At 54.8% G+C, this 45,114-nt stretch carries 34 protein-coding genes (1 of these 34 running past the window's edge); 10 read left to right on the forward strand and 24 right to left on the reverse strand.

The features are described from left to right. The 7 genes from BN3772_RS15055 to BN3772_RS15085 form a co-directional block, all read right to left on the reverse strand. A protein-coding gene (locus BN3772_RS15055; protein ID WP_042200418.1) for an ABC transporter ATP-binding protein crosses the window boundary here: on the reverse strand, nucleotides 1-843 show its 5' portion. 75 nt of this gene lie to the left of the window's left edge; only the first 843 of its 918 coding nucleotides appear in the window; its start codon is at nucleotides 841-843; its stop codon lies off the left edge, out of view. Then, nucleotides 840-1,850, reverse strand: a complete 1,011-nt coding sequence (locus BN3772_RS15060) for an ABC transporter ATP-binding protein (protein WP_042200419.1) — start codon at nucleotides 1,848-1,850, stop codon at nucleotides 840-842. Before BN3772_RS15060 ends, BN3772_RS15055 begins: the two co-directional genes overlap by 4 nt. A 15-nt stretch (nucleotides 1,851-1,865) precedes the next feature. After that, nucleotides 1,866-2,711, reverse strand: a complete 846-nt coding sequence (locus tag BN3772_RS15065; RefSeq protein ID WP_042172175.1) for an ABC transporter permease — start codon at nucleotides 2,709-2,711, stop codon at nucleotides 1,866-1,868. A gap of 4 nt (nucleotides 2,712-2,715) precedes the next feature. Beyond that, entirely contained in the window at nucleotides 2,716-3,666 is a 951-nt protein-coding gene (locus tag BN3772_RS15070) for an ABC transporter permease (RefSeq protein WP_042200421.1), read from the reverse strand. A gap of 83 nt (nucleotides 3,667-3,749) precedes the next feature. Further along, a complete protein-coding gene (locus BN3772_RS15075; protein WP_042200422.1) occupies nucleotides 3,750-5,363 on the reverse strand; it encodes an ABC transporter substrate-binding protein in 1,614 nt (537 codons plus the stop codon). Between the two features lie 119 nt (nucleotides 5,364-5,482). After that, nucleotides 5,483-5,929: a peptidylprolyl isomerase gene (locus tag BN3772_RS15080; RefSeq protein WP_042200423.1), complete on the reverse strand. Its 447-nt coding sequence runs from the start codon at nucleotides 5,927-5,929 to the stop codon at nucleotides 5,483-5,485. Further along, nucleotides 5,926-6,138 carry a hypothetical protein gene (locus tag BN3772_RS15085; RefSeq protein WP_042200425.1) on the reverse strand — a complete coding sequence of 71 codons (213 nt, stop codon included), beginning with the start codon at nucleotides 6,136-6,138 and terminating at the stop codon, nucleotides 5,926-5,928. Before BN3772_RS15085 ends, BN3772_RS15080 begins: the two co-directional genes overlap by 4 nt. A 223-nt stretch (nucleotides 6,139-6,361) precedes the next feature. On the opposite strand from BN3772_RS15085, the gene BN3772_RS15090 reads away from it, so the two are divergent. Beyond that, nucleotides 6,362-8,125: a glycosyltransferase family 2 protein gene (locus BN3772_RS15090; protein ID WP_042200427.1), complete on the forward strand. Its 1,764-nt coding sequence runs from the start codon at nucleotides 6,362-6,364 to the stop codon at nucleotides 8,123-8,125. A gap of 813 nt (nucleotides 8,126-8,938) precedes the next feature. Here the strand turns inward: BN3772_RS15090 and clpB are convergent. The 4 genes from clpB to BN3772_RS15110 all read right to left on the reverse strand — a co-directional run bounded on the left by clpB (nucleotide 8,939) and on the right by BN3772_RS15110 (nucleotide 14,026). Beyond that, on the reverse strand, nucleotides 8,939-11,578 hold the full coding sequence (gene clpB / locus BN3772_RS15095) for an ATP-dependent chaperone ClpB (protein ID WP_042200429.1): 2,640 nt from the start codon (nucleotides 11,576-11,578) through the stop codon (nucleotides 8,939-8,941). A 72-nt stretch (nucleotides 11,579-11,650) separates the two neighbouring features. Further along, a complete protein-coding gene (locus tag BN3772_RS15100; RefSeq protein WP_052380518.1) occupies nucleotides 11,651-12,637 on the reverse strand; it encodes a DnaJ domain-containing protein in 987 nt (328 codons plus the stop codon). A 173-nt stretch (nucleotides 12,638-12,810) separates the two neighbouring features. After that, nucleotides 12,811-13,278, reverse strand: coding sequence for an Hsp20/alpha crystallin family protein (locus BN3772_RS15105; RefSeq protein ID WP_042200431.1), 468 nt, complete (start codon nucleotides 13,276-13,278; stop codon nucleotides 12,811-12,813). 193 nt (nucleotides 13,279-13,471) lie between these two features. Further along, nucleotides 13,472-14,026 (reverse strand): GNAT family N-acetyltransferase, encoded by a 555-nt coding sequence (locus BN3772_RS15110; protein WP_042200433.1) that lies wholly within the window; start codon nucleotides 14,024-14,026, stop codon nucleotides 13,472-13,474. Nucleotides 14,027-14,129: 103 nt separating this feature from the next. Here BN3772_RS15110 and pdxR point away from each other — a divergent pair, with 103 nt between their 5' ends. After that, nucleotides 14,130-15,581 carry a MocR-like pyridoxine biosynthesis transcription factor PdxR gene (pdxR, locus tag BN3772_RS15115; RefSeq protein ID WP_042200435.1) on the forward strand — a complete coding sequence of 484 codons (1,452 nt, stop codon included), beginning with the start codon at nucleotides 14,130-14,132 and terminating at the stop codon, nucleotides 15,579-15,581. Nucleotides 15,582-15,647: 66 nt separating this feature from the next. Here pdxR and BN3772_RS15120 read toward each other — a convergent pair whose 3' ends face one another. Further along, the gene (locus BN3772_RS15120) at nucleotides 15,648-16,649 is read right to left on the reverse strand and encodes a helix-turn-helix transcriptional regulator (RefSeq protein WP_042200436.1); all 1,002 of its coding nucleotides are present in this window, start codon (nucleotides 16,647-16,649) and stop codon (nucleotides 15,648-15,650) included. Between the two features lie 112 nt (nucleotides 16,650-16,761). Here BN3772_RS15120 and BN3772_RS15125 point away from each other — a divergent pair, with 112 nt between their 5' ends. Further along, nucleotides 16,762-17,190, forward strand: a complete 429-nt coding sequence (locus BN3772_RS15125) for a VOC family protein (protein ID WP_042200437.1) — start codon at nucleotides 16,762-16,764, stop codon at nucleotides 17,188-17,190. A gap of 95 nt (nucleotides 17,191-17,285) precedes the next feature. On the opposite strand, the gene BN3772_RS15130 is transcribed toward BN3772_RS15125, so the two are convergent. The 6 genes from BN3772_RS15130 to BN3772_RS15155 form a co-directional block, all read right to left on the reverse strand. Continuing rightward, the gene (locus BN3772_RS15130) at nucleotides 17,286-18,191 is read right to left on the reverse strand and encodes a DNA-3-methyladenine glycosylase family protein (RefSeq protein WP_042200438.1); all 906 of its coding nucleotides are present in this window, start codon (nucleotides 18,189-18,191) and stop codon (nucleotides 17,286-17,288) included. Next, nucleotides 18,172-18,783 carry a methylated-DNA--[protein]-cysteine S-methyltransferase gene (locus tag BN3772_RS31540; protein WP_086074592.1) on the reverse strand — a complete coding sequence of 204 codons (612 nt, stop codon included), beginning with the start codon at nucleotides 18,781-18,783 and terminating at the stop codon, nucleotides 18,172-18,174. Before BN3772_RS31540 ends, BN3772_RS15130 begins: the two co-directional genes overlap by 20 nt. Further along, on the reverse strand, nucleotides 18,770-19,351 hold the full coding sequence (locus tag BN3772_RS15140) for an Ada metal-binding domain-containing protein (protein WP_042200439.1): 582 nt from the start codon (nucleotides 19,349-19,351) through the stop codon (nucleotides 18,770-18,772). The genes BN3772_RS31540 and BN3772_RS15140 overlap by 14 nt, the downstream gene beginning before the upstream one ends. Before the next feature lie 176 nt (nucleotides 19,352-19,527). After that, entirely contained in the window at nucleotides 19,528-20,532 is a 1,005-nt protein-coding gene (kdgT, locus tag BN3772_RS15145; protein WP_042200440.1) for a 2-keto-3-deoxygluconate transporter, read from the reverse strand. A gap of 53 nt (nucleotides 20,533-20,585) precedes the next feature. Then, on the reverse strand, nucleotides 20,586-21,527 hold the full coding sequence (locus tag BN3772_RS15150; protein WP_244444752.1) for a tripartite tricarboxylate transporter substrate binding protein: 942 nt from the start codon (nucleotides 21,525-21,527) through the stop codon (nucleotides 20,586-20,588). Nucleotides 21,528-21,731: 204 nt separating this feature from the next. Further along, nucleotides 21,732-24,053, reverse strand: a complete 2,322-nt coding sequence (locus BN3772_RS15155; protein WP_042200442.1) for a helix-turn-helix domain-containing protein — start codon at nucleotides 24,051-24,053, stop codon at nucleotides 21,732-21,734. Nucleotides 24,054-24,287: 234 nt separating this feature from the next. On the opposite strand from BN3772_RS15155, the gene BN3772_RS15160 reads away from it, so the two are divergent. Together BN3772_RS15160 and BN3772_RS15165 are read left to right on the forward strand one after the other, a co-directional pair. Then, nucleotides 24,288-25,916, forward strand: a complete 1,629-nt coding sequence (locus BN3772_RS15160; RefSeq protein WP_042200444.1) for an SWIM zinc finger family protein — start codon at nucleotides 24,288-24,290, stop codon at nucleotides 25,914-25,916. Beyond that, complete coding sequence (locus tag BN3772_RS15165) at nucleotides 25,913-28,912, forward strand: DEAD/DEAH box helicase (RefSeq protein WP_042200445.1); 3,000 nt, start codon at nucleotides 25,913-25,915, stop codon at nucleotides 28,910-28,912. The genes BN3772_RS15160 and BN3772_RS15165 overlap by 4 nt, the downstream gene beginning before the upstream one ends. Nucleotides 28,913-29,367: 455 nt before the next feature. On the opposite strand, the gene BN3772_RS15170 is transcribed toward BN3772_RS15165, so the two are convergent. Then, the gene (locus tag BN3772_RS15170; RefSeq protein WP_042200446.1) at nucleotides 29,368-30,162 is read right to left on the reverse strand and encodes a hypothetical protein; all 795 of its coding nucleotides are present in this window, start codon (nucleotides 30,160-30,162) and stop codon (nucleotides 29,368-29,370) included. 607 nt (nucleotides 30,163-30,769) lie between these two features. Between BN3772_RS15170 and hflX the strand changes: the two genes are divergently transcribed. After that, a complete protein-coding gene (gene hflX / locus BN3772_RS15175; RefSeq protein WP_042200447.1) occupies nucleotides 30,770-32,038 on the forward strand; it encodes a GTPase HflX in 1,269 nt (422 codons plus the stop codon). Between the two features lie 96 nt (nucleotides 32,039-32,134). Here hflX and BN3772_RS31285 read toward each other — a convergent pair whose 3' ends face one another. The 5 genes from BN3772_RS31285 to BN3772_RS15200 all read right to left on the reverse strand — a co-directional run bounded on the left by BN3772_RS31285 (nucleotide 32,135) and on the right by BN3772_RS15200 (nucleotide 39,840). Further along, the gene (locus BN3772_RS31285) at nucleotides 32,135-34,474 is read right to left on the reverse strand and encodes a hypothetical protein (RefSeq protein ID WP_086074593.1); all 2,340 of its coding nucleotides are present in this window, start codon (nucleotides 34,472-34,474) and stop codon (nucleotides 32,135-32,137) included. A gap of 369 nt (nucleotides 34,475-34,843) precedes the next feature. Beyond that, nucleotides 34,844-35,569 (reverse strand): hypothetical protein, encoded by a 726-nt coding sequence (locus tag BN3772_RS15185; protein ID WP_042200449.1) that lies wholly within the window; start codon nucleotides 35,567-35,569, stop codon nucleotides 34,844-34,846. A gap of 136 nt (nucleotides 35,570-35,705) precedes the next feature. Next, nucleotides 35,706-36,986: a PucR family transcriptional regulator gene (locus tag BN3772_RS15190; protein WP_052380519.1), complete on the reverse strand. Its 1,281-nt coding sequence runs from the start codon at nucleotides 36,984-36,986 to the stop codon at nucleotides 35,706-35,708. Nucleotides 36,987-37,258: 272 nt separating this feature from the next. Beyond that, nucleotides 37,259-38,392 carry an alanine dehydrogenase gene (gene ald / locus BN3772_RS15195; RefSeq protein WP_042200450.1) on the reverse strand — a complete coding sequence of 378 codons (1,134 nt, stop codon included), beginning with the start codon at nucleotides 38,390-38,392 and terminating at the stop codon, nucleotides 37,259-37,261. Between the two features lie 221 nt (nucleotides 38,393-38,613). Continuing rightward, complete coding sequence (locus tag BN3772_RS15200; RefSeq protein WP_042200451.1) at nucleotides 38,614-39,840, reverse strand: Zn-dependent hydrolase; 1,227 nt, start codon at nucleotides 39,838-39,840, stop codon at nucleotides 38,614-38,616. Nucleotides 39,841-40,055: 215 nt separating this feature from the next. On the opposite strand from BN3772_RS15200, the gene BN3772_RS15205 reads away from it, so the two are divergent. The 4 genes from BN3772_RS15205 to BN3772_RS15220 all read left to right on the forward strand — a co-directional run bounded on the left by BN3772_RS15205 (nucleotide 40,056) and on the right by BN3772_RS15220 (nucleotide 44,827). Further along, nucleotides 40,056-40,931, forward strand: a complete 876-nt coding sequence (locus BN3772_RS15205; protein ID WP_042200452.1) for an aldose 1-epimerase family protein — start codon at nucleotides 40,056-40,058, stop codon at nucleotides 40,929-40,931. 244 nt (nucleotides 40,932-41,175) lie between these two features. Beyond that, on the forward strand, nucleotides 41,176-42,165 hold the full coding sequence (locus BN3772_RS15210; protein WP_042200454.1) for a glycosyltransferase family 2 protein: 990 nt from the start codon (nucleotides 41,176-41,178) through the stop codon (nucleotides 42,163-42,165). Next, nucleotides 42,162-43,268, forward strand: a complete 1,107-nt coding sequence (locus tag BN3772_RS15215) for a polysaccharide pyruvyl transferase family protein (RefSeq protein WP_052380520.1) — start codon at nucleotides 42,162-42,164, stop codon at nucleotides 43,266-43,268. Before BN3772_RS15210 ends, BN3772_RS15215 begins: the two co-directional genes overlap by 4 nt. 44 nt (nucleotides 43,269-43,312) lie before the next feature. Continuing rightward, nucleotides 43,313-44,827 (forward strand): oligosaccharide flippase family protein, encoded by a 1,515-nt coding sequence (locus BN3772_RS15220; RefSeq protein ID WP_042200456.1) that lies wholly within the window; start codon nucleotides 43,313-43,315, stop codon nucleotides 44,825-44,827. Nucleotides 44,828-45,114: the final 287 nt, after the last annotated feature.

The raw sequence follows: 45,114 nt of genomic DNA on the forward strand, positions 1-45,114 counted from the left end.
TGAGACGGAGAAGCCGTCCAGATGGATGCGCTCCGTCGCCTTCAGCGGATCTGTCTCCAGAATGGAGGACAGCAGCGCTCTGGTATACGGATGAAGGGGATTGTCATACAGCTCATCGCTGTCTGCTACCTCAACCAGCCGTCCGCCGTACATCACGCCGATCCGGTCGGAGATATGCCGGACCATCGACAGGTCATGGGCGATGAACAGATAAGTCAGCCCGAATTCGGCCTGCAGATCCTCCAGCATGTTAACCACCTGGGCCTGAACGGAGACGTCGAGCGCCGAGATCGGCTCATCGCAGACGACGAACTCCGGTCTTACCGACAGCGCCCGGGCAATGGAAATGCGCTGGCGCTGCCCTCCGCTGAACTCATGGGGATAGCGGTACAGATGCTCCCGCTTCAGGCCTACCCTTTCCAGCAGCGCAGCTGCCGCTTCCTTGCGCTCATCGCCCTGGTGTACACCGTGAATTTTCATCGGCTCGCTGATCAGTTCCAGCACATTCAGACTGGGATTCAGCGAGGAGTACGGGTCCTGAAAAATCGACTGAATCCGTCTGCGGAACGGCTTCAGCTGCTTCTCGCCCAGGCGCCCGAGCGGCTGCCCGTCAAAGGATACTTCACCGCTCGTATAATCGTACAGCCGCAGCAGGCAGCGCCCGACCGTTGACTTGCCGCTGCCCGACTCGCCGACCAGCCCGAAGGTCTCTCCGCGGCGGATCTGGAAGCTTACGCCGTCCACTGCCTTCAGCACAGATGTATCACGTCCGCGCAGGTCCTTGCCCTTGGAGAAATGCTTCTTCAGATTATTTACGTCTACTAGTATCTTACTCCCGCTCACTGTGTAACGCCTCCTTCCACAGCCGGTGCTACCGGCTGTACGCCAGCCGCCAGCCAGCACATCGAGCGGTGTCCGGGCGACAGCTCAGTCACCGGCGGGCGCTGGCTGCAGCGCTCAAAGGCATGCGGGCAGCGTTCCATGAACGGGCAGCCCGGAGGCGGGTTCAGCAGATCGGGCGGTGTGCCCTCGATCGGGATCAGCCGCTCGCGCGAGCCGCCGCCGCGCTTCGGAATCGAGCGCAGCAGCCCTTGCGTATACGGGTGCTGCGGGCGGTAGAAGATGTCTTCGACCGTCCCCTCCTCCATGACCAGTCCGCCGTACATGACGATAACCCGGGTGCAGACCTGCGCCACCACACCAAGATCGTGGGTAATCAGCGCGACTGCGGTATCCGACTTGCCCTTCAGCTCCTTGAACAGGTCGAGAATCTGCGCCTGAATGGTCGCGTCAAGCGCCGTGGTCGGCTCATCAGCGATCAGGAGCTCCGGCTGGCAGGAGAGCGCCATCGCGATCATGACCCGCTGGCGCATCCCGCCGCTGAATTCATGCGGATACTGGTTCAGCCGCTGCTCAGGGTCACGGATACCGACCTGACGCAACATTTCAGCCGCTTCCTTGTTGGCGTCCGCTTTATTTAATCCGCGGTGTCTGCGGATGACTTCCGTTAATTGCCGGCCGATTTTTTTAACCGGATTCAGCGAGGTCATCGGGTCCTGAAAGACCATCGCGATCCTATTGCCGCGCAGCTTCCGCCATTCCTTCTCGGAAAGACCAGTCAGCTCCTTGCCCTGAAACTGAATCCTGCCGGAGGTAATCCGGCCCGGCGGAGTAATTAGCGACATGATCGCTTTGGCAGTTACACTTTTGCCGCTGCCGGATTCTCCGACGATTCCGACAGTTTCGCCTGCATTGATATGGAAGCTCACACCCCGCACAGCCTGGTTCTCACCGTCACGGGTGGAGAATGATACCTGCAGATCCTCAACAGAGAGCAGCCGCTCACTCATGATGTTTTCACTCTCCTATCTCCGGATCAGCTTAGGTTCAAAGCCGACCCGTAAAATATCACCCAGCACATTAAAGCTCAGCACTGTCAGCAGAATCATCAGCCCCGGAAAAAGCGCCAGATAAGGCGCCTGGGCAATATAGCCTTGCGCACTGTTCAGCATGCTGCCCCAGGTGGCGTTCGGCGGCTGTACACCGAAGCCGAGGAAGCTAAGCGAGGATTCCATCATTATGGCTGAAGCGATGTTATTCGTTGCTCCTACAATCGTAACCGGAATCAGCCCCGGCAGTATATGCCGCCATATGATGCCGGAAGCGCTTTGGCCTGAGGCCTTGGCATACAGCACATATTCCCGTTCCTTGATCGTGAGCGTCTCCGCCCGGATGACGCGGGCTACGCTCATCCACATCAGCAGGGCAATAATAATGATGATATTGCCGACGCTAGGCTTCAGGAACACACTTAACAGCAGCAGGATTAGAAAAGACGGAATCGACATGATAATATCCAGTATCCGCATAAGCAGATTATCCAGCCAGCCGCCGAAATAGCCGCTGATGACGCCTACGGCTACACCGATAACGGTGGCAACAATCATTGAAGCAAAGCCGACGAGCAGGGAGACCCGCCCGCCGTAAAGCGCACGTGCCAGATAATCCCGGCCGTAATCATCCGTCCCGAACCAGTGGGCGCTGCCCGGCGGTGTCAGTCTGTTCATCGCGTCCATCGCATTCGGGTCATAGCCGGACAGGAAGGCAAAAATCGCTCCCAGCGTAAAGACAACCAATATAACGAGTGCGGCGACACCCAGACCGTTCGTAAACAGCTCGGACTGCAGGTTCTTCCATTTACTGCGATTCATGAGGTCACCCCTTTAATTTAATACGCGGATCTACAAAGCTGTAGAGAATATCCGCTGCCAGGTTGCCGATGATCAGCATCAGCGATGAGAATAGCGTTATGCCCATAATGACCGGATAATCCATCCCACGGACGGCTGTCATCCCCAGTGAACCGATACCCGGCCAGGAAAAGACGGTCTCCGTCACAATCGCTCCGGCTACCAGATCGCCCATAGACATTCCGAGCAGCGTGATAACCGGCAGCAGGACATGCTTCAGGACATGCCGGAACAGAATTGTCGACTTCTTGGACCCGAAGGCATACTGAATCTGTACATATTCTTCCTTCAGCTGTCCGATTGTACTGGACCGGATATAACGGACATAGGTCGCAAGGAAACCAAAGGCCAGAACGGTGCAGGGCAAAATGCCGTGCTTCAGCACATCAACGGCGGATTCCACGCCAATGGTACGCATACCCATGCTTGGCAGCAGGTGCAGCTTAATCGCGAACAGATACATCAGCAGAATCGCCAGCCAGAACAGCGGAACCGAAATACCGATGTAAGCAATAAGATTAACCAGCTTGTCTACCCAGCGGTTACGGTTTGCTCCGGCAATCAGGCCAAGCGGAACCGCCAGCAGCACGGCCAGCGCAATGGCGCTGCCCATCAGGCCCGCTGTAGCAGGCAGACGTTCCAGAATCTGGCCCAGCACAGGCTGGTGGTTAACCAGAGAGTAGCCGAAATTGCCCTGAACCATCTCGCCTAACCAGATAAAATATTGAATATAGGCCGGTTTGTCCAAGCCAAGATTATGGCGGATCCGTTCGATATCATCGGCATGCATATTAGGTGTAACGAAGGACAGCACCGGATCTCCCGGCGCCAGCTTAATCATGGCAAAGCAGACAACCGATACGAAGAACAGCATCGGGATGGTCTGCAGCAGCCTACGGACGATGAGTTGTCTCATACGTAATTCTCCCAGCTCATGATCGGCAAAAAAATAAGCTGGAGGTCCAGCTTATTTTTGGCCGTGCTTATTTTGGACCGTTCTTATTTCTGATAGATCTTGGACAGGTCTTCGAAGATTACGACCGGCTTCAGGACAGCCTCGTCGATGCCGCCGTAGTTCTTGGATACAGCTACAACAGTCTTAGTATACGCGATCGGATAGATCGGCGCATCCTCAGCAATGATGTCCTGTACCTGCTTGTAAATGTCAGCACGCTTGGCAGTATCCGCTTCGCCTGCGCCGTCATTCAGCAGCTTGTCGACTTCGGTATTAGAATAATGCGAGTAGTTGGAAGAAGCATCGGTTGTGAACAGAATGCGGTAAGCATCCGGATCATAGCCCATGATATAACCGGTCAAGGCCAGCTCATAATCAGTAGCCTTCAGGTCGATGAACTTCTGCACCCATGCGGAGGAATCCATGTTCTGCAGTTCAACTTCAACGCCGATTTCCTTCAGCTTCTGCTGAACATACAGGGAGATGGCCTCCTGTGCCTTGTTGCCGCTCTGCACGATATATCTCAGCTTCAGGTTGCTTTCGCCGGCAGCTGCCAGGAGTTCCTTCGCTTTTGCAGCGTCGTTATCAAAGGTGGTTACGTCATTGGTGAAGTACAGGGCATCCGGGGTCAGGAAGGACTTGGCCGGATCTGCATATTCACTGGAGGTATACGCGGTCTGGATCAGCTCATCGCGGCTGAGGGCCAGGGACAGCGCCTGACGGACTTCTTTTTTGGCAAGTGCGCCGGTATCGCTGTTCGCATTGAACATCAGATATGCCAGACGTCCTTCACTATAAGGCAGGACTTCGAAATTGTTAGTGGCTTGGATCGTCGCTACATCCTTAGGATCAAGGTATTGTACATTGATCTCACCGTTCTGCAGGGCCAGGTTAGCCGCGTTGGCATCCTTGGCAATACGGTACGTTACGGAATCCAGATGCGGCTTGCCGCCGAAGTAGTTATCAAAACGCTCCAGCGTCAGATACTCGCCAGCTTTGTACTCTTTGAATTTGAACGGGCCGGAGCCTACAGGAGAAGCATTCTTTGTGCTCTTCTCGATGTCCGCCTCATTCTCGAAGACATGCTTCGGAATCGGGGATACCTGCACCAGTGTGGCTTCGAACGCCGGGCTGACCTGCGGAAGCTTGAACTCAACCGTCAGATCGTCCACCTTGGTAGCTGTGATCGGCTGGTCGTTGATCAGGAAGTTGGCGCGCAGGAAGCTGTTCTGCTTCTCGTCCAGAATGCTGTCGATCGTGAATACCACGTCATCAGCAGTCAGCTTCTCGCCGTCATGCCAGGTCAGGCCGTCCTTCAGCTTCAGTGTGTAAGTCAGGTTGTCTTCCGAAGGGGTGAGGCTTTCTGCCAGATAAAAGGTTTTCTCGCCATTGTTCACCTGGAACAGCGGCGCGTAAAGGGCCTGGTCAATAGTCAGGCTGACACGGTCGCCTGCGTAATTCGGATTCAGCACCTGCGGATCGGAAGCTACTCCGATAATCAGGCTGCCTCCATCTTTCGGTTCTGTGCTGGCAGCTGCTTCAGTAGCCGCCGGTGTCGCATTTGTATTGGTCGATGCCGCGTTGTTTCCGCCGGAGCATGCGCTAATCAAAAATGTTAACAGCATTAGAACGGCAATTCCGGATAACCCTCTTTTCATATGTATCTCTCCTTCTCTATGTGAGCAATGTCACTTGCTGTTTTTGAATTATATATCGGAATACTCGGAATTACAATCATTGATTTTTCATAAATATTAATTAGAGCAAAATAGTAGTGTTACTCCTGATGGCACTCGCGAGCCCATACGCTGATCTCCCTGATAACGTCACCGCGTCTGAGTGTGTCTACATGCTCCATTCCTGCCGTTACACCGCCGAACACGGTATGCCACGGGTCCAGATAGTCAAAGGCATCATAGCAGATAAAAAACTGGCAGCTGCCCGTATTCGGCCCGAAATGGGCCATCGAAAGCGCCCCGCGTACATGCTTGTGCGGATTATTCTGCGTTTCACAAGGGATCTTCTCCGTACCTCCGCGTCCCGTACCTTCCGGGCATCCGCCCTGGGCGACAAAATTACGGACCACCCGCTGAAAGGCCAGGCCGTTATAAAAGCCGCTGTTCGCCAGCTTCTCAAAATTGGCAACTGTGCCCGGAGCCTCCTGCTCATAAAGCTCCAGCTCAATAACCTGCCCTTTTTCCAGGGTAATAGCCGCCCGCTTCATACAATATCCTCCGCTGACTGCGGATTATGGGGACTGCCGAACCGGACAATCGTCTTGGCCGCTTTTTCCGGAGCGTATATTTCCTCTATATCTTCATCCAAAAGGGCCCTGAACTGCCCTTCCTCATCATGCCAAAACACCTCGGCGCGCGGATTCATCGCCAGCAGCAGCTTAATCAGCTGCTCCACCTTCAAGGGTGACTGCTCCATTCCCCCCACTCCTCTCACTCTTATGTAAGGTTAACATCTGTTTAAGCGGTATTGTACAACAGCCCCTCTCAAAGCACCAATCCATAAATTTCCTGAATGCTGCAAAAAATCAGGATTAGTCTAGTACTTCTCTCAATATATTGAATACATATAATTCATATCATCTATTTGCATATATGAGGGGATGTACAATTATGGTGACCCTGCACAGGAGTGTCAGGCTATGAGTGAGACGAAGATCCGGGTGCTGCTCGGCAGCCCGATCCATCAAAAACCGCAGATCCTGGAGCCTTTTCTGAACTCGCTTTTGCGCCTGCGGCGTGACGGAATCGTGCTGGACTTTTATTTTATTGATGACAATGAGGATTCTGCCTCTACTCTGCTGCTGCAGAGGTTCGCCCCGGCCGGCAGTGAAGTGTTCCTGCAGTCCTCCGGCTTCAGTGATGCCTATATCCGCAATGACACCACCCATTACTGGAACTCCGATCTGGTCTGGAAGGTAGCCGGGTTCAAAAATCTGATGATCCGGCGGGCCGAGGCCTTCGGCTATGATCATCTGTTCCTGATTGATTCCGATCTGATTCTTCATCCCGGCACCCTGCTGCATCTGATCGGCACACAAAAGGATATCATCTCGGAGGTGTTCTGGACCCAGTGGCAGCCCGGAACGATGCTGCAGCCGCAGGTCTGGATGCATGACGAGTATAACCAGTGGGAGATCCTGCCCGGTGAAAAGCCCGGTCCGGAGGAGATCAGCCGCCGGTTCCACGCCTTTTTGGCCAAGCTGCAGCTGCCGGGTATCTATGAGGTCGGCGGCCTCGGGGCCTGCACCCTGATCAGCCGGCGGGCAATCTGCGCAGGTGTCAGCTACGACATGATCCGCAACATCTCCTACTGGGGCGAGGACCGCCATTTCTGTATCCGGGCTGCCGCCCTCGGCATCGCGCTGTATGTCGATACCCATTACCCGGCGCTGCATCTGTACCGTGACAGCGACCTGGAGAAGGTCGCTGATTACCTCCGGCTGACGACAGTCGAGCCGGCAGCGGACGCGGGCAGTGCGGCTGGTGAGAGCGGGCTGGCTGATCTAATTCAGGCCCGGGCAAGTGCGGAGGAGCCCGATACTGCTGCTAATGCAGCTGCAGACGGTGGTCCGGATGGAACGGCGGATACTGCAGCTTCGGGCCGGAACTCGGATCAGATGGCAGAGGATACGGCGGGCGTGAACCGGGACGGGTACGGCATTGAGCTTGCGGAGAGCGCAAGGCCGGAGCGGACAGCGCCGGACAGGCGGCCCAAGCTCACACTTACGATGGTTGTCAAAAACGAGAGCGGGCGCTTCCTCCGGCAGGTTCTGCAGGAACACCGCAAATACATTGATGAAGCTGTTATTATTGATGACGGCAGCACCGACAATACGGCAGACATTTGCCGTGAGGTACTACAGGGCATCCCGCTTCGCCTGGTGCGCAATGACATCTCCAAATTCGGCAATGAAGCCGAGCTGCGCATGCAGCAATGGGAGGAAGTTACCGCAACGAACCCTGAATGGATCTTGAGCCTTGACGCCGATGAGGTGTTTGAAGCACGCTTCGCCCGGGACATCGGCCTTCTGCTGCAGGAGGAGGGCTGCGACCTCTTCTGCTTCCGTCTGTATGATTTCTGGGATGACAACCATTACCGGGACGATAAATATTGGCGCTCCCACCAGAGCTACCGGCCGTTCCTGCTGCGTTACCGGAAGGAGTTCAACTACGTGTGGAACAACTCGCCGCAGCATTGCGGGCGGCTTCCGGAGAACAGCTTTGAGCTGCCGCACCAGCTCAGCAATCTGCGCCTCAAGCATCTGGGCTGGTCCAAGCCGGAATACCGGCTTGATAAATACCTGCGCTACATGCTGCTGGACCCTGAAGGCCAATACGGCTGGAAGGAGCAGTATCAGTCCATCCTCGACCAGCAGCCCAAGCTGGTTCCCTGGGTAGAATAACCGTACCCCTGGGTAGAATAACCGTACTGATAAAGAATAGTGTGTTTATTCGCAGCAATGTATCATATCCGTCTGCAGCACCCTGCTGGTTATTCACCATACTATAGTTCTATAGTTCGCCAGATAATCCATTTTGTATTACCGGCTAAGATCATATGGACTGACTTGGCTGGCTTTATGTGAGCTTATGCTCGACGGAGGCATGCTGCAGAGAGCTCCAACGGCTGATCTGCCCTTCACAGACTAATTTTGCCCTATAGAGACTTTCGCGGTCAGCTACCGGGCCGGCCAAACAGCCTAGTCTGCAGTTTAACTGCACTCTGTACAGCTATTCCTAACCAAAACAAGCCCGCAGCGTCCTTTAATTGCAGTTTGTGCAATTAAAAGTCCGCCGACGGGCTTTTTGGGCTGAAAAGTCCGGATATAGCTGCACGAAATGCAGCTATATCTGAAAAAGCCGGATTTCCAGCCTGTTTAATTGTACAAAGTGCAGCTATTCCTCATGGATGCTTCCGGAAGGCCGGAATCTTCCTGCTACAGAAGAAATGCTGCCTGCGGTGGCCCTCCAGCCGGCAACCATCCACAACCACATACATTCGCCGCTATCTCCAGCCGGACAACTATCCACAACCGCACACATTCGCTGCTATCTCCAGTTGGGCAACTATCCACAACCGCACACATTCGCTGCTATCTCCAGCTGGGCAGCCATACACATTCCCCACTATCCCCAGCCGGCAACCATCCACAGCCGCACACATTCGCTGCTATCTCCAGCCCGGCAGCCTCACACCCTCTGCTATCTCCGGCCGGTCAGACCTTGCCTGATGCAGCCGGCACAGGCTGAAGGATAGACACACTCAGCTTGCCGTCTGCTTCATCAACAGCCAGGAACGAGCCTTCCTCCGCTTCGCCGGCGATCAGCGCCCGTGCGACCGGCGTCTCCAGACTGCGCTGGATGAACCGCTTGAGCGGTCTCGCCCCATAGACCGGGTCGAAGCCCTCCTTCGCAATGAAGCCGACTGCCGCATCGCTAAGTGTTAGCCCGATGCCCCGTTCGGCCAGCCGCAGGCGCAGGCCGTCGGCCAGCTTGACGACGATCTGTGCGATCTCCGCCATCGTCAGCGGTTTGAACATAACAATGTCGTCCACCCGGTTAAGGAACTCCGGGCGGAAATGGCCGCTCAGCTCCTTCATTACACGGTCCTTGACGGCCTGGGTAAGATCACCATTGTCATCTGTTCCCTGGATCAGATGCGGCGAGCCGATATTCGAGGTCATGATGATGATCGTATTCTTGAAGTTAACAACCCGGCCCTGTGAATCGGTCAGCCGTCCGTCATCGAGCAGCTGCAGCAGAATGTTGAACACATCGGGATGGGCCTTCTCGACCTCATCGAGCAGGACGACCGTATAAGGCTGGCGCCGGACCGCCTCAGTGAGCTGGCCGCCCTCCTCATAACCAACGTAGCCCGGAGGCGCACCGACAAGACGGGAGATGCTGTGCTTCTCCATGTATTCCGACATGTCGATACGGATCATGCCGTCCTCCCGGTCGAACAGCGAGACTGCCAGCGCCTTGGCCAGCTCGGTCTTGCCGACCCCGGTCGGACCGAGGAACAGGAACGAGCCGATCGGACGGTTCGGGTCCTTAATCCCGGCCCGGGCGCGCAGCACGGCATCCGCCACCAGCGATACAGCCTCTTCCTGGCCGACAACCCGCTCATGCAGCGTCTCCTCAAGCCGCAGCAGCTTATCCCGCTCGCCTTCGACAAGCCTGCTGACCGGAATACCGGTCCAGCGCGACACGATGTCGGCGATCTCCTCCTCAGTCACAGCTTCGCGCAGCAGCCGGGTCTCCTGATCCTGCTGCGCTGCTTCCTCAGCTGCCTTCACCTGCTTCTCCAGCTCCGGAATGATGCCGTAGCTGAGCTCAGCAGACTTGTTCAGGTCATATACCTCCTGGGCATCAACGAGATCCTTGCGGGCCTGCTCCAGCTTCTTCTTCACGTCGCGGATGCCCTGGATGGCCGACTTCTCCTTCTCCCAGCGGGCGGTCATGGTGAGATGCTTCTCCTTCAGATCGGCCAGCTCCCGCTGCAGATTCTCCAGCCGGCGCGCGCTGGCATCATCGGTTTCCTTCTTAAGCGCCGCTTCTTCAATCTCCATCTGCATCAGGCGGCGGGTTACCTCATCCATCTCGCCGGGCATCGAGTCAATTTCTGTACGGATCATCGCACAGGCTTCGTCCACCAGATCAATCGCCTTATCCGGCAGGAAGCGGTCTGTGATATAGCGGTCTGACAGCACACCGGCAGCGACGAGGGCACTGTCATGGATTTTGACCCCGTGATGCACCTCGAACCGTTCCTTCAGCCCGCGCAGAATGGAGATGGTATCCTCCACATCCGGCTCACTGACCAGGACCTGCTGGAAGCGGCGTTCCAGGGCCGGGTCCTTCTCAATATATTTGCGGTACTCATCCAGTGTGGTTGCACCGATACAGTGCAGCTCGCCGCGGGCCAGCATCGGCTTCAGCATGTTGCCGGCATCCATCGCGCCTTCGGTTTTACCCGCACCGACGATAGTATGCAGCTCGTCAATGAACAGAATAATCCGGCCGTTGCTCTCACGGATTTCCCTCAGCACCGCCTGCAGCCGCTCCTCGAACTCTCCCCGGTATTTCGCACCGGCAACCAGAGCACTCATATCCAGCGAAAAGATCGTTTTGTCCTTGAGCCCCTCAGGGACATCCCGGCGGACAATCCGGTGGGCCAGGCCCTCAACGATCGCCGTCTTTCCGACCCCCGGCTCCCCGATCAGTACCGGGTTGTTCTTCGTCTTACGGGAGAGGATGCGGATCACCCGGCGGATTTCCCCGTCGCGTCCAATGACCGGGTCGATTGTACCGGCCCGCACCTCAGCGACCAGATCACGGCCGTACTTCTCCAGCACCTCATAGGTGGCCTCAGGCTCCCGGCTGGTCACCCGCTGATGGCCGCGGATCTCAGCCAGCACGCCCAGCAGGCTGTCACGTGTAATTCCGCGGCTGGTAAACAGGCCGCGCAGCTCCCGGTTGCCGCTGCCGGTATCCGAGACCATCGCCAGCACGGCGTGCTCCACGGCTACGAATTCGTCGTGCATCGCAGCCGCCTCCTTCTCGGCCTGCTCCAGCACTTCAATTAAGGAGGCCGACGCATATCGCCGCATGGTGCCGGCGCCTGAACCGCTGACACTCGGCTTCCGCTGCAGCAGCTCTTCGGTGCCGCGCAGCAGCTCAGCCGCCGGAAGATTCAGCTTCTGCAGCAGTCTTGGCAGCAGGCCCTCCTGCTGCTGGAGCAGCGCCTTAAGCAAATGGAGATTGCCGATCTCCTGATGCCCGGCAGCAGCCGCCAGGGATTGTGCCGCAGCAACCGCTTCCTGCAGCTTCTGCGTTAGCTTGTTGAAATCCATATGCATTCATCACCTTTCGTGAGATCTATTTCATCATCTGTTATTGCTTTTCCTTATTATTAACCAGCCTGCTTAGCCCATAGCCGCCTTCTGCCGCTCTTGTCCGCCGCTTCCGCACCTTACTCCTGCCTGATAGCTGCTTGTATCAGCCAGCCTGCGGTAGAGCACCTTTTCTGCTTCGCCCGTTCCCTCGGGAATTACAATCTCAAGCCGCAACAGGATATCGCCGTGGATGCCGTTCCGGCGCTTCAGTCCCTTGCCCGGAATGCGCAGCGTGCGGCCGCCTGCTGTTCCGGCCGGGATCTTCAGCTTAATGCTGCTGCCGTCAGGCAACGGTACCCTGGCTTCGCCGCCAAGCACCGCCTGCCATGGCGCTATTTCAACCGTGCCGTGCAGATCCCCGTCTTCAACGCCGTAAATATCATGCGGCGCGAGCTGCAAGACGATCAGCAGCTCCTCACCCTGGCCGGCCGCATCCGGCACCCGGATCACGGTTCCCTCCGGTGAGCGCGGCGGAATGCTGACCGCTACCTCCCGCCCGCCGGCCTTTACGCTTACATTGCCGCCCTTATAGGCCTGCTCCAGCGTGATTTCCAGCTGGGCCTGCATCATACTAGGCCCTCCGCCGAAGCCGCTGCTGCTGCCAAAAAAATCAAAGCCGGCCCGGCCCGCCGCCCCCCGGCTCCCAAAAAACATCCCGAACAGGTCGTCTTCACCGAACCCGCTGCCGGGAGCGGAATATGCACTGCCCCGGTCTTCCCCGAATGCTGAATCCCAGCCGGCCTGCCGGCCCGTTGCCGGACCGTCTGCACGCCAGCCGCCGGCAGAGCCGAAGCCGGCAGCCCCGTAGCGCAGCTCCTCATCATATGCCGCCCGCTTCTCTTCATTGCCCAGCACCTCGTAGGCTTCCGCAGCTTCCTTGAACCGGGTCTCCGCCTCCGGGGCTTTATTCACATCGGGATGCCACTGCTTTGCAAGCTTCTGGTAGGCTTTTTTGATTTCCTGTCTGCTTGCCTGCCTGCTTACCCCGAGCGCATCGTAGTAATTTTGGCCCGCCATGAGATTCCTCTCCTTTCAGAGACTCTGCATACCATTTCACACTATCTATGCTATTCATAAAAGACGCATCATAGCCGGGAAACCCACTACAATGCGCCTTTGTATAGACTGCTATATAAAAAGCCCGGCGGAGCCGCCCCGGACTGCTTCAGCTCTCCGCCCGGCTTAACAGCTTACTGAAGCTGCGGTCCGGAGTTGCCGGGGTCCTGAATTTCAATCCGCTTTCCGGCGGCTTTCTGCCGTTTTGGCACCTCTAGCATCAGCAGTCCGTCCTTAAGCGAGGCCCGGATGTCATCCCCGTTAATATCCTGCACATAGAAACGGCGGACATATTCGCCATAACGCCGCTCCCGGCGTACAACCTGCTGCTGGCTGTTCTCCCCGCTCTTCTCTTCCTTGCGCACTGCCTTGATCGTCAAGTAAGGGCTGGCATAATCAATGTCGATATCGTCCTTGCTGAAGCCCGGCAGTTCAGCCTCAATCAGATAAGCCTGCTCACTCTCGCGGATATCTGTCCGGAATGACAGGGCACTGCCGGTCACCGGGCCAAAAAACTCATCATTAAATACATCATGTAACGACTTTGCCATTGCACCAAAAACATCATCTCTGCGTTTTCCAAAAGGGACCAAATCAAACATCTTCCATTCTCCTCTCATTGACTTTTTTTAATTTTACTTTGACCTTATTTGACCTTTATTATGGCTTTATTATAATCATGCTGCACCGCAGGATCAAAACCCGAAAAAGCCGAAAAACCGTTAAATTCCGGCATTTCGGCATGGTTTTCGGCTGTTTATTTAGCCGCTCCATTTATTTGACCTATTTTGACCTTTATTTTAAATATCGCTCCCGGTACTCATGCTCCAGCATGCTCATCATTACAACATCATGGTACTCATGATTATAAAAAAGCGTCTGCCGGCGCACGCCCTCCCGCACAAAGCCCACACTCTCATAGACATGCTCAGCACGGCTGTTATAGGTGTATACCTCCAGCTCGATTCTGTGCAGATTGAGAATGCCGAAGCCGTAATCAAGCATCAGCAGCAGCGCTTCCCGCCCGTAACCCTGATTCTGATGCCGCTCTTCACCGACAGCCAGACGCAGGCTGGCGGTACGGTTGCCCCGGTCCATATCCTGTATTGCAATATCGCCGATAACCTCATCGTTCTCTATCAGGGCAATCAGCAGCAGCACACTGCTGTCATCACCCGCCTTGCGGTCGATATAGCCGGAAATCTGCTCCTTTGTAATATGCTTCTGTGTTCCGGTCAGCCGGCGTGTCTCCGCTCCAAAGAACATATGGTAATACAGCCCGGCGTCCTCCCCGTTCAGCGGGCGCAGATATACGCGTTCCCCTGTTAATAAACCTGAATGCCTGCTCATAATGCCATCCCCTGTCTCTATTGATAACTCTATAGTAATGCGAATCTGTATCTTATAAAATATACAAAACAAGCAAATACCAAAGGACAGATGGGAGAAACCGATGCTGATAAACCCGATGCTGAGCGATGACCGGAAGCTTCCGTACTACATACAGCTGTATGACTATTTCAAAAAAGAGATTCTTGGCGGCGTTCTGCCTGCCGGCACCCGCCTCCCCTCCATCCGCAGCCTGGCGGCGCAGCTGAATATCAGCGCCACTCCCGTTGAGCTGGCCTACCAGCAGCTGGTCTCCGAGGGGTTTGTCACCAGCCGGCCGCGCAGCGGATATAGCGTCCAGCCGATGCATGCACTCGGCTGGACAGAAGCTGCGGCAGAGCCGGCGGAATGCTACAAGCAGCTGCCAGCCCAGGCTTTACCAGCGATTACACCCCGCGACCCGCAGCAGTACACTTATGATTTTCATATCTCCAAAAATGATTTCTCACTATTCCCCTACAAAATCTGGCGCAGCCTCTTTCAGGAGCAGCTCGCTAATCCCGATCTGCTGCAATACGGCGATCCTCAGGGTGAACCGGCCCTGCGCGGCAGCATTGCCGCCCACCTGCGGCAGTTCCGCGGGCTGCGCTGCATGCCGGAGCAGGTGGTTATCGGCGGCGACCAGCATCAGCTCTCCTCGCTGCTCTGTCACATTCTGCCCCCGGGAACCCGGCAGCTTGCCATTGAAGACCCCGGATATCATCTGCTGCCGTCCGCATTTCGCAGAGGGGGCTATGAGATTATTCCTGTTCCCCTGGAGGAGGACGGGCTGAATGTAGAGAAGCTGCGCAGCAGCGGGGCAAGCGCCGTATACATCTCTCCGTCCCACCAGTTTCCGTGCGGAATGATTATGCCCATAGCCAAGCGCCACGCCTTGCTGGACTGGGCCGTATCTGCAGGCAGTTATATCATTGAGGATGATTATGACGGCGAATTCCGCTATCACGGCAGGCCGGTTCCCTCCCTGCAGGGACTCACGGAGAACAGTCCGGTGGTCTATATGGGCAGCTTCGCCCAGTCTGTCGCCCCTGCCCTCTGTATACATTACATGGTGCTGCCGGCGAGCCTGCTTCCGGTATACCGCAGCCTCGCAAGGGAGCTGTACCTGGAGCACTCCGCTTCGCGGCTGAACCAGATTGCACTGCATTATTTTATGGAGCGGGGCCATTTCGCCAGACATTTACGGCGGATGCGGCTGCACTACCAGAAGAAACACGACGCTCTGCTGCAAGCCGTACAGCTGTACTTCGGAGAACAGGCAACAGTCCGCGGCCAGGGCGCCGGCTTTCACCTCCTGCTGCGGCTGAACAGCTGCGGTAATGCACGTCTGCTGGCAGATACAGCTGCATTAGCCGGAATCCGTGTCACCCCGGCATCCTATACCTGGTGGAAGCAGACGGAGCACAATCCGCCGGAGTTCATTCTCGGATTCGGGGCGATTCCCGAGGATCGAATCCGTGCGGGTATCCGCCTGCTGGCAGAGGTCTGGCTAAAGGATTCATGCTTCCGCTCCTAGCTTGTCCGTGCGTAATATTCGGCACTCGCTGTCCAAAGACACTCTCTCCTGCTCTGCGGCAGGACTTCAGCTGTATTTCTCCAGCAGCTCTTCAAGCACAGCCCTCAGCTCCTTGACCAGTTCAGCCGGCTCCTGAACGGTCGCTTCATGGCCGATGCCGATAAGGAATCCGGCGAAGTAACGCAAGTCACGATCCGGAACATTCCCTTCCAGTCTGCCAGTGCCGTCAGAGTGTACATGAAGCAGGGACGATGACCACATTTCCCCCTCACAGGCCTGAACTCCCTTAACGGTCAGTTCCACGCGCAGCCGGAGCCGGTTCCCGTCTTCTCCCGGCTCCGGCTTCAGCCCGTCCCCCTCCTGCTGCCCTTCCGCCATTCCCTCTGCCTCAAATGTATGCCTGTTTCCCAGATGCACCCGGCGAAGATCAAGCGGCGTAAGGCCGGAAGCATCCCCGGTTACAGAATCAATCCGGTCACAGCGGAAGACCCGCAGACCGCGGCGCAAAAAACAATAGGCCGGGCAATACCACAGCCCGCCTGCGGCATAAATGCCAACCGGCTGGACTGGACGCAGCCTGCGCTCACCCTGCGATTCATAGCCGATCAGCAGTACCTTTTGCTCCACGGCTGCTTCCAGCAGTATGGACAAATAAGGGAACTCTGCCTCCCGCGCCGGAATTACGAAATCAATCCGGTTTTTCAAGTCATCAATCTTATCCCGCACATCTCCGGGCATATAATTATAGAATTTATGCAGAGCAGAAACCGACTCTTCCTTAAAAGGGAGATATTCATAGTGGCGCAGGGCATGGCTGGCAAAAAAAATCGCCACAGCCTCCTCCTCCGTAAAAGCAATCGGCGGCAAAATCCGTTCCTTCAGCACCTGATAGCCGCCGTGCGGCCCTACCTCTGAATACAGCGGCACCCCAAGCTCACTCAGCTCCTGCAGATCCCTGAGAATCGTCCGGGTGGACACGCCGAACTCATCAGCCAGCTCTCTGACGGTAAATTTCCGCTTGCGGTTGACTGTCATCATCAGGTCGAGCAGCCGTTTGGATTTAGACATGGCATAAGCTCCATTTCTTTTTATTCATGACAATAGTTGTCACTATTATAACCTACAATAAGAGCATAGCCCGGATGGACGGGCAAATCTACCGCCGGAGGAGCGATTAAATATGAATATAGAAGTTAATCCGTTTATAATGCTGGAAGGAACAGCACGTGAAGCCATTTCTTTTTATCAGGAGAGTCTTGGTGCGAAGCTGCTGTTTATGCAGACTGTGGGGGAAGGCCCGGCGGATCAAGAAAATGCCCCCTTATCCGATGAAGAAAAAGCGCGTATCGCCCACTCTGTACTGCGTATCGGTGACACCACAATGTTCGTTGCCGATCTGGAACCGGGGCAGACGAGGCAGACCGGCAACGGGCTGAATCTCTGTATTTCCACAAGTGATGCGGATACGTCCGGGCAGCTGTATAACGTACTGAAGGAAGGCGGACAGGTGGACATTGAATTGGGGCCTGCATATTTCAGTCCTGCATACGGTATGGTGACCGACAGGTTCGGCGTTACTTTTCAGATTTTCACTAAGCGGCAGCAGTAATCTCTCTTGTAAGGCCCGTCAGCTGCTTTGCAGCTGTACGGGTTTTTTCTGCAAATGCAGCTATGCTATTTAGCAAAAGATGAGCAGACAGTTGTTCAGTAAAGCGCCCGCCACAAATAAAAGGTGGCGTAAGCTTCCCAGCCCTTCCAGGGCAGCGCCAGCTCAAGCAGCTCTGCAGGCGTAGGCTTGCGGTCCATGCCGGTCAGGAATTTGACCGCATTTTGCAGCCCTACATCGCCTGCCGGATAGGCAGTGGTATCGCGCAGGCAGCGCATCCGCACATATTGTGAGGTCCAGGGGCCGATCCCCCGGAGCTTCAGCAGGCGCGCCTCTGCTTCCTCCGGTGAAGGCAGGGACAGTAATTCCTCCCGGCTTAGACCGTCTCCGGCGATAAGGGCAGCGACCTCAAGCAAAGTCCGCGCTTTATTCCGGGTCAGCTGCAGGCTGCAGAGCTCTTCCTGGGTCACCGTCAGGAAAACCTCAGGTGCGGGAAAATGATAATACGTATGTCCTTCGTATTCTAATGAGCTCCCGTATTCGGCAGTGAGCCGCTGCTTGAGCCTGTAGGCAAAAGCCAGATTGACCTGCTGGCCGAGAATAGCCCAGCACAAGGCCTCGAACAGATCGGGAATGCCGATGATCCGCAGGCCCCGCTCGCTGACAACCAGCGGCTGCAGCAGCGGGTCCCGTCCTGCAAGCTCATAGAACGGGGCCAGATCGCGGTCCAGATCGAACCATTCCACAATGTAGCGGACCAGCCAGGCCATGGCCTCCGCTCCCGGAACAGCCCCGCTCAGCAGTGTAACCCGCAGACGCCGAGGCTGTTCCTCCGCCGTTGTCAGCCGGATCAGACACGGCTCTCCCTCAACGATAAACAGCCGGTTCACACCCTCGCCGTCCGAACGGAACAGACATTCCAGCGGAGAACGGTTCATATAGGCCAGACAGGCATTCAGGTCAAAATAATCCGGCAATGGCAGCTCAAAAAGCAAATCGTTCATGACCCTTCGCCCCCACATGTGTTATTCCCTCCAGCGCCAGCAGCTCCTGCTTCAGCTTAAGCCCGCCCCGGTAGCCGGTCAGGGTACCGTTCGCCCCGATGACCCGGTGGCACGGCACAATAACCGGAATCGGATTCTGCCCGTTAGCCGCACCGACTGCGCGGACCGCAAGCGGGCGGCCGATCTGCACAGCCAGCTCCTTATAGGTAGCCAGGCTGCCGTGCGGAATCTGCAGCAGCCCATTCCAGACATCCTGCTGAAAGGAGGTTCCCCACAGATCTAGCGGCAGACTGCTGAAGCTGACAGCTTCACCTGCAAAATAATGCTCAAGCAGACCGATCACACCCATCTCCGCAAAAACATCTGCATTCTCCTCCACCCGGGCAGCCGGGGCATGGAGATTCAGCCAGCCTGCCGGAAGCTGTCCCTGATCCTGTTCATAAGATACTCGGATTAACCCTTTACCGCTGGCCCACAAGGTCCATGCTCTGCCTCCAAGACTCACGGTATGGTGACTGATTGTTACAGACTGCGCGGATGAACCCCTCTTCCTGTTCCTTACCACTCCTGAACTATTCTTACTCCCGCTCATGGGCAGTCCCTCCTTTGGATTGAATACGATACTCCGTCGGCGGCAGTCCGTTCTTGCGCGTGAACCAGGCGGCAAAATGCGATGCGCCCGGAAAGCCTGCCGTCCTGCCGATCTCAGCGATAGGCGTATCTGTATGGGCCAGCAGCTCACACGCTTTGTCTGACCGCAGCTGATCCAGCCGCGCGGCAGGTGAGCAGCCGGTTACCTGCTTGTACGTGCGCTGCAGATGAAACGGGCTGACCGTAAGCGCCTCGGCCAGCTTCGCCAGCGTCAGCTTCTCTCCGAGCCGGGCCGCCATAACAGCATCGGCCCGGGCGGCGAGCACTGCATCCGGGCGGAGCGCACCGCCCTCCTCGGGCCGGCACCGCTTGCACGGGCGGAAGCCCGCCCTGACCGCTTTTTCCAAAGAAGGGTAAAACTCCACATTCTCCGCCTTGGGCGTTCTCGCCCGGCAGGACGGGCGGCACACAATACGCGTCGTGAGCACCGCCGTATAATATATACCGTCATAGGTCGGCTCGCGGCTGACCACTGAAGCATAAATACGCTCAAACAACATCTGTTCCATCTAAGATCACCTCATACCGCCAGTATAAACGATTGCTCCCGGCTTATGCAGATTTGAGGAACAGGAGAGCAAGATTACGACAGTGCAAAAAGAACCCTCCACAGCTCGATTGTCCAGCTCATGGAGGGTTAACACTATTATTTATAATATATAATTGCTGTTGTTATATGAATTTATTAAACAATAGCTTTGGGTACTGACAGATCATTAGGCCCCTCTGCCGCCGGCGGTCTCTTCTTTTTCATATAATCGGAGTAGTACGCCGTAATGACCGGAACCAGAATGGAGGTCACAATAACGGAGGCGGCGACAAGTGCTGTTGCTGTCTCAGCCGCAGGCAGAAACTCCGGCTTCAGGTTAGCCACCAGCATCGGGTTCGCTACAGCTGCTCCGGCAGTACTGGATGCAGCCAGACCGGCGGTGCCGTTGCCGCCGCCAATATATTTATCAGCCAGAATCAGCGGGATACCTGTAATCACAATAACAGTAAGACCGAGCAGAATACCCAGCAGACCTGTATCCAGGATGACGCCAAGGTCAATCGAGCTGCCCAGCGCGAAGCCGAAGAACGGAATGAGGGTCTGTGTTGCTTTGCCGAAATAAGCGCGCAGGTCATGGTCAAGGTTGCCCAGCAGGAAGCCGACCAGGAACGGAAGCACAGCACCTACGAATACATGCGGTTCAAATACGGCTACACCGGTACTGCCGAGGATTAGCATGGTTACGAGCGGGCCGGATTCCAGTGACATCAGCACGAATGCACCGGATTCTTCTTTGGTGCCGTACTGCTGCATAATAGAAGCATATAAGCCGCCGTTGGTCATATCCATCGCCGAGATGATAGCAAGCACGGACAGGCCGGCGAAGAAGCCGTTCTTGACGCCGCCTTCAGGCAGGAACTGGATGGCAATGATGGCGACAACCCAGGCTACAGCTATTTTGGTCAATACCAGGGTTCCCGATTTGCGCAGTACCGTTCCGGTCGCCCGCACATCAATCGCAGCGCCCATACAGAAGAACCACACAGCAAGAATTGGCACAGTACCGGTCATAAGCCCTTTGGTGAAGCCGCCGAAGTATTCGCCTGCGTCCGGGAAGGCCGTATGGATAATTGCCCCCAGGAACAGCGGTACCAGCATCATGCCGCCGGGAATCCGATCGAGTGTCTTTTTAATTTTCATAATTATTTATCATACCTTTCAGTTCTGTATTGCGGTCTGAGCACGCTTTCAAGTTACTTACGGCTCAGTCCGAGCTCCGGAATCATCCGTGAGAATAAATCATTGCTTTCCTTGAGCTGCCGCGAGAATGCCTTGCCGTCCTTCACCAGCAGTCCAAGCCCGTTCACCGCCATTGCTTCACGGAAGCTGCGGTCCTCTGTTGCCTTAATAAAGGCCTCTGCCAGCAGCTCTGCAACGGCATCCGGCGTATCCTTCGGTACAGCAAGCCCTCTCCATGTACCGGTAAAATTCACATGGATTCCCGTCTGTTCCTCCAGTGTGGGCACACCCGGCAGCGCCTCTGAACGCTTATCGGCATTGATTGCCAGCGTCCGCAGCTTCCCTTCGTCCACAACCTTCTTCACCTCGGCAGGACTTACAGGCACTGCATCGACAAAGCCGTCCATCAAGGCAGAAACGGCCGGCCCTGCACCTTCAAAGGGGATATGGGCAAACTTCACACCGGTTTCCCGTTCCAATGTTACGGCAGCCAAATGCCATATACTCCCCGTTCCGGCATTCCCCATCTTCACTTCCCCTGGATGCGCTTTCGCAAAGTCGAGAAATTCATTTACGGTTTGCCATGGCGCCCCGGCTCTTACGGTAATGGCGGAAGGATCAAAATTCGTCTGGGCAATCGGTTTGAACTTCTCATAAGTAATCGGCAGCAGCCCCAGATGCGGCAGAATCGTCAGCTCCGCAGGTAAAAAAGTGACTGTATACCCGTCAGCCTTAGCATTCGCACCCTCCATCAGTCCGACAGAGCCGCCCCCGCCCGTCCGGTTCAGTACAATAACGGGCTGGCCCAGCACCTTCTCGGCCGCTTTGGCCAGTGCGCGTGCAGTGGTATCTGTTCCTCCGCCGGCAGCATACGGTACGATCAGCGTAATCGGCTTAGCCGGATAGCCGGCATCGGCGCCGCCTCCGTCCTTATACCCGTCCATCCGGGCTCCAATGAAGAGAAGCACAGCTATCAGAACAGCTGCTGATCCTATCGCAATCCTCGTTGTCCGTTTCAAAGGTTATCCCTCTTTCTTCAGTCTGTTTACTGCGCTCCCCCCCTGAATTCTTATGAGCATCAGCCGCGGCATGCAAGGCTGTGAAAGTTTTCTCAAATAGAACTTTAAAGCATTCAGAGGGCGGGCAGCAATCGTATTATCTTACTCTGAATCGTCAGAAACCCCGGAACCATGCGGTTTTGGAAGATCTGCATACTGTCTGGAAGATTTGCTGTTCTCCCGGAATTTGCCCGGGGTAAGCGACTTGCTCTTGCGGAAGACACGGATAAAGCTGTTCTCATTCTGGTAGCCGACAAGCTGGGCAATCTCCGCCACCTTCAGGGTGCTGCCCTGCAGCAGCCCGCAGGCTTTTTCTATTCTCAGGTTAGTCAGATAGTCATACAGGGTGGTTCCGGTTTCCTCCTTAAAGATGGTGCTGACCGAGGAGACCCCCAGATTGACATGGGCGGCGATATCCTGCAGTCCGATGTTGCGCTGCAGATTGTCCTCCATATACGTAATCAGATTCTGTACCAGCAGATATTCCTTGGACTGCCGGTGTACTTCCAGCACGCTTGCCATCTGGCTGATAATACTGCACAGCAGCTCTTCAATATCGGCCAGATCAAGCGTAGACACCTGGTACCACGTATAGTCAGCCAGCTCGGAAGGCAGGGTATAGCCTCCGGAGGCGGCAATATTCATAATCTCCTCCAGCAGATCGTCCAGCACACGGACTATTTTTTGCGGCTGGAGCTTCTTCTTGCGCAGATCTGCGGCCCATCTGTGCACCCACTGGTGTCCGGTAGCGGCGTCAGAGCTTTTCAGGGCATGCAGCACCTCCTGCTTCCAGACATCATCGGCTGCTCCGCCGCTCTCATCCGGCCTATTCTCCAGTCCGGAATACAGATGAACCCGTCCGTATCCCTCGTACAGGCGGTAAGATAACGCAATATCCGCCTCGGTGTAGGAGCGGGCGGCCTGACCGATCAGCTGCGCCTCCGCACCCATCCCTACAGATACGGAAATACCCAGCACCTCAGCGATAATCCCGGCGAGCTTCATGGTATCCTCATACAGATTGCACGGACCCTGCCCTTCCATCGGCTGCAGCAGCAGAACCAGACTGTCCTTGCGCGGAGCTGCTGTGACCGTCCGCCAGGACGGGCTGTAAAACTCAGATACCATATTGTTCATCGCATATTTGAGCAGCTGCTGGTCTTCTTCGGTGTAAGCCGCTACCCATTCAGAATGACGGTCGATGGAAATGATCAGCACCTCAAAAGGCCCCTGCTGCCAGCCGGCAAAATAATGCTCCCACTTCGTCTCCGTCTCCTGCTTGCCCATATTCCGGGCGATCAGATCACTGAGGAATTTGGCGCGCAGCTCCGGCAGACTCCAGTCAGCAACCAGTGATTTGCTCCGGAAATCACCGACCAGCTTGCCGATTACAGGCTCCAGATCAAACAGATTGCGGTTCGCCTGCCCTTTTTGCTCCGGGCTGAGCAGCTTGTTAATCCGCTTGAGCGGCCGGAAGGCGGCGAAATTATAATAATAGATTGCCGAGCAGCCGACCGCGATCGAGATCAGTGACAGCATCAGCATCATATTGCGGGCGGTTGTTACATTTTTTAGCAGCTGCTCCATCGGGACCAGTGATACCAGGCGCCAGCCGGTGACATTGGAAAAAGCCTGGTTAGCCATATAAGCCTGGCCGTCCATCCGCACATGGGCAAACGGGCTTACATCAATCTCTTTGAGTACATCCTTCATCTCAGCCATCGGGAAAGGCAGATTGAGCTTCGGATAGATCAGCTCCCCCTCCAGATTGTATACAAACTGATAGCTGGACAAATGAGTGTACATTTTGGAGAAAAGCGTATCGTAATCGAGGTCGATCAGCACCGCCCCGGTAACAGTACCGTTCTGGACCACCGGCCGGGCCAGCGAGAGCAGCTCCGTATTGCCAAGCCCCGCATCGGCACCGGTGTACAGCCTTCTTTTGATCAGAAGCGGCTTCTCTTTAATCTCCTCCAGCCACCCGCTCCAGTCATGCTCCGGCGCTTCCTCCCAGGCAGCCCTGTAGCCGTACCGGCTTGAGATGACGGACCGGCCAAGAAAGCTTACGACGCTTATATCCCGGATGTCCGGCTCGGACACCAGCGCTTTCAGCACATTCTGCGGCTGTTCGGCCGCTTCCTCCGCCTGGTCCGCATCAGCAGACAGGAACGCAAGCACCGCCGGGTTAAAGGTGAGGTCAACCGCCTTGTTATCCGCCTCGCGGAACGCCCGGTTCGTCACATCCAGGTTAATCTGAAGCAGCTCGACATTCGGCGTGTTCAGCTCCGTATCGAGCGCCTGCCGGTACTCCCTGTAGGAAAAGAGGCCAATCAGTGTAATGCATAACGAGACACTTATGGTCAGAAACAGAATCAGCCGGTTCTGTTTGTTGTTCAGCAGATACTTCATTTTAAATCGCAGCATGGTTACAGCTCCATCCTTCCGCCAGTTCCCTAGAGTTTCAGACCCTTAGAGTAGCATGGATGACTCTGCGGCAATGTGGGGCATGTCATATCGGGCAGACTTTTTTTAAATTTTATTTAAAATTGTCACGAAAGTGAAAGATAACAGGCAACACTTATATAGATGCTATAATGGGGGGAACAGCTCTTTTCTTATTTTCGAACAAAACTTTTTACCCACAGGAGACTTATTGCGATGCAGCCAAACTATGTGCTGGACCAGGCCGAATGGGACAAGCTTATTTCAGATACGGCCTATTATTTCGATGATCTGACCCTAAAGCGGGGGTTTCAATATTTCAAACAAAACCGCGTTGAGACTTTCTCCATCAGCGAACCCCGGAAGATGCGGGCGCTGGTTGAAGGCAGAGAGGCCTACCACGTCTATATCAGTCTGGATCAATTCTCCCGCAGCTATTGCGATTGTCCGGTAGACGGACCCTGCAAGCATATGGCTGCAGTGCTCATGCACTATGCACATGCTCAAGGGCGGTCAGTGGCGCTCCTTGCGAATGCCAAGGCGACGGCTAACCGCCCCAAAGCCGCTTCCCCTGATCCGGCGGATAAAGGAAACCGCAGCGCCCTGCTGAAAAAGCTCAGCGGGCTGATTCCCGAAGCAACTGTAGCCCAGTGGCATGAGTATATGCAGTTGCTTGCAGCCCCGCTGGATCATACAGTGCGGAATCCCCAGTATACCAGCCGGGCACTGAGTACCATTGATGAAGCCAAGACCGGGCTCTCTCCCGCTGCGGACAGGCTCTTCAGGCTGCATACCCGCCTCTTCATTCTGGAAAAGCTGCTGCAGCCTGTTCTGCCCGGAGCAGCCAGCGCTGCGCTGGGTTACTCGCTCGGCTATTATACCGCCATTGCCCTTTCTGAGCTGCGGACTGATATATTCTCGCTCCTCCAGCAGCCGCTGCCGCTGGAGACAGAGCCCGGAGAATGGCCCCGGGTGCTGGATACCGTATCCCATCTGCGCCAGGCCATGCTGGAGGAGACGCGGGACCGTTCAAGGGACCAGCCGCATCTCTCCGCCTGCTATGATCTGCTCTGGAGGCACTGGATTGTGCCCTCTGCAGACGGCAATGCGCTTTTTTCGGAGGAGCTGGAGACCCTTCAGCAGACAGAAATCGGGCTTAAAGCCGCTCATTCCCGGCAGGCGCTGCTGCTGGCTAAAGGCCGGATGTATTTCCTGCTGGGCGACGACCAGGCAGCCTGGGAGCAGCTCCGCCAAGCCTCGGAGCGGCCCGGTGTCCACCCGGATGAGCTGCTGAGCTTCTTTGTCCCGCTCAGCCAGGCAGGGCACTGGTCCCGTCTTACAGCTTGGCTGGCCGAGATCGGCCCCCTGCTGACAAGCCGGTTATACAATCTGAGTGATTACGCCCGCTACTGGATGGATGCTGTCCGCCAGTTACCGGAAAGTGAGCCGCTTATGTGGGATACACTGTCCGGCATGCTGCCCCTCTCGTCTGAGATCTATGAGGAGCTGCTGCTGCAGTACGGCAAGTGGCGGGAATGGATGGATTACCAGCTCGCTTCCGGCAAAATCCCTGCCGACTTCCGCGTCACAGACCTTCAGCCGCTGGAGAAGAATGCGCCTGAGCTGCTGCTGCCGTTCTATCATCAGGCTGTGGAGCGGTTCGTGCTGGAGAAAAACAGGCACAGCTATAAATCTGCGGTCAAGCTGATCAAACGGCTGGCTAAGCTGTATAAAAAACTTAAGCGCGATGACCGCTGGGAGGAATTCATGGACGCCTTCACCTCCCGGAACAGCAGGCTGCGCGCGCTGCAGGAAGAGCTGCGGAAAGGAAAGCTGATCCCATGAGCAAATCTATACGTAATCTAACGGTCCAGCTGGCCTTGACCCAGTACGGCGATGCCCTGATCTATGCCGTCGATGACAGGAATGACTATGTTCCCGGCGTCCAGCTGAAGCAGCTCCTGTTCGCCTGGCATGAAGAGTCCTTCTACGGAACCGAGCTGACTCTGCAGAATGCAGACGGCGTAGATCTGGTCGTGCTGCCTGCTGAGCAGGTTGTCCCGTTCTTCGCGCAGCAGCAGCTGCTGGGACATATAGGCTGGAGCTGGCAGGGTGATGCCGCCCTGCTGAGCGGGCTGGCCCCTGCCGTCTCGGATCTGCTGGCAGAGAAGCGGTATATGCCAGCCTTCGCCGCTTACCGCGAAGGCCAGCTGCAGTGGCAATGGGACAAGCACGCTATGCAGCAGATGGCCGAAGGAGATAGCGGACTCGCCGCTGCACTGCAGGGACTGTCCGGACGGACGGGCCTTGCAGCGGGTCTGGGCGCCGCCTTCTCGGCAGCAGTCTTCCAGCGCTATTACAGCACGGAAGCCGAAGCCGGCGACCTGCGCAGCGAATTCCCGCTGCTGTTCAGCGGCGGCGCAGCCGCGACCGGCCTGGATGAGGAGAGCTGGCTGATGTCGATCGGCTGGAAGGCGGACACTGCGCCGTTCCGGCCGGCGCTGCAGCTGCTTGAGCCGGATGAGGAGTCGCCTTACTGGCGGCTCCGGCTCCTTCTGCAGGACAAGCGCGATGAATCCGCGCTTGTGCCGCTGCGGCTCACTACGGACGGTGAGCCGCACGGCAAGTGGCCCGCATCGTGGACGGAATTCGTCCGCGAGCGGGCATCCGGGTGGCTCTCGCGGCTGCGCGAGAGCCTGCCCGGCGGGCACATCGGCCACGGGGACGATGTGCTGGGTGAACCGCTGAGCGATGAGCTCGCGTGGCGGTTCCTGAACCAGGACAGCCGGCTGCTGCTGGAAGCCGGCTGGCAGGTGCTGCTGCCGGCGTGGTGGGAGGCCGCCAGCCGCCGGAAGCCGCGCCTGCGCGCCAGAATCAGCTCCGGCGAGGCCAGCCGCGGGGGCGGCAGGTCGCTGTTCGGGCTGGATGCGCTGGTCGACTTCGACTGGCGCATCTCGATCGGCGACGCCGACCTCTCGGAGACGGAGTTCGCCGAGCTGGTCGCGCGCGGCGAGCGGCTTGTGCAGTTCCGGGGCAAGTGGATTCCGCTTGACCCCGCCCTGCTGGCCCAGATTCAGCGGGCCATGGCCGGGATGGACAAGTCGCGGGGCCTGTCCTTCCAGGATGTGCTGCAGCTGCACCTGCTGGGCAGCGGCGAGGAGGACGGCGGCGCGGAAGCTGCGGCGGCAGAGGCCGAGCAGCAGGCGGCGCTCGTCCGGCTGGAGGTGGAGCTGAACGAGCAGCTGGTTCAGCTGATCGGACAGCTCGGACAGCGCTCCCAGTGGCCGCGCCCGCCCGTGCCGGCCGCCCTGCGGGCTGAGCTGCGCAGCTACCAGCATGAGGGCTTCGCCTGGCTGGCATTCCTGCGCCGCTTCGGGCTTGGGGCCGTACTGGCCGATGACATGGGCCTCGGCAAAACCGTGCAGCTGATCTCCTATCTGCTGCACATGAAGGAGCTTGCCGCCGATCTGGAGGCTGCCGTGCCGCAGACTGATCCGCCGGACTGGCCGGCGCTGATTATCTGCCCTACCTCCGTGCTCGGCAACTGGCAGAAGGAGCTGCAGCGCTTCGCCCCATCCCTGAACGTTATGCTGCATTACGGCAGCCGGCGGCTGAATGCCGGATATTTCTACGGCGCAGCCTCGCAGGCGGATGTCGTCCTGACTTCGTATGCTACAGCTGCGCTTGACCAGGAGCTGCTGCAGCAGTTCACCTGGGCTGCAGTATGCCTGGATGAAGCGCAGAACATCAAGAACGCAGGAACCAAGCAGTCTGCCGCAGTACGCAGCTTCCCGGCGCTGCACCGGATTGCCCTGACGGGTACGCCGATTGAGAACCGGCTGTCCGAGCTGTGGTCCATCTACGATTTCATTACACCGGGGTACCTGGGCAGCGCCAAGTCCTTCCAGGACCGGTTCGCAAACGCGATTGAAAAGGAGCGGAATCCTGAGCGGACAGCCGATCTCCAGAAGCTGGTGAAGCCGTTCATGCTGCGGCGCAAAAAGAAAGACCCTAGCATCCAGCTGGATCTTCCGGACAAAAATGAAATGAAAACCTACGTCAATCTGACGGCAGAGCAAGCAGCCCTGTACGACCAGAACGTAACCGGGCTGCTGGAGAAGATGAGCAAGCTGGAGGGGATTGAGCGCAAGGGAGCCATCCTTGCAGCACTGACCAGCCTCAAGCAGCTCTGCGATCATCCGGTGCTGCTGACGAAGGAGGCGCTGCCTGATTCGGACAGCGAAGCTGGAGCCGCCGCATCTCTGATTGAGCGCTCTGCCAAGCTGGAACGGCTGCTCGCAATGGTGCGTGAGCTGCGCGAAGAGAATGAGCGCTGCCTGATCTTCACCCAGTATGTCGGCATGGGCCAGATGCTCCAGTCTGTGCTCAGCCAGGAGCTGAAGGAACCGGTGCTGTACTTGAACGGCAGCACTTCCAAGCAGGCCCGCGACCGCATGATTGAGCTGTTCCAGACCCCGGCGCCTCCCGAGGGGGCTCCGCAGGCGGCTGAGCAGCCGAATGTGTTCATTCTCTCGCTCAAGGCAGGCGGCGTAGGCCTTAACCTGACGGCGGCCAACCATGTGTTCCACTTCGACCGCTGGTGGAATCCGGCTGTAGAGAACCAGGCCACCGACCGTGCCTACCGGATGGGCCAGACCAAGGATGTTCAGGTACACAAATTTATCTCGCTTGGTACACTGGAGGAACGGATTGACGAGATGCTGGAGAGCAAGCAGCAGCTAAGCGATGATGTCATCTCCGGCTCCGAGAACTGGATTACCGAGCTTAACAATGATGCGCTGAAGGATCTGTTCACGCTGCGGCGGGAATGGGCAGGCTGAGTTTTTCCACAGGTGGAGTTCCGCCGCACTTAGTTGGATTTCCGCCACTTAAATTCATCATATCTGATCCTTTTTAAGGATTAGGTGGTATTTCTCTAACTAATAGTCCTCTACCTGTGAGAGGCCTGAGAAATAGATGGAGAATCACCACTTAGCTTATTCAGCGAGGCTCCGGCACTCCGGGGCATAAGTCCAGTCCGGATATTATACAAGAACGGCCCGTAGCAGAAGGCCACTGATAAACTGACCTTTTCTGGTAAAGCCACAATCATATCTCAAAAAAAACGGCGTCCACTCGTTTCTTCCGAATGGACGTCGTCTTTTTCTTGTTATTATTGGCTTTCGTTTACTCCATCCGTTTCAGTATTCGCTTTAAATTAACGGTGAATATCACCCTGGCTTCCTGGATTTCCATACCGTTTCCCGGGAAATCAGGGGCTAGAAATACGTTGGCCTCACCACTGCTCCGACATTCGAAACGTTGCAGCCACACTATCCTCGCCGGCAAGCGAGCTGATTACGAGCGTAATCGGCTCCTCCTGCAGATCGTACACCAGCTGCTGGTTTAGCAGACTCACCGCAATATTCTGATAAGCTCCGGCAATGCCTGATCCAAGGCCCTGCGTAATGACCTTCCCTCCCGTTACCGTCGTACACGTGTAATTAACCTGCAGCGCAGTTTCGTTTGACGGAATTGCCGTTGTCGGTGTCGGAAAATTAACAAAGCTGCCGTTGAGCGTACCGCCAGCTATCAGCTGATAGCGAACCGGTGTTGATGCGAGGATCTCCAGACTGTCTGCCCGCAGCTCAGCCGCTACCGCTTCAGGTATCGCAAGCGCCCCGTTTCTGCGGAAGCTGATAGCCGCAAAGCCGGCTGCTGTCAGGGTGATATTGTCGCGGAACTCCGAAGTAATCCGGCTTACGGCCAGCTGCTGCATTTTAACTGGGGAATAGATCCCCGCGCTGTCGACAAGAAAAATCTGAACACGCAGATTCTCCTGGGAATAGACTACATTGAACTGAAAGAAGTCATGCTCAATATTGTAGGTTCTGCTGATCACTTCCTGGTAATCCAGCTCAAACAGCTCCTGAACAAACATAGTTTCCGGGCTCACATCGTTGTTCAGTCCGGTCAGATACACCACGGCCCGGGACGTCCCGTTGTTAACGACCTTAACAACTGCCTGGCTTATGGGCCCGAAACCCGGTGTGGCATTGCTCGTCAGTGTATTCGAAGTTAATACAGGCATTTCGCCTCCTCCTCTCCAAGTAACTCACATCCTATATTGTATGCATACAAGTTTAGAAGTTTCTGGATTCGGCATAGCTCAGGGAACCCGTTTGCCAGAAAATAACGGATGTGCTAAGATTAACTCAACTTTTAGGAACGGAGGGTTGCAAATGAATGTGATAGATTTTATCCGGATTCGTACTTTGCGCGGCTAATCAGATATGAATAGCGCTAAAGTTCTGCCCATGTGCAGAGGTCTCAGGATAGGTCTATCCATTTTTAAAGGCAACCCGCAGCTTGACAGGCGGACCGGTGTTCCGGTATAAATCCGCTAAGCCTTTAGAAATTGTATTATTCATAGCAATGAATTCTTATCTTCGATGAGGCTTCGGGAATTCCGTTTTCGCTGGCATACGTCCGGCTGAACGGGGGCATCTCAGCTGTGAATTATACCTGCTGTAAGGTAACGTGCGTACACCGCATGTTACCTCCAGCCTATTCTGTTACCTCTATTGCAAGCACAGGCAGATAACGCCTGTGCTTTTTTATGTCTGTCTGGACCGCAATCTCCCGCCGTTAGCCCGTATACTATATTTTTTTTCAAATCTCAGGAGGTTGATGAATATATGGAAACCACTCAGCAGAAAGCGATTATTGTTGGGGTACAGCTGCAAAACGAAACGAATTTCACCTATTCCATGGAGGAGCTGCGCAATCTGGCGGCTGCCTGCAATATCACAGTTACCGGGGAGCTGAGCCAGAAGGCCAGCCGGATTAACCCTTCCCATTATCTGGGTACAGGTAAAATCCAGGAGCTGTCCATGCTGGTGGAGGATGAGGATACCCTGATCATTTTTAATGATGAGCTGACTCCTTCACAAATCCGCAACCTGGAGTCCTCCCTGGACCGTCAGGTCATTGACCGGACAATTCTGATTCTGAATATCTTTGCCGACCGCGCCAAAACAAAAGAGGCCCAGCTTCAGGTTGAAGTCGCTCAGCTTCAGTATATGCTGCCCCGTCTGACCGGAATGCGGGAATCACTCGGCCGCCAGGGGGGCGGATCAGGCCTCAAAAACAGAGGTGCCGGTGAAACGAAGCTTGAGCTGGACCGCAGAAGAATTGAAGAGCGGATCACGGCATTGCAGGCCGAGCTGCAGGGTCAGGTGGAACGGCGCCAGATTCAGCGGAGACAGCGTCATAAGAATGAAGTTCCTGTGGTTTGTCTTGTCGGCTATACCAACGCAGGCAAGTCCAGCCTGCTGAATGCAATGGTTGAGACTTATCATCCAGGCTCGAATAAACAGGTGTTCGCCAAGAATATGCTGTTCGCAACGCTGGAGACATCCGTCCGCAGCATTAAGCTGCCGGACCACAAAACCTTTCTCTTAACAGATACCGTAGGCTTCGTCAGCCAGCTGCCCCATCATCTGGTCAAGGCGTTCCGCTCTACACTGGAGGAAGTAACCGAAGCGGACCTGCTGATTCATGTCGTAGATGCCTCTGATCCGCAGCATGAGCAGCATATGGCAGTAACTTCAGAAACGTTGAAAGCGCTGGGGGCTGACGGTATTCCTACAGTGTATGCTTACAATAAGTCGGATCTGACTGACCGTGCCTACCCGGCTGTCGAAGGCGACTCGGTTACAGTCTCTGCCAGGCAGAGCAGCGGAATTCCCGAGCTTACGGGGCTGATTCGTTCACATGTGTTCAACGATTATATCCAGTGTGAAATACTTGTGCCGTTTGACCGCGGGAGCATCGTTTCTTATTTTAACGAACACGCCCATGTTCAGGAGGTCAGCTACGAAGAGCAGGGTACACGGCTGCGGCTGGAATGCAGAGCAACTGATTATGAGCGGTTCCGCAATGATTTTGTAGAGCTGTCACACTAGCCTTTCCGCATAAAAAGTTTAAAGAGCCGGCCCGGGATTACCCCGGGAACCGGCTTCTTTTTTTGCCTGTAGTATACCTGTGCTACACACAGAGCATTAAGTCAGACGGACAGCCGACCAGACACTGCCCGAGGAGCTGCCGCCAAGGTTCAGCGGTACTGTCAAACCGTCAGCCACATAGAACAGCCCGATTACATCGCCGGCATTAAGATCGAAATCCCCAGTCAGGGTTACGGTGCCGTTTCCTAAAATCGTTCTAAGCGTCAGTATGAGTGCAACGTTAACGTTAAGCAGCGGGAACAGTCCGCTTACAAGGTCGGTAGTTGTCGGTGAAGTTCTCCGGATAACAAAAGCCGGGTTCGTTCCTGCACCTAATGATACTGTAATAGCTGCAGTGGTTTCATAGTTAAGGGTCGCTTCAAAGGAGTAACGGCCTGTCACAGGAACTGTATAGTTACCAGTAGCCTCATTGAAAGTGGCACTGTCATAGTAAGGCGTAGTGACCGTCCAGCCGGTAAGCTGAGTGCTTGCAGATGTTGCTAACGCTGGCAGGAATGCCGAAAACCCTTCTGTAGCAACTCCGGCTCCCGTTGCGCCGGTCACACCCGTTATCCCAGTCACACCGGTTGCTCCGGTTACACCAACACCGGTTGCTCCCGTTACTCCTGTAGCTCCAGTCTCACCAGTCACCCCGGTTGCTCCTGTTGCTCCTGTTGCCCCAGTCACTCCAGCTCCCGTTGCTCCCGTTACACCTGTAGCTCCAGTTACACCTGTTGCACCAGTCACCCCAGCTCCCGTTGCTCCCGTTACACCAGTCGCTCCAGTCTCACCAGTCACGCCGGTTGCACCAGTCGCTCCAGTCGCTCCGGTTACACCTGTTACACCTGTTGCACCAGCCACCCCGGTCACACCAGTCGCTCCGGTTCCGCCGGTTACTCCTGTAGCTCCAGTCCCGCCAGTCTCCCCGGTTGCTCCTGTTGCTCCAGTCACTCCAGCTCCCGTTGCTCCCGTTGCTCCCGTTGCGCCGGTTACACCTGTAGCTCCAGTCACTCCAGCTCCCGTTGCCCCAGTTGCTCCCGTTACACCTGTAGCTCCAGTCCCACCGGTCACTCCCGTTGCTCCGGTTGCCCCAGTCACTCCTGCTCCCGTTGCCCCAGTTGCTCCCGTTACACCTGCCGCTCCAGTCTCACCGGTCACCCCGGTTGCTCCTGTTGCCCCAGTCACTCCAGCTCCCGTTGCCCCAGTTGCGCCGGTTACACCTGTAGCTCCAGTCTCACCGGTCACCCCGGTTGCTCCTGTTGCCCCAGTCACTCCAGCTCCCGTTGCCCCGGTTGCGCCGGTTATACCTGTAGCTCCAGTCCCACCAGTCTCCCCGGTTGCTCCTGTTGCTCCTGTTGCCCCAGCCACTCCAGCTCCCGTTGCTCCCGTTACACCTGTAGCTCCAGTCTCACCAGTCACCCCGGTTGCCCCGGTTGCCCCAGTCACTCCAGCTCCCGTTGCTCCCGTTACACCTGTAGCTCCAGTCCCGCCAGTCACCCCGGTTGCTCCTGTTGCCCCAGTCACTCCAGCTCCCGTTGCCCCGGTTGCGCCGGTTACACCTGTAGCTCCAGTCCCACCAGTCTCCCCGGTTGCTCCTGTTGCCCCAGTCACTCCAGCTCCCGTTGCCCCAGTTGCTCCCGTTACACCTGCCGCTCCAGTCTCACCGGTCACCCCGGTTGCTCCTGTTGCACCAGTCACTCCGGCTCCGGTTGCACCCGTTACACCTGTAGCTCCAGTCCCACCAGTCTCCCCGGTTGCTCCTGTTGCACCAGTCACTCCAGCTCCCGTTGCCCCGGTTGCACCCGTTACACCTGCCGCTCCAGTCTCACCGGTCACCCCGGTCGCTCCTGTTGCCCCAGTCACTCCAGCTCCCGTTGCTCCCGTTGCGCCGGTTGCACCTGTAGCTCCAGTCCCGCCGGTCACCCCGGTTGCCCCTGTTGCCCCAGCCACTCCAGCTCCCGTTGCCCCTGTTGCGCCGGTTGCACCTGCGGCTCCAGGCAATCCAGTCGCGCCGGTTGCACCGGTAACCCCTACGATCTCTCCGAGCAGTTCAGCGGATACAAGCCGGTGGGCGGTTACCAGCTGGCCTGTACTGCTTTTTCCCCATAACGAAATCTGTACCGGATCAATTGCCGGAGGCGCAGCAGAAGTAGTAAAGGTGAACTCAAATGCATCCAGATCGGCAAAATAATTAACAGTGATTACCTGATTGGCCGCAATGTTGAGAGCTTCACTGACATATAGCACTCTCGTTCCGCCGCTCATGTAATAACCCTGAAGCGACACTGTAGATGAGGTAGTATCGCTCCGGTTATCTATTCGTATGGTCACCTGCTGAGTCGGTCTTACCCCGCCGACCGGATTATTTTCAATCGGCCCCGTTGATAAAAAGCTCATTCCATCACCACTTCCCTTAGCTTCAGATTATGAATCTTTACGATTCCTGACACAGTAATACAACGGCTTCGTCCGCAGAATAGGGATTTACCGCCGCCTTAGTCCCAGCTACTTCTCCCATCCTCGGCCTCTGTGTGTAAGCATCCTCCAAATCATCTATAGCTTGGACGATTTGACCGGCAGACGGCTGAGTGATTTATATAGTAATATTCCGGCAGTTCCCTTTGGTGTGGACTTCTCTGCTGTTTATCATGCAAATCGGGCTGACCCCAGCCAAAAAAAGACTGTCTCAGCCGGGTAGCCTAAGAACAGTCCTCCTTTATACATACAATTATCGCTTTCTTTAGCCCAGTACCCTGCCGGCCGCTGTTACTTATAAATATAGGTGCGTACACCAATCCTCGAAAAGATAGCATTTTTACCGCTATTTCCCCTTATCGCCGGTACGCCGCCTCTCGCCGCAAGCCCGCTGATATAGGCAAAATTGGGATGCAGCGCCTCATCGGTCAAGTATGCAGACGTCCTGCTGCCCGGAACCCTTTTCCTGTTAAGGGAAGCTATCATTTCTTCGGCACTCTTAATGCCGAGTCCGTGTCCGTAGTACTGGTCTGCCCCCAGCATAATCGCATTTTCCCCCTGCCATTCCGGCAGCTCCGGATCATGATCCGGGTTTTTGAAATACACCACGTCCCCCGGCTGCATCTCGAACTTATTAAAGGTGGTAATCATCTGCAGATTGCTGTCGTAATTCCAGTCCCACAGGAAGAGGTCCGTAAAATAGCGGTCAAACGCGTCCGCACCGATTGAGGCTATCGTCGCTTTATAGAGAATCATCACCATCGCCATTGCACATTCAAATGCATACAGCTGACCATTCACAAAAATATCATTAACCGCCGCCGAAGGGCGCACTCCCTGTCTCAGCTCGAATCCGCCGCTTGCTGTACGGTTCCAATACTTCGGATTGCAGCGGGAATTTTTAAAATCGGAAAAATCGGTTCCGCCTGCATTCATCAGCATCGCCGCCGCCAGTATCTCCCCCCGCATCCTCTGCTCAAAATCCGAGCCTCCGGGTGAGCCATAGCCGAATCCCATTCTGTCAGCCCCTTTCCTGATTCCTTTACAAAATATAGGTTATTGTACGTGTCGGGTCTTTAGTTGGTGCACACTTTCTGTCACATTCCAAAAAAGTCCGGTCCCCTTCCGGGGCCGGACTTTCACCTGTGCATGATTAGGATGGAATAGAACCCGTGCTGCCGCCCCGCTCCTGAAACCAGCTGTTCAGCTGCATCGTCTCCTCGGTAAGGATGTCCAGATAGATGGAGGTCCGGTAATCGGTCTCCTTCAGGCTTCTGCCGGTAATTTCTGCGATCCGGTTGAGCCTGTACATCAGAGTGTTGGTATGAATGTGCAGAAAGGCTGCCGATTCCTTCAGGTTTCCGTCCAGTGTCAGGTAGACTGCAAGCGTCTTGAGAAAATCGCTTTTGTGCTCACGGTCATGCAGCTTAACCCGCTCAAGCAATGCACTGCGCCGCGGCCGGCTGCGTTTCTGTTCGATAATAGCCGGAACATATGCCCAGAACCCGATTTCATCATAGAGCAGCAGGCTGCGGGCATGGTAGGGCAGCAGCTTTTTGATCTCCAGCACGGACAGCGCTTCACGGTAAGCCATAGCGGCTGAAGTGTATTCCCTGTACCCCGGACTGCATCCGGCAGTAAGCACACAATTCTCACTCCGGCTCATGTCTGTAAGCAGCTTGTGCACGAACGAGGCTAGAACCCCCGTCCCCTCCAGCGGATACACAAACGAGAACAGCAGGATCAGGCGGTTATGCTCAGCTGTCATAAACAGCAGACGCTGCCCGGGATAAGCATCCATCGTCTGCCGCAGACACAGCAGAAAATGCTCATCCATTACCTTGTCGCTCTCAATAACCCCAATGTAATAGCTTTCCGGCAGCAGAATGGACCAGGCCTCCGCTTCCTGGCGGATACGGGGCTCATTGTCATAATGCGAGGTGAGCAGCTTCCAGAAGAAATCCTCAAACGCTTTGTCCTGCCTGTTTTTCCAGCCGCGCTGCTTCAGCAGATAACGTCCGGCGATCCCCGCAGCCTTCTCGACAATCCCCTCAGCATAGCCCTCAGCCAGATTTCCCCGGTCCACCACCCAGATGTAGCCCAGAATCTCCTGCTGATGCTTGATGCACATGGCCAGACGCGGTCCAAGCCCCACCTCCATTACCGCCGGAATGCGGATCGGGCGGGCTGTGTTCTCCAGCTGGTGCATAATGCCCTTTTTACGGAGTCCGATGATAACTGTATTAGGCACCCGTTTGCCGATGATTGTGGAGATGCGCGCCGGATCACTCTCAAACTGATGGGAGCTGTAGCCGATAACATGGTGGTTACTGTCCTCTATTGTCACCTGGGACTGCAGCGATTCGCTGATGGTATCCGCCAGGGATTCCATACTGTCAAAAAAACGGTCAAACGTTGGACCTGCTTCTGTCAATGTACCCACCTCAGCCTGAAGAATCCGAATCTTTAACGTATAAGTGTTTACATTATATTACTCAGATTTGGTGCTGGCTATATAATTATGCAAGAAAACCTAACATGACAAGGGGTTATTTGTAAAAAATGCTGTTCGCCCTCTGCTGAAAGCCAGTATTTCCGCATAGAAAAAACCCGGAGGATACCCGCCGGGCCAAAGAGTGTTACCCCTCTGCTCTCTATAGTTCCTGTATGCCTTGCTTCTCTCTCTATCCTCAGGCTGAACCCCTCTTAGATCAGAGTGAACTCCTGCTCTACTGCTTTCTCTACCGTGAAGCACTCTTCCCCAAGAGCTTCGGCCACGGCCTGGCAGGTGATTTTTCCGTTAGCTACGTTGACACCGCTCTTCAGTCCGGCGTTGTCCTCGATAGCCTGGAATACACCCTTATTCGCTATTTGCAGTGCATAAGGAACGGTTACGTTGGTTAATGCAATGGTCGAGGTTTTGGCTACAGCTCCCGGCATATTGGCTACGGAATAGTGCAGGACGCCGTGCTTCTCAAATACCGGATTATCATGGGTGGTTACACGGTCAATCGTTTCGACGATGCCGCCCTGGTCGATCGCCACGTCGACGATGACGGAGCCCGGCTTCATCGCTTTGACCATCTCCTCCGTTACAAGCTTAGGTGCTTTGGCACCCGGAATTAGCACCGCACCCACCAGCAGATCAGCTTCCGCGACAGCTTTGGCAATGTTATACGGGTTAGAGATCAGTGTGCTGATCTGTGAGCCAAAAATATCATCCAGCTGGCGCAGTCTGTCTGCGCTCAGGTCGATAATGGTTACTTCTGCACCAAGGCCAATCGCCATTTTTGCTGCGTTTGTGCCGACAACACCGCCGCCGATAATACTGACCTTGCCTCTGCTGACGCCGGGAACGCCGGAGAGCAGAATGCCTTGTCCGCCGTAGTTTTTTTGCAGAAATTGGGCACCGAGCTGCACAGACATCCGTCCGGCCACTTCACTCATCGGTGTAAGCAGCGGCAGTGTGCGGCCGTCTACAACCGTTTCGTAGCCGATAGCGAATACCCCTTTATCTTTCAGTGCTGCGGCAAGTGCAGGCTCTGGTGCAAGGTGGAGATAAGTGAACAGGATCAGGCCCGGACGGAAGTAGCCGTATTCACTTTCCAGCGGCTCCTTAACCTTCATGACCATCTCAGCAGCAGCCCATACAGCAGCGGCGTCAGCAATGAGCTCGGCACCGGCTGCGGCATATTCTTCATTCGGGAATCCGCTGCCGTCTCCGGCTCCGGCTTCCACCAGCACTTTATGTCCTTCAGCTGCCAGGCTGACAACACCCGCCGGGGTAATTGCTACACGGTTCTCGTTATTCTTGATCTCTTTAGGTACGCCAATAATCATTGTTAATCGCTCCCGTCTTATGTGTTTCTCTTATGTAAAGAATCATAACATACGATTCTCTATAGCATTTTGGGTAAAAAGAAAAACATTATCTGCCATGATTGTGTTTTTACACAATGAGATAAATCCGGTCAATTCAGGCTATCCGGCACATGAAAAAGGACACCGCAGCCGGTGCCCTCCCCTCTATATTTCCTCAGACGTTATGTTTAATGACACTATTAGCCCCTCAGCACCGACAGCACGGTTTCCAGAACGACATTTACACCCTTTTCACAATCCGCATAGGAGGTAAGCTCTTCTTCACAATGGCTTTTGCCGTTTACGCTGGGCACAAAGATCATTGCCGACGGGAGGAATCCGGCTACGAACTGGGCATCATGGCCTGCTCCGCTGGCTATTGTCCGGCGGGAATAACCCAGTGTGACCGCTGCCTGCTCCACAAGACCGCAAATATGCGGATCGAACCAGACTGTATCGCGCCCCCAGAGCTTACTTGTATGAACCGTACATTCCAGCAGCTCTTCCGGCAGGCCGTTAATGATTGCCTCTACTTCACGGACGATGTCCATATCCTTATGCCGCGCTTCCACCGTAAAAATCACCTTGTTCGGGATAACGGTGTGAATATTCGGCAGCACATTCATCCGCCCCATCGTATATACCAGTCCGGAATCAAGCTTGCCCAGCTTCGCCCGCAGTTCAGTAATAATATCGGCAGCCGCGAACAGCGCATCCTTGCGCATCTCCATCGGCGTCGTTCCGGCGTGGTCTGATTCGCCCGTCACTTCAATCTCGTAGCAGGCCATGCCGACTACACAGTCCACCAGCCCGATTGTGAGCTGCTCACGCTCAAGCACCGGTCCCTGCTCAATATGCAGCTCCAGATAAGCCGCCGCCTCTGTAATCCGGTTCTCTGCCTCTCCGGCATAGCCGCTGGCAAGCAGCGCCTGTTCAAAGGTCGTCCCTTCCGGGTCCTTTTTCTGCAGCATAGCTGCCTTGTCGAATTTGCCCGACAGTACGCCGGAGGCCATCATCGAAGGCTCAAAGCGCGCTCCTTCCTCATTGGTAAAGTTCATTACCGTTACCGGCAGGCGCGGGGTAATACCGTGGTCAACCAGTGTTCTTGCCACCTCGAGCCCGGCGATTACGCCCAGTACCCCGTCGAATCTGCCGCCCTTCTTCACTGTATCCAGATGGGAGCCGATGACTACAGGCGGGCCGGACTCCCTGCCGGCAAGCGTGGCATACATATTGCCCATGTCATCGGTCTTTACTGTCATGCCCAGCTCTTCACAGCAGGAACGGAAATAATTACGCACCAGCACATCCTGCTCTGACAGCGACAGCCGCGTTACCCCGTTCTGATCTGTGCGCCCAAAATCCGCAAAGGCTTCAATGGTATTCCTCAGCCTCTCGCCATTTACCAATAGCTGCTGCATTTGCATGTTATATTCCCCTCCGCTTCTGACGATCATGGTATTATTGCTTTCTCTATATGTTATACCAATGGCATTTTTAGTCACTGTACAGTCTGTAATAATGTTTTTCGGGAAATATTCACGTTCTGTTAGAACACAGCGGAAGAGTTTGGTAGAATATGAGCTGCCACGAAGTAAAAACACGATGAACACCACAATGAGGATGGAAGGGGATTTAACACATGAACACTATACTGCGCAGCGGGGAAGCCGAGGCGGTCATTAACTCTCTGGGCGCTGAGCTGATCAGCTTCAGGCTGCTGGCTACCGGCAATGAATATATCTGGAGCGGAGACGCAGCATTCTGGACAGGCCGTTCTCCGGTGCTCTTCCCGATTATCGGGGCAGCCCGCGGCGGGGAGATCCGCAGCGGCGGCAGCACCTACACTATCTCCAATCACGGCTTTGCCAGACGCAGTGAATTCACACTGGTTGAAGCTACTGATACCCAGGCCGTTTTCCGGCTGTCCCAGAACAAGCAGACTTTAGCCAGCTATCCGTATGCATTCAGCCTGGAGCTCACCTACATCCTGAGCGGCAGCACGCTCGAGATCAGCTACCGTGTCGAGAATACGGATGAGCAGGATATTTTCTTCCAGCTTGGCACCCATCCGGCCTTCAACTGCCCGCTGGACGGGCAGGGCGATATCACCGACAACTACCTTGAGTTCTCTGAATCAGAGCAGCTGGACCGGCTGTTCTTGAATGATGCGGGTCTCGTTATCAGCGGCAAAAGCACGTCTGTACTGGACAATGAACAGCGTCTGCCCCTCTCCCACGAGCTGTTCCTGGAAGGGGCGCTGATTTTTCAGGGCGTACAATCAAAGACCGTTACGCTGAAGAGCAAGCTTACAGACAAAAGCGTGGCCGTCACTTCCGAAGGGTTCCCTGATCTCGGCCTATGGCAGCCGAAGAACGCGCCGTTCGTGTGCATTGAGCCCTGGCAGGGCATCGCGGACGGCGAGGATTTCACCGGGGACCTGCAGGACAAGACCGGCATCATTACCCTTCCGCAGGGCGGGCATTTCAACAGCTCGCTGAAGATTGAAATCCGCTAAACCTTTGCTTCTCCTCCGAAATTCAAGAGCGCTCTGAGCAGCCGAAAATGGCGCTCCGGCGCTCTTTTTTGCAATAAACTAAGCAGTTATAAGTAAACTAAAGTAGTATATACAATCTTTTAACTCAGATAGTAATATAATTACAAATCATTGTGCCGAGTTAACAACGTACTATAGCGCAATCTTGTTGACACTTCTGTCTCTGGCCCAGTCATCCGTTATTTTGAAAGGAAGTGATTGTTGCATGAAACCGGAGATAAGCATCATTGTGCCTATCTATAAAGTTGAAATGTACTTACGTAAATGTGTCGATTCCATCCTCGCACAGACCTTCAGAGACTTCGAACTGATTCTTGTAAACGATGGCTCTCCTGACAATTGCGGCGAAATCTGCGAACGTTATAAAGAGCTCGACTCCCGGGTTAAGGTCATCCACAAACAGAACGGCGGACTGTCTGACGCGCGTAATTACGGCATTGATATTGCCGAAGGGAAATATATCGGCTTTGTAGACAGCGACGACTGGATCGAACCCGATATGTATGAGGCTCTGCACGGCTTGATCACCGCCCATGATGCAGACATTGCCGTGTGCGGCCATACCGAGGTCGAAGACGATGTGTATATGGATAAGGAATTCTCCCATGAAGTCCGTGTCTACAATAATGGAGAGGCCTTCAAAAAGCTGCTGGAAGATACCGAGATCAAGAATATGGCCTGGGATAAGCTGTATAAGGCGGAGCTGTTCGCAAAGGTAAGGTATCCGGTCGGCAAATATTTCGAGGACATGTTCGCGACCTATAAGCTGTTTATGCAAGCCGGGAAGGTCGTTTCCCTGGATTCGCCCAAATATTTGTATCTGCGCAGAGGCGACAGTATCACAGGCAAGATGACTAACCGGAAATACTATGACCGGATCTGCGCCTGGCGTGAACTGTATGAGGATATTAAATTCATGAATTATCCAGAAGCTATAGAAAAATCATTGGCCCGGAACGTCACTGAAGGGATTGAGCTGTGCAATCTCCAGATGATTTCCGGAGATAACAATGCCAATAAGGAATATATCGCAGAGCTGGGCAGCTTTTTCAGCAAAAATCTTAAAGCGGTAATGCGCAACAGAAGCATCAGCAAGCAGATGAAGCTGGCCACTTTACTTATCTTAACAAGCTCCAACACTTATAGAGTCCTGTATCAATCCAAACTTCGTGTGAAGGGAAGTAACCTGACATGACCAATATTATTCATAAGATGCTGCCGCTGTCCTTCCGTAATTATGTGAGCAATAATGAGTATTACCGTTATTTCCGGGGCTATATGGCTAACAGAGACCTGTACAGGAATAAATCAAAGGCCATCTTTGTAGTCGGCTCTCCGGAGCATGATAATCTCGGCGACCATGCCATAACGATGGCTCAGATGAATTTTCTCCAGAAGGCTTTTCCCGATTATATGCTGATAGAGATTGTAGCTGACAGGCTGACCTCGAATTGGAAATGCCTTATGGAGTATTCTACCCCTGATGATATCTTCGCACTCCAGGGCGGCGGAAATTTCGGCATCGAATATTTTAGAGAAGAAGAAGTGCGCAGAAGAATCATCAGTAATTTCCCCAATAATAAAATCATCCTTTTCCCTCAAACCATCTACTTTGGCGATACCGAGCTAGGCCGCAAGGAGTTCAAAAAAACACAAGCCCTCTACAGCGCCCACAAGGATCTGACTCTCGTAGCCAGAGAAAAGACATCGTATGAGATTATGAGGGAGAACTTCAAGAACAACGATGTTCTGCTGACTCCGGACATTGTAATGTCGCTGGATATTACCGAGCCGCAAAAAGCGCGCAGCGGAGCCCTTATGTGTATCCGGGCGGATAAGGAAAGCATCTTTAATGAAGCGGAAAAGAAAACAATCCATACCAGCGTTTCGCAGGCTTTTGACAAGCTGACTTATTCGGACACCTGCATCGAACGCTATATCCCGGTTGAAGAACGCGAGCATGAGCTGTATACGCTATGGAACCAGTTCAAAGAAGCGGAAATTGTTGTTACAGACCGGCTGCACGGGATGATTTTTGCGGCAATCACCTCCACTCCTTGTATCGCGCTCGGCAATTATAACTACAAGGTTGTAGGCAGCTACGAATGGATCAAACATCTCGGCTATATTAAGTTCACGAGCGACATTAATGATATACCGGCCTTGCTTGAGGAGCTTAGCGGGATTCCGGCTCCGCGGTACAACAATGATTTCTCCACCCGGCATTATAACCAGATCACTCAAGCCATATCGGCCGGAAAAGATAAATTCTCTTCTTCATCCACCGTAACCGCGTAGAGCATCCACCATGACATTTTCTGTAGCGAGGAAGCGATGTACCCTTGAAAACCAATATTAAACTTGCTGCAATTATAACCTATCTCTCCGTCTTTCTCGGTGTCATCATTTCCCTGGGCTCCACACCTTATATCGTTTCAACCCTGGGGAAATCGGAATACGGGCTGTTCTCCCTGGTGAACTCGATTATTGCCTATATCGTGCTGCTGGACCTCGGCTTCGGCAGTGCGGTTGTACGGTTCAACTCCAAGTTCATCTCGGAAAATGATACGGGCGGCCAGCGGAACATCAACGGGATGTTTCTGGTGCTCTTCTCGGGAATCGGCCTCCTTGCCCTGCTGGCCAGCCTGATTCTGGTATTTAATTTTGATTCAATTTTTACCAGCCTCACTGAGTCTGAGCTCAGTATTCTCAAAACCATATTCATCATCGCAGCGGTCAATGTGGCAATCTCATTCCCGATGAACATTTACAGCTCCATCATTACCGCCTACGAACGCTTTGTATATCTCAAAATCATCAATCTGCTAAGAGTTGTTATTTCCCCGGCAATGATGGTACTGGTGCTGATTATGGGACTCAGATCGGTCGGTATGGTATCCGTTGCGCTGGGGCTTAACATTGCTATCGGACTGACCAACTATTTTGTCTGCCGGTACAAGATGAAGCTGGTTGTGAAATTCAGTACGTTTGACTCCAAGCTGTTCAAGGAAGTATTCAGCTATTCTTCCTACATCCTGCTGTCATCCATTGCCTTTCAGCTGTATACAAATGCCGATCCTCTGATTATCGGCATGTTCCTGGGCGCTACTCCGATTGCAATTTATGCGATTTCAACCCAGCTGAACACGTACATTATGAATTTTTCCAATGTGCTGTCCAGCTTTTATCTGCCCAAGCTTACCAAAATGATTGTCAAAGGCGCCGATCAGGCCAGGCTGATGGTTGAACTGGTCCGGATAGGCAGAATTCAGGCCCTGATTGTCGGCTACATTGTCTCAGGCTTTGTGCTGTTCGGGCAGGTATTCATTCTGATCTGGCTGGGCGAGGGCTACCGGTATGCGTACACGATTGCGCTGATCATTATCATTCCGCAGATTACTTCGATCGTCCAGTCGCTGTTCGCCACGATGCTGGAAGCGATGAACCGGCACAAGGTCAAAGCCCTTATCTATTTCTCCATCGCCATTCTCAAAATCATCCTGACGCTGCTGTTCATCCGGGTCTGGGGCATCACAGGCTGTGCGATTGCAACTGCTGCCGGTATGATCGTTAATGTAATTCTGAATAATATCTACTATAGATATAAGCTGAAATTCGATATTTTCTATTTCTGGAAGGAGATTATCAAGGTATTTATCCCGGTCGTGCTGCTTGGCGGCGTATGCGGATATCTGCTGACGTATGTGAGTATTAACTCCTACCTCCAGCTGGGCTTATATGTCATTCTGTATTCCGTGCTGTATGCGGCCACGATGTGGATCTTCAGCATGAATGCGGATGAGAAATCAATCGTCAAGGGTCCGATGCGGAAGGTGGCCTTGCGGAGCCAGACTTAAAGTATGCTGTTGCGGACACCCTTAGGGGTGTCTTTTTCTATCGGGGACAAGGAGCTTACGCTGCTGGAGCTGGCGGGAATATTGCTGCCGGAGGGGTAGCTTATAGGTTTTAGCTGCTAGTTGGCTGATACACCATGTGCTTAACTGTACTTGGTGCAACTAAAACGGCCGTAAATGTGCAAAAAGCCCGCTTAATTGTATTTCATACAACTAAACGGGCTCGAAATGCTGATTTGGGCTGAAACAGGCAGATTTAGTTGCACAGACGAGTCAATTTCATAATTCAG

It is taken from the genome of Paenibacillus camerounensis (genome assembly GCF_000723885.1).
GTDB classification, from domain to species: domain Bacteria; phylum Bacillota; class Bacilli; order Paenibacillales; family Paenibacillaceae; genus Paenibacillus_AQ; species Paenibacillus_AQ camerounensis.

What these genes read in the sequence shown, in the direction of transcription:
- BN3772_RS15060 (WP_042200419.1), bottom strand. Translation starts at nt 1,850, where the DNA reads ATGAGTGAGCGGCTGCTCTCTGTTGAGGATCTGCAGGTATCATTCTCC.
- BN3772_RS15065 (WP_042172175.1), bottom strand. Translation starts at nt 2,711, where the DNA reads ATGAATCGCAGTAAATGGAAGAACCTGCAGTCCGAGCTGTTTACGAAC.
- BN3772_RS15070 (WP_042200421.1), bottom strand. Translation starts at nt 3,666, where the DNA reads ATGAGACAACTCATCGTCCGTAGGCTGCTGCAGACCATCCCGATGCTG.
- BN3772_RS15075 (WP_042200422.1), bottom strand. Translation starts at nt 5,363, where the DNA reads ATGAAAAGAGGGTTATCCGGAATTGCCGTTCTAATGCTGTTAACATTT.
- BN3772_RS15080 (WP_042200423.1), bottom strand. Translation starts at nt 5,929, where the DNA reads ATGAAGCGGGCGGCTATTACCCTGGAAAAAGGGCAGGTTATTGAGCTG.
- BN3772_RS15085 (WP_042200425.1), bottom strand. Translation starts at nt 6,138, where the DNA reads ATGGAGCAGTCACCCTTGAAGGTGGAGCAGCTGATTAAGCTGCTGCTG.
- BN3772_RS15090 (WP_042200427.1), top strand. Translation starts at nt 6,362, where the DNA reads ATGAGTGAGACGAAGATCCGGGTGCTGCTCGGCAGCCCGATCCATCAA.
- clpB (WP_042200429.1), bottom strand. Translation starts at nt 11,578, where the DNA reads ATGGATTTCAACAAGCTAACGCAGAAGCTGCAGGAAGCGGTTGCTGCG.
- BN3772_RS15100 (WP_052380518.1), bottom strand. Translation starts at nt 12,637, where the DNA reads ATGGCGGGCCAAAATTACTACGATGCGCTCGGGGTAAGCAGGCAGGCA.
- BN3772_RS15105 (WP_042200431.1), bottom strand. Translation starts at nt 13,278, where the DNA reads ATGTTTGATTTGGTCCCTTTTGGAAAACGCAGAGATGATGTTTTTGGT.
- BN3772_RS15110 (WP_042200433.1), bottom strand. Translation starts at nt 14,026, where the DNA reads ATGAGCAGGCATTCAGGTTTATTAACAGGGGAACGCGTATATCTGCGC.
- pdxR (WP_042200435.1), top strand. Translation starts at nt 14,130, where the DNA reads ATGCTGATAAACCCGATGCTGAGCGATGACCGGAAGCTTCCGTACTAC.
- BN3772_RS15120 (WP_042200436.1), bottom strand. Translation starts at nt 16,649, where the DNA reads ATGTCTAAATCCAAACGGCTGCTCGACCTGATGATGACAGTCAACCGC.
- BN3772_RS15125 (WP_042200437.1), top strand. Translation starts at nt 16,762, where the DNA reads ATGAATATAGAAGTTAATCCGTTTATAATGCTGGAAGGAACAGCACGT.
- BN3772_RS15130 (WP_042200438.1), bottom strand. Translation starts at nt 18,191, where the DNA reads ATGAACGATTTGCTTTTTGAGCTGCCATTGCCGGATTATTTTGACCTG.
- BN3772_RS31540 (WP_086074592.1), bottom strand. Translation starts at nt 18,783, where the DNA reads ATGAGCGGGAGTAAGAATAGTTCAGGAGTGGTAAGGAACAGGAAGAGG.
- BN3772_RS15140 (WP_042200439.1), bottom strand. Translation starts at nt 19,351, where the DNA reads ATGGAACAGATGTTGTTTGAGCGTATTTATGCTTCAGTGGTCAGCCGC.
- kdgT (WP_042200440.1), bottom strand. Translation starts at nt 20,532, where the DNA reads ATGAAAATTAAAAAGACACTCGATCGGATTCCCGGCGGCATGATGCTG.
- BN3772_RS15155 (WP_042200442.1), bottom strand. Translation starts at nt 24,053, where the DNA reads ATGCTGCGATTTAAAATGAAGTATCTGCTGAACAACAAACAGAACCGG.
- BN3772_RS15160 (WP_042200444.1), top strand. Translation starts at nt 24,288, where the DNA reads ATGCAGCCAAACTATGTGCTGGACCAGGCCGAATGGGACAAGCTTATT.
- BN3772_RS15165 (WP_042200445.1), top strand. Translation starts at nt 25,913, where the DNA reads ATGAGCAAATCTATACGTAATCTAACGGTCCAGCTGGCCTTGACCCAG.
- BN3772_RS15170 (WP_042200446.1), bottom strand. Translation starts at nt 30,162, where the DNA reads ATGCCTGTATTAACTTCGAATACACTGACGAGCAATGCCACACCGGGT.
- hflX (WP_042200447.1), top strand. Translation starts at nt 30,770, where the DNA reads ATGGAAACCACTCAGCAGAAAGCGATTATTGTTGGGGTACAGCTGCAA.
- BN3772_RS31285 (WP_086074593.1), bottom strand. Translation starts at nt 34,474, where the DNA reads ATGAGCTTTTTATCAACGGGGCCGATTGAAAATAATCCGGTCGGCGGG.
- BN3772_RS15185 (WP_042200449.1), bottom strand. Translation starts at nt 35,569, where the DNA reads ATGGGATTCGGCTATGGCTCACCCGGAGGCTCGGATTTTGAGCAGAGG.
- ald (WP_042200450.1), bottom strand. Translation starts at nt 38,392, where the DNA reads ATGATTATTGGCGTACCTAAAGAGATCAAGAATAACGAGAACCGTGTA.
- BN3772_RS15200 (WP_042200451.1), bottom strand. Translation starts at nt 39,840, where the DNA reads ATGCAAATGCAGCAGCTATTGGTAAATGGCGAGAGGCTGAGGAATACC.
- BN3772_RS15205 (WP_042200452.1), top strand. Translation starts at nt 40,056, where the DNA reads ATGAACACTATACTGCGCAGCGGGGAAGCCGAGGCGGTCATTAACTCT.
- BN3772_RS15210 (WP_042200454.1), top strand. Translation starts at nt 41,176, where the DNA reads ATGAAACCGGAGATAAGCATCATTGTGCCTATCTATAAAGTTGAAATG.
- BN3772_RS15215 (WP_052380520.1), top strand. Translation starts at nt 42,162, where the DNA reads ATGACCAATATTATTCATAAGATGCTGCCGCTGTCCTTCCGTAATTAT.